Below are 57,469 nucleotides of genomic sequence, written 5' to 3' on the forward strand. Positions count from 1 at the left end.
GCTTCTCTCTGTATTGCCCAGTTGCCGGGTAAACCTGTAAGTGGATTTGCCTCCTTAGCAAGTATTATAGTTTTTTGAGTTATGGCATTTAAGAGAATACTCACTGGAAGAGTTCCAAAATATCTGTCATTTTTGATGACTATGATATCATCATAAAGATTCTCCATTGGTCTTGATTGAATGAGCATTGAAGCTTCTTCAATTGTAAGATTATAATCAACAAGTAAAGAAACCCTTTCCATTACCTCACATACACATTTTCTCGCATTTAAGTGGATTCCGTATCCAAATCTACCAAGAACAGTCTTTTCTAAAAATTTTGTTCTATTTAGCTGCCCAACTACCATCTCACCTGCATCAATTACTGGAATCAGACTGAGTTTTTCATCTTTCATGAACATGAAAAAGGCATCTGTAACTGAAGCCTTCATTGTTAATGGAGAGACTCTTTCAGCTATGTCGCCAACAAGGAGGTCAATAGTGATTATTTCATTTTTTACAATTTTATTAGTTACCATTGTTTCTTATGCTTGAAGCAGGCATTCCAAGATAATAACCCTGCAAGAGATCAACTTCAAGTTGTAATGCCTCTAATAACTCTGCCTGATTTTCTATTCCTTCAGCAACCACCATTATATCCTTTTGATGACATACAGCAACAGTGAATGCGACAAAGGATTTACAGACAGAGTTTTCCCTCAGACAGGATATAAAGTGTCTGTCTATTTTTACTATGTCTGGTTCTAAAAGGCTTAAAAGCTTGGGACCACCAAAGCCTGCACCGAAATCATCAATTGCTATCTTATAGCCTCGGCTTTTATAATAATTCACAGCTTTAATAAAAATTTCATAATTTTCAATTGCTGTTTGTTCAGTTATTTCAAGTACAATTCTTTCTTTGGGAAAATTAAACTCCTCTGCAAATTTATCTGTAAGTCCTGCCTGATGATTGGGATGTATGAGGGTCTCTGGACATATATTTATAAAGAGATAATCATTAAGCCCTTGTTTACATGCTTCCCTTAGAGCATTTCTTCTGCATAACATATCAAGAAGATGTATAGAGCCATTTTCTTTAGCTTTTTCAAATAGATTGTTCACATTAATTTTTTTAAATTTATGCCTTGTAAGAGCTTCATATCCGAAAATTTTACCTGTTTTCGCTACAAAAATAGGCTGGAAATGGATTGTTAAATAAGAATAAAGGTTTAAGCTTGTCACTGGTTCAGTTTGTATTTGAAGCATCCTGTCCTCCTCACAAAAGTTTATATATTTAGATTATTACAAAAAATTGTTACAGTATTTTTAAAGCAGTGTTAAAAATAGGTTAATTTTCAGTAAAAATTTAACAGAAATTTAATTTTGATTTAATAATCCTGTAACCTTTCAACAGGTATCATAGAAATAACAAAGTATGCTTTTATGTGATTTTCATATCCATACTAAATACTCTGATGGTTCAATGGAAATGAAAAAAGTAATTGATCTTTTTGGACAGGCAGGTTTTGATGTAATTGCCATAACAGACCATGTGGTAAATGGAGACAGCATGATTGGAAAACTTGCACATAGATTCAGGTTTACGGTGACAGAAAAGAACTTTAATGAATATATTGAAAATGTAAAATATGAAGCAGAGAGGGCATGGAATAAGTACGGAATGCTCGTTATCCCTGGAGTTGAGATAAGCAAAAATTACCTTTCTTCTGATAAATCAGCCCATATCCTGATAATTGACATAAAAGATTATATCCCAGCCTGTGAGACCTATGAAACTATATTTCTTGAAGCAAAAAGGCAGAATGCTCTGGTGGTAGCCTGTCATCCTCATCACATGAAGGGAGAGATAAGAAATACTCTTTATTTATGGAATAACAGACAAAAATACGGAAAGTATATTGACGCATGGGAGATTGCCAACAGAGATGATGTTTTCAATGTGGTAAGCCTTAAAAAGTATCCTTACATAGCAAATAGCGATTTTCACAAGCCAAGACATCTTTATTCCTGGAAAACTCTTCTTAATTGTGAAAAGGATTCAGAAGCTGTTAAAAGATGCATAAAAAATAACAGAGGTGTGGCAATAACACTTTTCAGGGGGTAAAAATGATTTTATGGCTTTTAATATTTTTAGTTTTTGTAAGTTTAACAGTATATCTCTTACAGGTTATAGCATTAAAAAGAAAAATGAGAGAGGACTACAATGAAAAACATCTTCCTCCAATCTCAATTATTAAGCCCCTTAAAGGGCTTGATGATAATCTCTTTGACAATCTTGAAAGCTTTTGCAAACAGGACTATCCTCATTATGAAGTAATTTTATCCATTGAAGACAGAAATGATCCTGCTTTCAGAGTTGCTGAAAAAATAAGAAATAAGTATCCCTCATTGGTAAAGATAATCATTGATAACTCTTCAAAGGCTTTAAATCCAAAGGTGAAAAATATGATAGCTGCTTATAGAGAGTCAAATTATGAGTATTTTTTAATCAGTGACAGCAATGTTTTTGTGGATAGTGATTATCTGAGAAAAACTGTATCTGCCATGGATGAAAATACAGGTCTGGTTACAAATCTTATAGTGGGAGTAAGAGGTAAAAGCATTGGGGCAAAACTTGAGAACCTTCAGCTTAACTCATTTATTCTGCTTAGTGTTTGCTTTCTTGACAAATTTTTAAGAATGCCCTGTAGTATAGGGAAATCAATGCTTATGAGAAAAAGAGATTTTGAGGAGATTGGAGGGTTCAATGCTGTGGGTAATGTACTTGCAGAGGACTACATGCTTGGAAAACTCATGCATGAAAGAAAGAAAAGGGTGGTTATTTCAAACTATACAATCAAGAATGTAAATGAATACTGGTCAGTGAGAAGATTTCTAAATAGACATACAAGATGGGCAAAAATCAGATGGAAGATTGCTGGCTGGAAGTATTTTATAGAGCCAATTAATAATCCTTTATTCCTGGCATCCTTTGCTCCATTGTTAAATGGATTTACGAGGCTTTCAATGATTTTGTTTTTAATTGCCTGCATTTATAAAGTTGTCCTTGATATTTATGTAGCAAGACTTGTAAGATTCAAAATTGGATTTTCCTGCTTGCTAATTCCAATTAAAGATCTCATGCTTGGAGTTTTATGGTTTGTTCCATTTTTTTCAGGCAAAGTAATGTGGAGAGGCAGTGTTTATGCTATTGGGAAGGATACAGTACTTTTTGAACAAAACAGAAAATGGAGCATAAAGAGTATATATTTTAAATTCAGGGAAGCGTTGAGTTCATAGGAGCTAAAATGAAAATTGCCATATTGGGAGATATTCACGGAAATATTGAGGCATTAAAGGTGGCTTATGAAATTGCTATGGAAAGCGGTCCAGACAAAATTTTTCATCTTGGAGACCTTGGTGGATATGCACCCTTTGTAAATGAGGTTGTTGATTTTCTTATGGAGCATAATATCCCCGGAGTTCAGGGTAATTATGATGAGGCAGTCGCCAGTGATAGAGAACACTGTGGCTGTAAATATGAAGATGACTTTCAGGCTAAAATGGCTCATATTTCCTTTGAATGGACAAAAAGTCATACAAATCAAAAAGCAAAGGAATACATGAAAAATCTTCCATTCCAAATTGATCTATTAGCTGAAGGAAAAAAGGTGAGCATCTTTCATGCAACGCCAACGAAAAACAATCTTTACTGGTATGAGGAAAGACCTGACAAATTTTTCCTACTCATGTCAGAGAAAGCAAAGGCAGATGTAATGATTTATGGACACACCCACATACCTTATTTCAAGAAAATAAATGAAAAATACTTTATCAATGCTGGAAGTGTTGGCAAACCAAAGGATGAAGATCCAAGAACCTGTGTTTGTCTCATTGAGATTGGTCAGGACTCTGTTAGAGCTGAATTTATAAGGAAAAAGTATGACATTAAAAAAGTAGTTGATGCAATTATTGAAAGGGGACTTCCCCCTTACTTTGCTCAAAAACTAATACAAGCAAAATAGGGAGGCAAAAATGAAAAGAAGAGATTTTTTAAAAGCCTCAATGGCAGGCTTGTTAGCCATCATGACCTCATCAAATGAAGTTTTTGCAAAAATGGGTTCAAAGGAAAATACGAAAGCAAAGGGTATTATTTTTATAGTTGGTGATGGTTGGCCTCTTGGAGTAATGAAAGCAATGAGTGAATTTATGGAGAAAAAGTTTAAAGAAAAAAGCAATCTTGCTTTACTGCTTAAAAAGAAAGAAACAAGAATGGCTTTAATGAACACAAGCTCTCTTTCTTCTGTAGTTACTGATTCAGCTCCTGCTTCTGTTGCCTGGGCAACAGGCTCAAAAACAGTAAATAGAACTTTATCTGTGCTGCCCGATGGAAGAAAGCTTACCACTATATTTGAGCTTGCAAAAGAGAAGGGTATTTCCTGCGGATTTGTAACAACCACAAGGGTTACTCATGCAACTCCTGCTGCCTGGTATAGCCATAATAAAAACAGGGATGCAGAGGAAGAGATTGCTATAGAGTTGCTCAATTCTGGAGTTGATGTTGCAATGGGCGGAGGTGACAGATATTTTAGTTCTAAACAGAGAAAGGATGGTGAAGACCTTTACTCAAAATTTAAGGTAAAGGGATATACAGTAATAAGAACAAGGGAGGAGCTCCTCAATGCTCCAGTGGAAAAACCTATTTTAGGTATCTTTAGTCCATCCCATATCAGCTACTTTGTTGACAGATTAAATGACGAAGAACTTGGTAGAAAACAACCAAGCCTTCCAGAGATGACAGCTTTTGCTCTTCAAAAATTAAGCAGAAACCCTAAGGGCTTTATTCTTCAGATAGAGGCTGGAAGGATTGATCATGCATGCCATTCCAATGATGCCTATTCTGCCATTATGGACTGCTATGAACTTGACAAAACAATTGGTGTAGTTATGGATTTTGTTTCAAAAAATCCAAATGTTCTAGTAATTTTAACTTCAGACCATGGAAATTCAGGCTTTGGAATAAATGGAACAGGTCCTGAATACAATGACGCTACAGAAGCTCTTATGAACTATAAAAACAGAGCATCCTTTGAATATATGATTAAGAAAATGAAAAAGCAGGACATGAAAACTATAAAAGAAATTTTTGAACACTATACTCAGCAGAGTATATCTGAAGAGGAAGTTCAGGAAATATACAGACATCTCAATGAAAAAAGAAAGGTTGTTGTAAATGATATCTGGTATGAACCGGATGCTACAATGGGAAGAATTCTCAGAGCAAGCATTTACAATTATGAAGAGGAAAATGTAAAGCCTCCATGTATATTAAGAAGGGGAAACGTGGGTTTTACCTCAACAAATCATACTGCCGAAGACCAGCTCCTAATAGTTTACGGAAAAAAATTCTCAGGATACGAATTAAAAAGTTTTGTGGATAACACTGAATTATTTCATTTAATGACCAGTTATATAGGATTTAAATATAGTAATCCTAAGATGACAAAAAATGAAGCCATACAATATGTTAGAGCTTTAACTAAGGAGGAATGGGAAAAACACTTAAACTTACACATTTCATAGAAATTTTTTGGAGGTAAAAATGAACAGAGGAAAAATTTTAATAATTGATGATAGGGAAGAGGATTTAAGAATCACAAAAGATCTTCTTGAAAAGGTGGGCTACAATGTCATTGAAAACTTGGGATGGCTTGGTTCTACCAACAAGATTAAAAACTTCAAGCCTGATATAGTTCTTCTTGATATTAATATGCCAGCTTTATCAGGAGAAAACCTGTATGAATTACTGGAAAAAAATTTAAAGATAGAGGGAATTCCGGTACTGTTTTACTCTTCCATGGAAGAGAGCTTTTTAAGAAGATTAGCATTACAAAAAAGGGTAGATTATATACCAAAGGGAGATGTTTTTAAGCTTTATAAAAAGATTTCCTTTTATATTAAAAAGTCCCATTAACCCCCTCCCACTCCTTTACTCAAAAATACCCCGGGTTTTAAAGCTCGAGGTTATTTTTTTGAATTTTCTTAAAGTTAACTGTTAAACTTAAATTATGCTTTTAAAAAATATACCTGCAATAGCAGTGGTATTAACTGACAGAGATGTCCTATCTCTTGATGAGAATTCTTTGAAGGATGCTGACCTTATTGAATTAAGGGTTGATATGTTTGACAATCTCAGAGAAGTTGAAAATATTTTTTTTATTGCAAAAAGAAAATTCAATCTTCCCTTAATCTGCACAATAAGATCTCCAAAAGAAGGAGGTAAAAGAGAAATTCCGCATAGATTGAGCATTTATGTTAAACTAATCCCTTTTTGCGATTTTCTTGATATAGAGATTTTTTCTGATAAAGCAGGTGCCGTAAGGGAACTCAGTTTAAAAAATAACATAAAATTTATAGGTTCCTATCATAGATTTGATATGACACCTTCCTCAGATGAACTGGAAAAGGTCTTTGAGAAAGGGCTTAATCTTGGTGCAGATGTAATTAAGATTGCTACAATGGTTAATGACAGAGAAGACATAGAAAGACTTGCTCTTTTCTTATTGAATCACAGAAAAAGTAATATTATTGTAATAGGAATGGGTGAAAGGGGAAAATTAACAAGAATAATTTTTCCTGCCCTTGGGTCTATCATTACCTATGCCAGTTTAAACACTTCATCAGCACCAGGACAGATTTCTCTGCAAGAGTTGGTAGATATTTTTAGAAAACTTGGCTTAAGGAATTAAAAAAGCCCGAAAGCCTCATCAGGCTTAATCGGGCTTAATTTGTTATTTTATGTATGTCTTCCAGTAAGCTCTTATTTTATCTTTAACAGATTTTGGAAGAGGCACATAGTCAAGCTTTTTAGCAGTTGCATCTCCGTTTATAAAAGCCCAGTCAAAAAATTTTATTACAGATTTGTTTACATCATTCTTTTCTCTTGCAAGAAGAATATAAGTAGCTCCTGTAATAGGCCATGATTTTTTACCAGGTGCATTTGTCATCCATGCATAAAAGTGCTGTTTAGGGTCAAGTTGAGCAGTTGCTGCTGCATCAGCAAAGCTTTCAAAATCAGCTGATACAATCTGTCCTGCTGGGTTTTTAAGCTTTACTGTGCTTAGATTATTTTGTTTTGCATAGGCAAACTCTACATATCCGATTGAATAAGGAGTTCTTTTTACATAGTTAGCCACTCCTTCATTACCTTTACCACCAAGTCCTGTTTTCCAGCTTACAGATGTTCCATAACCAACAGAGTCTGCCCATTTTTTGCATGCTCCACTAAGGTAGTGTGTAAATATGGCAGTTGTTCCAGAACCATCAGAGCGATGAACCACAGTGATCGGTTTTGCTGGAAGATTTAGATTTGGATTAAGTGCTTTGATTTTTGGATCATCCCATTGTTTAATCTCACCAAGAAATATCTCACAGATGGTAGTTCCATCAAGAACCAAGGTATTTGAGGGAATTCCAGGAATGTTAATAACAGGCACAACACCACCTATCACAGCAGGAAATTGAAGAAGCTTAGATTTTTCAAGCTCTTCAGGTTTAAGTGCCATATCAGAGGCACCAAAATCCACTGTTCTTTCTGTAATCTGTCTGATTCCTCCACCAGAGCCAATTGATTGATAGTTAATTTTAATTCCTGTTGCTTTGTGATAGTCTGCAGCCCAGCTTGAATACAACGGATAAGGAAAAGTAGCTCCAGCTCCATTAAGCATCTCAGCAGAATGTGCGAGCGTGAAACTAAAAAGCAAAACAATGAAGCAAACTAAGGATAAATACCGCATAAAAACCTCCTTTTTAAGATTTTCAGGGACAAAGTCCCATGCTTTATTTAAATAATATCACAGGCTTTGTTAAAACAAAGTTACAGCAATATTAAATTTTTGTTAAAGACTACCATTTATGGAACAAAAATTGTTAAAATGCTTTAAGTTATACAGACAAGGAGGCAGTATGGGAATTTTAGAAAATGAATTAAGAAAATTGAAAGAAAAAATACTTATACTTGGTTGCCTTGTTGAGGAAGGAATTAGAAAATCTGTTAAAGCTTTAATTGATAGAGACATTGACCTTGCAAAACAGGTTATATCAAGGGATAATTTAATTAACGGGCTTGAAGTTGAAATAAATGAAGAATGTATAAAACTCATTGCTTTAAGACAACCTATGGCAAAGGATTTAAGATTTATCACCACAGCAATGAAAATAAGCACAGACCTTGAACGAATGGGAGATTTTGCGGTTAACATAGCTGAAAGAGCAATTGAACTTGCACAGGAACCTTTTTTAAAGCCCTTTGTAAATATCCCAAAAATGGCTGAGATTACGGAAAGTATGGTAGAGGATTCAATAAATGCGTTTGTTAAGGAAGATGTAGATTTGTGCTATGATGTAATAAAAAGAGATGATAAAGTTGATGAGCTTTTACAGAATAATCATAATGAACTTTTCGGACTTATGATTAAAAATCCTGACATAATTCCTCTTGCCCTTAAAAGAATGTTTATTGCCAAATACCTTGAAAGAATAGCAGACCATGCCACAAACATAGCTGAAATGGTTATTTATATGGTTGAAGGTAAAATGATAAGAGGTAGTTTCGTTACAGAAGAAATACACAAACTCTGTTTAGAAGACTTTATGTCAAGGCAGAAATAGATTTATCTCGTATGTACCAATGCTTACTTTTTCAGCAAGCCCTTCTTTCCATAGAGTTTCTGTTATTTTAAGCTTTTCTTCTTTTGGAACAAGAATAATCAGTTTGTTTCCCTTTAAAACTATGCCCTTCAATTTAGCTATTCTATCAGGGTTTATATCCCTTTCTGTGACTATGTCAATGTATCCAATAACCATTCCATAGCTCATAATTTTTAAATCAGGTGGAGGTTCTTCTACAGGGGCTAAATCCTGCCCAGTCCTGCTCATCTTTTGTTTAAGTTGCTGAATTAAAAGCTCTTTTAGATATTTTTCCGTGCTCATTTTTTCTTTCTCAATTTAGTAATATCTATAACTTTTCCTTTATCTTCCATATTGCTCTGCTCCGAAGACTCTTTTATTTGTTCTTCTTTGTTGATTTTTCTTACCACAGGCACTGAAAGCTGAACCCTTAAGTCAGGAGAAAAAACTACTGCAATAGCATTTACAGGTATGTAGCATTTTTCAGGTTTACTACCAAAAACAAGCGTTGCAGTAATTACATCATTTTCCCAGCTGAACTTCATCCTGCTGTTAAAAACCAGAACAAGACCTCTTTCCTTTTCCTCTGGAAGAAATCCTCTTTTACCTATTACAACGCTCTCATCGTAGTCAACAATAATGAAAACTCTGCCAGCCAGTTCAAGCAATTCAAAAAAGGTTTGTTTTTTCAGCTCATTAAGCTTTTTTATTAATTCATCTGTAAACTCAATCATTTTCTACTCCTGTAAAGGAACAAACCAATTCCAGCTAATATCATAATACTGCATAAAACTTGTCCCATTGTGAATATGCCGAGAATGTAGCCAATCTGAGGGTCTGGCTCACGGAAAAACTCAACAAAAAAGCGAAAGACTCCGTAAAGAATTAAAAAAAGGGATGAGATAATTCCAGAGCGGCTGAATTTATCTTTTAAAAACCATAAAATCAAAAATAATGCAACTCCTTCAAGTGCAGCTTCATAAAGCTGACTTGGATGTCTGGGAAGAGGTCCTCCTTCAGGGAAGATCATAGCCCAGGGGACATCAGTTATTCTTCCAAAAAGCTCTCCATTAATGAAGTTGCCGATTCTTCCAAGGCCAAGTCCAATTGGTGCAGTAAGAACAAGCATATCTGTAAGAGTGAAAAACTCAAATTTTTTTACCCTTGTAAAAAGCCATGCAGAGATTATAACTCCAATGAGTCCACCATGAAAGGACATTCCACCCTGCCATATGGCAAAAACCTCAAGAGGATGCTTTATGTAATAGGGCAGATTATAAAATATTACATATCCAAGCCGGGCACCTAAGAGAAGCCCTAAAATAAGGTAAAAATAAAGATTCTCGAGAAAGTCCTTTTCAACCCTGAAGCCTCTTCGCTTAATCTCTCTTTTTACAATGAGATAGGAGCATATAAATCCGATAAGATACATCAGTCCATACCATCTGATTGAAAGAGGACCTATTTTTACAATCTCAGGACTTATATTGGGATAGGGAATCATAGCCTACTCCTTTAATTCAGATACTAATTTTATCCTTACTGGCTTAATAGTTTTTAAAAACTTATCTGCTTTGTCAAGAGCTTCCCTTGAATCTTCTTCATCAATTTTTTCAAAATCACCATAATCCACATCTTTTCTCAATAAAAGAAGCTGATTAAAAATTTTCAATGTTTCTGCTGATAGAATCCCCGGCTTGATAAAATGAAGGGAAAACATTGTTTTAGCTCCATCATGAGTAACCGGGTCTAAGCCTTTCAGTATCAAAATAGACCTGATTCCATGCAAAACAGCATAGTATGCTCTATTTACTGCCATCTTGTAGCTTTTATTTTTAAAGGCAATCTCTCCATCTTTCAAAGTTTCTAAGGCTTTTTCAAATCTGTATTCTGATAACGCTATTTTATCACTAATTGTGAGCTTTTCCATAAAGTATCTTCCCTTCATTTTTTATATTTCTATAAAAGGTTGTGTTGAACTCTCTTTCCTTTTCAAAGAGCTCTTCTGATTTTACAACAGGTGAAAATGGTATACCTGTGCTTATCTCCTCTTGGCTGAATATATCAACTATTTTGTCAATTATATCTCTATTTCTCTGCCTTACAATCACAAGCACATCAAAGTCAGAATCACCTTTGAAATCACCCCTTACTCTTGAACCAAAGGCTGTAACTGATATAAGTTCTTCCCTTAGTGCTTTTTTGAGCTTTTCAGTAATTCTTTTAAGTGCTCTCTTTTCCTCTGAAAACATAATTTATTTTATCATAATGAGTTTTTTCTCCAACATAAATATAAACGCAACTATGACTTAATGGAATGGCTTTTATATTTTTAAATCCACAATTTTCAAGAAGTTTTACAAATTCATGGGGTTTATAGAATCCCTCAATTGATGAGCCAAGATATTCATAGGCAGAACGAACTGAAAAAAATGAAGTAATAAAGGGAACGACTTTTTTTAAGTATAAAAGATAGGGTATCTTGAACAATCCCTCTGGAAGGCTAAATTCAAGAATAACAACTCTACCACCAATTTTTATTACTCTGTAAATCTCTCTAACTGCAGATTCTGTTTCATGCATGTTTCTTATTCCAAAAGCACAGGTTACAGCATGAAAACTTTCATCTCTGAAAGGAAGCTTATAGCCAGAGGCAACAATTGGGGAAAAAAGAGCATTTTTATATTTCTTTTTTATTTTTTTATTTCCCGCTCTTAACATCTCTAAACTTATATCAACACCAACAACCTTAGCTCCTCTATTTAATACTGCTTGGGCAGAATCTGCAGTTCCTGTTGCAAGATCTAAAACAAGACAGGCACTGCCACTTAATGCCTGCTCTGCCATCTTTTTTCTCCAGAAAAAGTCCTGTCCAAAGGAAAGCAGATGATTTAGAAGATCATATCTGCGCACTATTCTGTCAAACATAAATTTAATCTGTTGAGTTTCTTTCATATCAAGAATTATAGCATATTCTGAAATTGCTTATAGAAAAGCGTGTTTTTAAGTGTCTCAGAGATTTTTTGACAATTCCAAACGACTTGTTAATAGAAAGAAATTCATCACCTGCTGCAGCAAGTTCAGATTGATATTTTCATCGTCAATTTCAGAATGTAGCTAAAGAATTTTTTTAAGGGTATAATTTAATCAGAATGGCAAAATTTATTTTGAGTGTTAAGTGGCTTACTGTAGTAGTAATGATAGCTCTGGCTACAGGAATAGCTATAACCAATTATTTACTCTCTTTTCATCTTTATGAGCAATATATAAGTCATCACCTGGAAACAGTTTCATCTTATTTTAAAGGAGAAATGGAAAAATTAATAAACCCTGTTGAAACTTTCCTGTATAACATTGAGGCTCTTGTTTGCTGTAAAATTTTAAACTTCAATGATATTGAAAAAACTAATAAATTTTTGATGGATTTTATGAAAAAGTATCCCTATGTAACATCAATAAATTATGGAGATGGAAAGGGTAATGGATATCTCATTTTAAATGACAGAGGCAGATGGCTTAACAGAATTAAAAAAGCAGAAGACAGAGGATATGTAGTATGGAATACTCTGAAAAATGACGGAGAAATAATAAAAAAAACCCAAATCAAGGATAATTATGATCCAAGAAACACAAACTGGTATAAACAGGCGCTAAAGAACCATGATATTCATATAAGTAAGCAGTATATATTAAGGACGACAAAAGACCCTGGTGTTACAGTTTCCTTGCTTTTATGTAGTGAGTCTAAGGAAGTTGTTGGTATTGATTTAAAGATAAAGGATGTATCATTATTTTTATATCAAGCCAAGCAGAAACTTCATCCAGAAGCAAAGCTTTATCTTATTTCAGACAATGATGACCTGATAGCCTTTGTTGATGAGATTGCTCCCCAGATAGGAAAAATTTATAAACTCAATAAAGATGAGTTCCCTTTGCTTTATAATGCCTTGCATTCAGAAAAAGACAAGATTAAATTCCAGAATCAGAAATGGTTTGTAAAAATAGAAAAATGGAACATTAAAAATAGAAAGCTTTCTCTTGTAACACTATTACCAGAGGCAGTCATTACAAAAAACCTATACCTCAATCTTTTTTATCAAATTTTTGCTTCCTTTATTCTTTCATTTATCTTGCTCCTTTACATTACAAAAAAATACATAAATCCCATAATTGAAATTTCAGGACAGGCAGCTTATCTTGGATTAAAAGAGATATATCTTGAAAAATACTCTCAAAGAACAGATGAAATTGGATTCTTAAGCAGAGCAATCTCTGAGGCTTCAGTAAAAATTCTTGAAGCAAGAAAAATGGAAAGAAAAATGGAAGAATTTCATCATTTTGAATCTGTAAGGCGTTCTCTTGGTGAAGCAGTGCACAGATTTAAGGATTTAATCAATATAATTCATGGATTTGCCAGTATTGCTCAGCCAAAGGTCTCAAATGAATTTGTCAGAAATGCCCTTGACCAGATAATTAATGCATCAAAAAGAGCCATAGAGCTTTCAAAGGAAATCTTAAATCTAACAGGGGAAAGAAAGTATGAGATGAAGGTTTTTGATTTAAACTCTATGATTATGTCAATAAAAACAAAAATAGATGCTACTGTGGAAGAGCATATTAAGGTAGTTTATAACTTATCCACCATTCCACTTCCTGTAAGGCTTGATATTGAAGCATTTGATGAAGTTTTAATGAATTTAATATTAAATGCTCGTGATGCCATGCCAGAGGGAGGAACAATAACAATAAAAACTAAGATTGCTTCTCTGATAAATAAAGAGTTTGCACTTTTATCTATATCAGATACTGGAATTGGTATGGATGAGGAAACTCAGAAAAGAATATTTGAACCCTTTTTTACCACAAAAGGTTCTCAGGGAACAGGACTCGGGCTTTCAATTGTTTACCGAATTATAAAAGATCATGAAGGATTTATTGAAGTAGAAAGCGAGGTAGATAAAGGAACAAACTTTAAAATTTATTTACCCTTAATTAAGGATATTGCAAGCCCTACAGCTTCTTCCGCTGATTGAGATTCTATTATTCCTGGTATTTTCCATGTTTTAAGTCCTATAACTTTCTTACCAGTTTTTAATGCCAGAGCTATTTCACTAAGAGTTCCATACTCTCCACCAATTGCAATTAAAACATCAGAAGCTCTCACTATTAAAGCATTTCTCATCTCTCCCATTCCTGTAGGAATCGGAATTTTTATGTAGGGATTGGCATCCTCTTTTTTAAGTGTTGGCAATATTCCAACTGTAATGCCTCCTCCAGTATAACAACCTCTGCTTGCAGCTTCCATTACTCCACCAAGTCCTCCTGTAATGAGAATAAATCCATTTTTTGCAAGAAGCCTTCCAGTTTCTTCTGCCAGCTCTAAAAGTTCTTTGTTTGCTTTTCCTGCTCCAATTACTCCAGCTGTTTTCATTTTACTTCAACTACTGTTACAGCTTCTCCTCCTTCTTCAGCATTTCCTCTTCTGAAGCTTTTTACCAGAGGATGTTCCTTTAAGTAATCTCTCACAAAATCTCTTAAAATACCTTTACCAATTCCATGAATAATAATTCCTGAGAAAGCCTCACTTAAAGAAAGTTTATTTAAAAATTTCTCTATTAGTGGAACTGATTCATCAACTCTTAAACCCCTTATATCAAGCTTTGTGGAAACCCCTTCAACAGGAATAAAAGAAGAAGTATTAGATTTTTCCTCTTTCTGCTCTATTTTAATTTTTTCAAGCTCGTCAATTTTTGCTTCTACATGCATTGTATCTGCCTGAATCTTTGCTTTTTTATCTTCAATATCTAAAACCTTTCCTGTAAGACCAAGAGATTTCACTTTTACAATATCACCAATCTGAATGTTTTCAGGAACCTTTACTTCCTCGGGCAATACCTGTTTTGAGAGTTCTGAAATTTTAAGAGAGATTTCTTTAAGTTTTTTCTTGTCTGCTTTTTTAGCTTCCTCATAAAGAATGTTAACCTCTTTTTTCAATTTCATGAGCATATTATGAGCTTCCTTTTTTGCCTCTTCAATGATTTTTTTCTTTTTTTCAGAAGCAAAGGAAATTTCTTTTTCTAATCTCTCTTTTTCTATAATGACACTGTTTTTAATTTTTTCAATCTCATCAACTCTCTTACTGTATTCAGCTTTAGCTTCTTCAAGCTCTTTCATAAGTTTATAAATTTCCTTTTCCTGAGAGCCTTTTAATTCGTAAGCTCTTTTAATAAGCTTTTCAGGAAAACCATATTTTTGAGCAATTTGAAGGGCATACGAAGGAGTTAAACTGCCAATGCTCAATTTATAAAGGGGAGACATGGTTTTTTCGTCAAAGAGCATAGAGGCTATTTCTATATCCTGCTGGGTTGTTGCAAAGATTTTAACTTTACTTAAATGGGTTGTTGCAAAAGTGAAAACTCCTCTGTCTTTTAACTCTTCAAGTATTGCGCATGCTAAAGCAGAGCCTTCCTCAGGATCAGTATTTGTGCCTATCTCATCAAGAAGCACAAGGCTATCGGAATTAGCCTCTTCAACTATTTTTTTGAGAGTTATTATATGAGAGGCAAAACTTGAAAGATGCTCTTCAATAGAGTCTTCATGATAAAAATCAACATATATACTTTTTACAAAGGGAACTGTAGAAGAAGGACTTGCTGGTATAGGAAGTCCAGAAATAGCCATTGCAGTTAAAAGTCCTATTGTCTTCAGTGTTACTGTTTTGCCTCCTGCATTAGGACCTGTAATTACAAGAACTTTTTTATTTTTCAGTTCTATCTGAAGAGGTACAACATCTCTGGAAAGCATCAGCATAGGATGTCTTGCATCTATGAGATTTATCACGATTTCTTTGCTGAGTTGAGGAACATGAGCATTAAATTTTCTGGAAAACTTATATACTGAAAGCATTTTATCAAGATAAATGAGTAAATTAAATTCTCTTTCAAGGGTTTCAATGATTTGATGTATCTCAAAGGAGACTTCCTTAAGTATTCTTATTTCCTCAACTCTTTGCTCAATTAAAAGTTCTTCTAATTTCTTGGATAAAGCTGTTATTTCAGAAGGTTCTATAAAAGCTGTCTCACCAGAACGAGAAACATCATGAACAATTCCTGAAACCTGTCCCTTTGAATCCATCCGAACAGGTATAACCCATCTATTGTTTCTTTTTGTAATAAATCTGTCCTGAAGAAAAACCTTTATATTCGGTCTGTTGATTATTTCTTCAAGCTTTTGTTTTATTTTTTCCTCTATTATTTTTATCTGTTTTCTTATGTAATTCAGAGATGGAGAGGCTGTATCAAGAATATTTCCCTCTTCATCAACGGTATTTTCAAGTATTTCAAGAAGATATGGCTGACCGATAGATAAACCTGTTTTAAGAATAGTTTTTATTCTCCGGCTCAAAAAAGGGAAGTTTAAAAACTTATCAACAATAGGAGCTACTTTATCCAGAACCCTAAGAACTTTTAAAAATTGAGTTAACTCAGAGGGTTCAAAAATAGCTCCTTCTTTCTTTGCTTTATCAAGTAATTCAGAGATATCAGGAAAAAAAGATATAGAAAGCTCGGCTTCCTGATCAAGATATTTTTTTATTTCTTCAAATTCTTTGAGAGCACTGTCTGCTTGTTCAAACTCATCAAAAGGGAAAATTGCTTCAATAGCTTTTTTTGTAGCTAAGGAACTGGCAAACTCTTTTATTAAACTCAGAATTTTATAAAAATCTAAATCCAGAAGAGCCTTTTTTTCAATCAATCAAGCTTCTCCAGAAGCTTCTTCTTTTTCTCATCAATTACTTTTGTAAGTTTTTCAATCTGATTTAAAATTTCTTTTTTAGCATCTGAGCTTAATTCCTGCCCGCGCTCTTTAATATCTTTAACTTTCTCTTTTAACATTTCTGAAAGTTCTTCAATCTCTTCATAAAGGTCTTCTGCTGCTCTGACAGTTTTTTTCTTAAGCTCTTTAGCTTTCTTTTTAATATCTCTTCTTGTTTCTTCCCCTGATTTTGGTGCATAAAGAAGGGCAAAGGCTGCTCCAATTACTCCTCCTAAAAGAAACGCTGCTAAAATCTTGCCTTCCTCTCTCATTTTAATCCTCCTTGAGGTATTTGTTTAATTTTAACAAATTTTTATTGTATAATTGAAAGAAAAAACGGAGGTGTTTTATGCTTTCCAAAATACCTTTTTCAATGGAAAAATTAGAACAGGAAGACATTAACAGACAAATTTTAAGAATAGGGCTTATTGCTGAGCTTGACGCTATTAATCTTTATGAACAGCTTGCATCATTAACAAACGATGAAAAGATTAAAGCTATTTTTCTTGACATTGCAAGAGAAGAAAAAACCCATGTTGGTGAATTCCTCACTCTTCTTCTTATGAATGATGAGGAACAGGAAGATGAGCTTGAAGAAGGCAAAGAGGAAGTTGAAGAATTGCTTGAGGAAGAGGAAGAATAGCTAAAAGGGCTTTATAATTAAAAAGGCGTAAAGGATATAAAAAGAGCCTGAAAGAATTAAAAGTAAAGGGGAAATTCGCTTTCTAAAGTGAATTTCCCCAAGAAGTATTAAACCTGCCAGAATTGCAAGACAGGCACTCAACAATGCATAACCTGTTATATTCCAGTCCGTAAAAATAATTCCTACAGAAACAGGAAAAGTTGACTGAAAAACCATTGCACCTGTTATATTTCCCATTGCCAGCGTATCCCTTCCTTTAAATGTCCACGTTACAGAGTTAAACTTTTCAGGAAGTTCTGTTGCAATTGGAGCAATCAAAAGAGCAAACAAAAGAGGGTCAAATCCCATCTTAACAGAAACATGTTGTAGTGCGGAAACAAATCCATGAGCACCTTTAATCATTATGAAAAGAGCAATCAAAGCCTGGGTCAGTGAAAAAAAAGTTTCCAATCTCTTTACTGGCAGAACTTTTCCAAAAATTTTATCAAAATATAGTCTTTCCTCATGTAAAATTCCTTCACTTTCACTCTTGAAAGTTACATATAAATAGGCTATATATCCAAACAAAAGTAAAAGAGCAACTAATATGTGTTGTTTTAAAAACATGGGTAAAAAGATTCCTGAAGAATACATGATTAGAAAAAAAACTAAATCCCTTTTTACTGTGGAAATTTCTGCCTCAAAGACAAAACTCCTTCTTTTTGATACATATCCAGCGACAACTGTTAATCCAATCGTTAAAAAAGCCAGTGTAGCAAGCATAAAAGGAGCACCTAATATTGCGCCAATACCAATACTATGTCCTGCCTCTCCTTTGTGCAGTAAAATAGCAACCAGAGGAAGAATTGTTTCAGGAAGAGCTGTGCCTACTGCAGCCAATATACTTCCCACTACTGCCTGACTGAGAGCAAGTCTTTTTCCGAAGACTTCAATGCCATTGGTGAAAATCTCTGCGCTAAGTAATATCAATAAAAGATTAAAAAGTAGTAGAAAAATATCTGCAGTCATGCTTAAAATTATAATCTAAAGTTTTATTTCTTAACAACTCTGCAATAAAAGAAGGGAGGTCAAATGGAAAAAACAATAGTAAATTTGGAGCTAACAGATAATGCAATAGAAGTTTTAAAAAGAAGGTATCTTAAAAAAGATGAAGAAGGTAAAATCATAGAAACACCAGAGGAGTTATTTCGCAGGGTAGCCATAGCAATTGCTCAAATAGATGCAATGTACGGTAAATCTGAAAAGGAGGTAAATAAAACAAAAGAGGAATTTTACGAACTTATGACCACACTTAAATTCCTACCAAACTCTCCCACTTTAATGAATGCAGGGACTCCTCTTGGACAACTCAGTGCGTGCTTTGTTTTGCCTGTTGAAGACTCTATGGAAGGAATTTTTGATGCTGTAAAACATGCTGCAATCATACATAAATCAGGAGGTGGTACAGGTTTCAGCTTTTCTCGCCTCAGACCCAAAGGAGATGTGGTAGGTTCAACAAAGGGAATAAGTTCAGGACCTGTATCTTTCATGAGTGTTTTTGATGCAGCAACAGAGGCTGTGAAGCAGGGAGGAAGACGCAGAGGTGCTAATATGGGGCTTCTGAGAGTTGACCATCCTGATATTTTAGAGTTTATAACCTGCAAGGATGACCTTACAAAATTTACAAACTTTAATATTTCCGTTGGACTCACTGAAGATTTCATGAAAGCAGTTATAAATGATGAAGAATACGATTTAATAAATCCAAGAACAGGCAAAACTGTAAAAAGGCTTAAAGCAAAGGAAGTTTTTGATCTTATAGTGCACCAGGCATGGAAAAATGGTGAACCAGGAATTGTTTTCCTTGATAGAATTAATGCTTCAAATCCAACACCTCTACTTGGAGAAATTGAAGCAACAAATCCCTGTGGAGAACAACCTCTTTTACCATATGAGTCCTGTAATCTTGGCTCAATAAACCTTGCAAAAATGGTAAAAGGAGACTCTGTTGACTGGGAACTTCTGAGAAGCACTGTATGGAAGGCTGTTCATTTTCTTGATAATGTTATTGATGCAAATAAATATCCATTGAGTCTTATAGAAAAAAATACAAAAGCAAACAGAAAAATAGGTCTTGGTGTGATGGGCTGGGCTGACATGCTTATTCAGTTAAAAATTCCTTATAACTCAAAAGACGCTCTCAGTCTCGCAGAAGAATTGATGAAGTTTATACTTCAGGAAGGAAGGATGGCTTCTCAAGAGCTTGCAAAGGAAAGAGGAACATTTCCTAACTATGAAAAAAGCATATATTATGGAAAAATGCCTTTAAGAAATGCAACTATAACCACAATTGCACCAACAGGAACACTGAGCATAATTGCAGGATGTTCCTCTGGAATTGAGCCACTTTTTGCCATATGTTTTGCAAGAAATGTGATGGATGGAACACGCCTTGTAGAAGTTAATCCTTATTTCAGAAAGGAAATGGAAAAATTAGGACTCTGGTCTGATGCTTTAGCTGAAAAAATAGCTGAAACAGGCTCAATTCAGGAAATTAAAGAAATCCCGGATGAGATTAAAAAAATATTTGTTACAGCCCATGAAATCTCTCCATCTGACCATGTTCGCATGCAGGCAGCATTCCAGCAATACGTTGACAATGCAGTAAGTAAAACAGTAAATCTTCCTAAAGATGCAACAGAGGATGATGTAAGAGAGGTTTATCTTCTTGCCTATCGTCTTGGATGCAAAGGTGTAACTGTTTATAGAGACGGCTCAAGACAGGGACAGGTTATACAGAAGACTAAAACAGAAGCTCAAAGCGTTCCTTTAATTCTAAAACCAAGAAAAAGACCTGAGGTTCTAAAAGGAGTTACAAGACTTATGAAAACAGGTTGTGGAAATCTTTATGTAACAATCAATAAAGACCATGAGGGAAAACCCTTTGAAGTCTTTACAAATATAGGCAAAGCAGGTGGATGTGCAGCCTCACAAGCAGAAGCAATTGGAAGACTCATATCTCTTGCCTTAAGAAGTGGAATTGAGCCAGAGGAAATAGTAAAGCAACTTAAAGGAATATCCTGTCATGCTCCTGTGTGGTCAGGCAATGGAAAGATTACAAGCTGTTCAGATGCTATTGCAAAGGCAATAGAGGCTGAAATAAAAGAAACTGCACATATCCGAAAACTCAATTCAACCGCAAACCACCCTTCTGGTGATTCAAATGCCCTGCAGGTGATTCAAAATTCAAAGTTCAAAGTTCAAAGTTCAAATGAGGCAGCTCACTACGGAGCCTGTCCTGAATGTGGTAGTGCGCTTTCTTATGAAGAAGGCTGTGTTATCTGTCACAGCTGTGGATTTACAAGATGTAGCTGAGATAAAATAAAATTAAAGGTTCAGACACCCTTTGAGTGATTTAAAGTTTCAAATTTAAGGTTCAAAATTATGAAAACACAAAGGAAGTTAATAATCGTTGGAGACAGAGTTCTTATTGAGCCGGATGAGAGAATGGAAACTCGGGCAGGACTTTTTTTACCTCCCACTGTGAAAGAAAAAGACAAAGTTATTGGTGGAAGAGTTATAAAAGTAGGACCTGGTTATCCTGTTAATGACATTTCTGTTGTTCTTGAAGAACCATGGAAGCAGACAAATGCTGAGCCCATAAAATATATACCTCTTCAAGCTCAAGAAGGTGATTATGCACTTTTTCTTAAAGATGCTGGAATTGAAATAGAGTTTGAAGAAAAAAAGTATCTAATTGTACCCCATTCTGCAATTCTTGCACTTATCAGAACAACAATAGTAGAGGAAGAGGAAGATGATAGAGGATTTTAAGTCTTCTGATACATGGCGAGTATTCAGAATTCAGTCAGAGCTTGTTGAGGGTTTTGAAACTTTGCATGGTATTGGTCCTGCAGTTTCAATATTTGGAAGTTCCAGATTAACAGAAGAAAATTTTTATTATCAGGAAGCATTCAAAGTAGCAAAACTACTAAGTGAGGCTGGCTTTTCAATCATTACAGGTGGTGGTCCTGGCATAATGGAAGCTGCCAATAAAGGCGCAAAACTGGGAAAAGGAAAATCTATTGGATTGAATATTGAGCTTCCCCATGAGCAACATCCCAATAAATATCTTGATATTTCCTTGAACTTCAGATACTTTTTTGTAAGAAAGCTGATGTTTATAAAATATTCCATCGGATTTGTTATCTTCCCAGGTGGCTTTGGAACTCTTGATGAACTTTTTGAAGCTCTCACACTTGTTCAAACAGGTAAAATTCTTTCATTTCCAATAATTCTTTATAGTTCTATCTACTGGAAAGGACTTCTTGAATGGTTTAAAAATTCACCTAAAAATCTTGGTGCCATAAGTCTTGATGACTTTAAATATTTTGAAATCATTGACAATCCTGAGGCTGTATGCAGTTATCTTAAAAACTATCTCACAAAGCTTGAAGTTCCAATCCCTCCTCTTCATCACGAATGATACTAAAAAATCTCAAGAATTACAATACACAGAAGATTGAAGAAATTATAAAAAACCAGCAACTTCCTCTATACAGAGCAAAACAGATTATTCACTGGATTTACAAAAAGTTTGCTACTTCAATTGATGAAATCACGGAATTGCCTAAATCGCTTAGAGAGAGTTTATCTAAGGAATACTATATTGGCAACATTAGACTGGTTGAAAGAAAAATCAGTAAAGACAGCACTGAAAAATTTCTCTGGGAGCTTGAAGATAAAGAAAAAATTGAAAGTGTATTAATTCCAGACAAGAATAGATTAACACTTTGCATATCAAGTCAGGTTGGCTGTCCTTGTAACTGCAGATTTTGTCTTACAGGCAGAATAGGATTTAAAAGAAACCTTCTTGCATGGGAAATAGTTGACCAGTTTATTCAGGTAAGCAGGTTAATAAAAGATGAAAACAAAAAAATTACAAACATCGTTTTTATGGGAATGGGTGAACCTCTATTGAATTTTGAAAATGTTATTGAAGCATTGTGGCGATTTAAAAATTTGATTGAATTTTCACCAAAAAGAATCACTATTTCCACTGCTGGTATTATTCCAGCAATTAAAGAATTACCAGAGAAGGCTCCTTCAGTAAAGCTTGCAATATCCCTTAATGCATCTGATGAAAAAACAAGAACCTCCATTATGCCAGTAAATAAAAAATATCCACTCAAGGAACTTTTAAAAACATTGAGAGAATATCCTCTAAAATCAAGAGAAAGAATAACCTTTGAGTATGTAATGCTTAAGGGCATTAATTCCTCTGAAAAAGATGCATTAAGGCTTGCACAGATTCTCAAAGGAATACCATCAAAGATAAATCTCATCCCTTTCAATCCATGGGAAGGATGTGAGCTTGAAAAACCTGATGAAGGGGAGATACTTAAATTTCAGCAAACTTTGATATTAAAGGGCTATTCTGTGTTTATCAGAAAAAGCAAAGGACAGGATATCCTTGCTGCCTGTGGACAGTTAAAAGCCCTTTACATTTAAACTTTAAACTTTGAACTTTGAACTTTGAATCGCCCAAAGGGCGTTTGAACTTTGAATCGCCCAAAGGGCGTTTGAACTTTGAATTGCCCAAAGGGCATCTGAATCGCCCGAAGGACGTTGCTTCCCAAAGTTTGTGAACTCTTATCTTCACTGCTAAAGTCTTAATTATGTTTTAATTTCAAAGTCTCCTTTATCATTAAAAGAAATTTTACATAGTCAAATCCAAAATTCATTAATTCCGTCTCGTCTTTTTTCATTTTTTTCAATCTTTCCTCAGGAACATCAAAGACCTGAAGAAATCTGCTTTCAAAAACAAATCTTCTGAAAGCATCAATGTCATAGCAAGCCATATAAAATGCCTTAGCCTTTCTTTCATCAAGTTTTTCAGCTTTCAGATTTCTCTTAAAGAAAAGCTCTTTCCATCCTCTGTTCATATCATCATAAAGGTCAACTCCCTGATCTTTTCGCCACTCAGCCACTGTCCATTCTCTGTCTTCGTGAAAACCTTTGCAGTGAGGCTCTTTAACAAAAAAATAATGCTCTTCTGTTATCCCATCTGTCATATCAAACTTTTTAAGAGAGGCCTGCCCAACTGGGTAATATCTACATGTAGCAGGTCTATCTTCATAAACAGAGCATCCTGCTTCATATAAAAATGGGCATGTTTTTTCTTCATCATCATTTTTATTTAAAAAAACAAATGGATAACCACTTCTTGGCTCAATGAATGCATAGGTATACTTCATTAAAAATTCACCGGAAGATATGCCAAATCTGTTTTTTAATCTCATTATGTCATAGGGAGTTAGCATTATATCAATGTTTTTGCAGCAACTTCTGTAGCAGGAAATGCCTGGATAGCAACGAAACTTAAACCTTGACTCCTCTGTTAGCTCATCTGGAGCTATTGCATTAATGTTTAACATTATTCCTCCTGTTTAATTATTTTTAAATAAACCTTTCTTGTTCTTGGTCCATCAAACTCACAGAAAAATATGCTCTGCCATTGTCCTAAAATGAGATTACCCTCTTCAATAAAAACACTCACTGATGAACCCACAATTGTTGTTTTAATATGACTGTCTGCATTGCCTTCCATGTGAAGATATCCTGCACCATAGGGCGCAATCTTTTTTAATGCATTAAGAATGTCCTTTTTTACTGAAGGGTCAGCACCTTCGTTAATGGTTATGCCTGCTGTTGTGTGAGGAACATATAGGTAACACATTCCATTTTTAATTCCGCTGTCTCTAACAACCTTTTCAACTTCATCTGTAATATCAACAAATTCTTCTCTTGAAGAAGTTTTTACTATTAAGGTCTTCATCACAGCTTAAGCCTCCCTATTCTTTCTACTGCTTCTTTTATTCTTTCCTTAGACTGTGTAAGAGCAAACCTTATGTATCCTTCTCCATATTCACCAAATCCAACTCCTGGAGTACATAAAACCTCAGCTTCCTTTAAAAGTTTGCCAACAAAATCTATTGAAGTTGTTCCACATGGAACTTTTGCCCATAGATAAAAGGTTGCCATAGGCTTTTTAACATCAAATCCCTTAGCTTTAAGTCCTTCATATAAAATATTTCTTCTTTCTTTGTAAATATCTCTTATTTCTTTTAAAATGCTATCATCTGTTTCAAGTGCTACAATACTTGCTTCCTGAATTGCCTGAAAAACACCAGAGTCAAGATTTGTTTTAACCTTTCCAAGTCCTGAAATAACTTCTTTATTTCCTACAGCAAACCCTATTCTCCATCCTGTCATATTATAGGTTTTTGAGAGAGAATGAAACTCTATACCAACTTCCTTAGCTCCTTCTATCTGCATAAAGCTGATAGGTTTTTCCTCGTAATAAACTTCTGAATAGGCTGCATCATGGCATACGATAATATTATATTTTCTGGCAAATTCAACTACTTTTTCATAAAACTCCTTATCAGCCACAGCACTGGTTGGATTGTTAGGATAGTTTATGAACATGAGTTTTGCTTTTTTACAAACATCCTCTGGGATTGATTCAAAATCTGGCAGGAAACCGTTTTCATCTTTAAGAGGCATAAAATAGGGAATACCTCCAGCAAACTTTGTTCCTACAGGATAAACTGGATATCCAGGAGAAGGAACAAGAACAATATCGCCAGGATCAACAAAGGCAAGAGGAATATGACCAATTCCTTCTTTTGAGCCAATGAGGCTTAAAACTTCATTTTCAGGATCAAGATTAACATTAAATCTTCTTTTATACCACTCTGATACTGCTTTTCTAAAAGAAAGCATTCCTTCATAGCTTGGATATCTATGATGTTCAGGCTTTTCTACAGCCTTTTTCATTGCCTCCACAATATGAGGAGGCGTTGGAATATCAGGGTCTCCAATGCTTAAATCAATTAAGTCAGCTCCTTTTGAAAAAGCTTCTTTTTTCATTTGATCAATAGCTGCAAAAAGGTAAGGTGGAAGCGTTCGGATTCTTTCTGCATAATTAATCTGCATAATACCTCCTGAATCAATTGATTGTTTATTTAGTTTACAAAAAAAATTGCAATATTTAAAAGTAGTTATTTTGAACTTTGAAGTTTAAACTACTTTAAGACAAATCTTACAGGAAGTATTGCCCTGCAGGCTACTGGTTTGCCATTTTTAATTGCAGGGGAAAACTTTGATTTTTTTACTGCCTCAACAGCAGACTCTGTAAATCCATAAGGAGCTCCTTCTATAACTTCTACATTTATAAGTTCTCCTTTTTCATCAAGAGTAAGCCTCAAAACAACTCTCCCTTCCTTTCCAAGCCTTCTTGCAATCTGAGGATATACAGGAATCTCCCTGTAAAGAAACCTCGGACCATAAGCACTTCCAAATTCTGCATCAATTATCCCTGTTTTTTCTGTATTTGAAGTTGATATAAACCTGCCTGATGATGTCTTTTCTGAGGATTCAGAATGAGAGGAAGAAAAATTTAAAACATCATTTTCTATTTTTTCTTCTACAATTTTTACATCTTCAGCAGATTTAACAGTAGACTGTATTTTCTCTACATGATTCCTTTTCACTGAAAATTGAGCTTTGTTTGAATCTTTAATGGATCTGACTACATCGTTTATTATAAAAATCTCAATCTGTTGATGCTCTTTGTTTAATTTTGCAAAACTTGAAAAGACCACAAAAAGTAAGAGATGAAAAAACATTGAAAGCACAATAAAGTGTTGAATTTTATTTATATAAATAGTTTTCATCTTCACATAAAAAAGCCATGAAAGCTTCATTGAGCCTTCATGGCTTCACTTATCCTTCAGGACAAGTTGAAAAATTTTAAAACATTCTTCTATTTCTGGTCAACTTTAAAATCCAGCCTGAGATTGCCGATAGATAAACTCACATTTGTTTCCTGAGAGCTTTTTGAACCTTGAATTTTAAACTTAAAATCGCCGTAGGGCATTTGTTCTTCTCTTGCTTATGCACATAATGCACCCCTTAGAATGATAACATCTTTTGTTACTCCACTGCGAAGACGAGGAATCTTTTTGCTACACAAAATAAAAACTTTTTTGTTTTCATCTAACCACAATAACTATTATCTTGACAAGTCTTAATATCACGATATAAAATCTTTTTTATGCAAGAAGATATTATTATTGTTGCAGGACTCTCTATTCTATCTTTTATTTCAGGAATGCTTGGGCTTGGAGTTGCCTTTGCTGCCATCCCATTTTTAGGACTTTTCATGGAAGATTTAGTGCACCAGGTTCAACCTTTAAGTCTTTTACTGAACGGAGTTACTGCTCTGCTTTCCACATTAGGATTTGCAAAAAGTGGATTTGTGGACTGGAGGAAAGCCATTCCATTATCAATTATAACAACAGCCTCTGCTCCAATTGGTGCATACATTGTTCAATTTGTTAACCAGAAATATGTCTGGATTATATATTTTGTCGCAGTATTTTATCTTGCCTATAGACTCTTTAAACCATTAAAAAGCGCTAATGGAGACGAAAACTTCAAATTAGCAGCAATTTTAGCAATTCCCATTTCAATTCTTTCAGGATTCCTCGGAGTTGGTCCAGGGTTTCTACTTATGCCAACTTTAATAATTGTTGGATTTGAACCTAAAAGAGCAGCAGGAATAAATGCCTTTGCAGTCTGCCCTCCATCGTTTTCTGCATTGATTCCCCACCTAAGCACTGCTCACTGGAATTTCTCTTTAACCCTTGCTTTGATAGCTACTGGAGCTTTGTTTTCCTTTCTTGGTGCAAGAACAACAAGCAGATTTGTACCAAGTGTACAAGTAAAACAGATATTCGCAGTTTTAATTTTAATTGTCACAGGATATAAAATTCATACTTTGATTTTTAATTGAACTTCTCATGGAGAGGATAAAGCACATAAAACAGCCTCCCTTTGGTGTCATTTTTAATACATTTTCCCAAAGAAACTGAAATGGCATGACTGAGTGTATCTCATGTTCCGAGCGAAGCGCGGAATTTGGGCGAAGTGCCAAACACATTCAGCCAGATAGACTCTGTTATATAACCGATCCAGCATGGCTAAGCAAGGACATGAAGTATCCGCAAAGTTGCCCGAATCCCATATTTTCAATCGGCATTATGTCATAAGTCAATTATATCTGGGTGTTTGATCTTAGTTTTTATCTCTCTTTGATAAGCTTCTTTCTAAATAGGTCTTCAACACGATTGTAAACATTTTGCCATGGTTTGGATACTTCAAATGAAGAAGTTCATGCAGGATTGCCTTATACCTGACTTCTTTTGTTTCATTTAAGAGGGTTATATCAAAAGTTAACCTTCCTTTACTTGAACAGCTTGCCAGTTTTCTTTTCATTTTCCGTATGTGTATCTCCTTTGGCTTAACGCCAATCTCTTTTGCCAACCTCCAAACATCTTCTTTGAATAAATCAGGTGAAATCATTTTTAACACCTTTTTTGAGAGTATCTATAATTTTTGATGCTATACTTGACACTTTTTCAACCTCAACTTCACCGGATGTTATCAGCACTTGGTAAAGTTTTTGCCTAACTGTTCGCTCTTGTTTATCACTTTTATACCAGTAAGGATTGTTGGATAAAACATCTTGCATTTTGTTTGCCAACTCTTCAGCTTTTGTAAAACCTTCTTTTTTTAATATCCAGTAAATGGCAAAAATTTCTGTTGACATGTTTTTCTCTATCTGTTCTTTTTTAGCAGAGTTTATATCTTCGGTAAGTTTTTTAAGTTCTTCTAAGGTCTGTTGAGTGTTTTTCTGTCTTTGTTTATACAATTCAGTAATAAGCTCAACTTTTTCACCAATAGAAATAAGATAGGGTGATTTTGATGCTTCCTTCTTTATATGCTCTTGAATACTTTTAACAAGGTTAAAAATCTTTTCTGTATCGCTGACTTTACTTTCTTCTAATTTTCTTAATGTATCTTCGTTAATTTCGTAAATGTCAAAGGTTGCTTTTATCCCTGCAATTTTTGTATGTTGTTGGACTAACTGGGCTGTCTTTTTGGTAAATTCTTTATCAACTGGAGTGTTTGAGTCATAAGCTTCTTTTAAGATTTTGTATATAATTGCAAGTGTTTCATAATCATTGATAAAGGGTCTTAAAAATGCATCTGGTGATATAATCTCATACATATTTGATAACTCTTTGAAAAATTGATAATACTCATGCCTTTTTTCTTCGTCTATGAAATATTCAAGAAGTGCTTCAATTTCTTTATCTGGTGATTTTCCCTTGATAATAGATAAATATTTCTGTCCCTTAGAGTTCATTTCTTGAGAAAATCTATCCTTTAAAACATTTATATCCTGAACAATTCCAGCAATATCCTTAGAGTCAAAAGCCAGTGCTTTTTCAAGATTATCAAATATGCCAACAAAGTCTAAAACAAAACCGCAGGGTTTTTTTCGTCCTTCATCATCTTCGTAAGGTCTGTTAACTCTTGCAATTGCTTGCAGTAGGACATGGTCTCTCATCGGTTTATCTAAATACATACAGTAAAGGATAGGAGCATCAAAACCTGTTAATAGTTTATCTGTAACAATAAGTATTTTTGGAAGTTCATCTGGTTTTCTAAATGCTTTTCTTATTCTTTGTTCTTCATCTTCTGAAAGATGATGTTTTTTAAGCTCTGGTGGGTCATTGTAAAATGAGCTATATACAACCTTAGAGTATTCTTCTGGTAGGTGTTTATCAAGCTCTTCTTTATACAATACACAAGCTTCTCTGTCTACAGCAACAACAAAAGCTTTGTATCCCATAGGCTCAATATATTCTTTGTAATGTTTTGCTATGAACTCAGCTATTTTACTAATTCTATCTTTACTTTTTAGCATATTTCTTAGATTTACAGCTTTTTCAAGGATTTTGTTGAGTTCTTCTATATCGCTTATTCCTTCAGCATCTTTAAGATTTAAAAATTCTTTTTCTAAGGTTTCCTTATCCACTTGAAGCTCGTTAGGTGCAAGTGTGTAATGTAATGGGACAGTTGTGCCGTCTTCTATGGATTCCGCTATGCCGTATTTATCTAAGTATCCATGGGGTGGGTCATCTTTACCGAAAATTACGAAGGTTCCTTTTCCATGTTCAGTTTTGTCTATAGGCGTTCCTGTAAAGCCAATGTATGTGGCATTTGGTAATGCTCCCATAAGGTAGTTGCCAAGTTTTCCGCTGGTGGTTCTGTGGGCTTCATCAACAAGGACAAAGATGTTGTCCCTTGTGTTAATATTTGGTGGCATGCCTTCAAACTTTTGGATAGTTGTAATGATAAGTCCTCTTTTATCGTTTGAAAGAAGGTCTTGTAAGTGTTTTTTACTTTTTACAACCTCAACAGACTCAATACCTAATGCTTTTATATTTCCAAATAACTGACTTTCAAGCTCGTTTCTATCAACAAGCATTATTACGGTAGGGTTATTAAATATAGGATTTTCAATAATCTTTTGTGCTGAGACTATCATGGTGTATGTTTTTCCAGAGCCTTGTGTATGCCAGATTAGTCCTCTTTTTTTGTCTGATGAAGCTCTTTCAATGATTTTATCAACCGCTCTCATTTGGTGTGGTCTAAGGACTACTTTTTTAAGTTCTCCATCTTGTTTTGTGAATAATATAAAATCTGTTAATACTTTTACAACTCTTTTTTTATCAAAGAATGTTTTAACAAGGGTTTCGAAAGTTATAGAGTTAGTTGAGTTTATAGAGTTTATAGAGTTTGGTAGTAAACTCTCATCTCTATGAACTCCTAACTCTATAAACTCCTTTATTTCTTCTTTCCAATTTAAAAGAGATTTTGCTGATGTGTTCCAAGTAGCACCGTAATAGAATTTTATTAAGTGTGTAATTGTAAATACCTGAAGGATTTTCATAAGCTCTGGACCTTCATGATGATATCTTTTTACCTGGCCTAATGCTTCACTCATGCCATCAATTTTATGGGCAGACTTGGTTTCAATCAGAAAAATAGGAATACCGTTGATAAGAAATACTATGTCCGGTTTTATGGTTTTTGTCCCATTGCTGAATTCAAATTCATCGGTTATCTGAAAGATGTTGTTATCAATATTTTCTGTGTCTATAAATTTTACATTTCTTTCTCTTTTTTCAGATGGGACATAAATGGTTTTTAAGCCTTTTAAATATTCCCAAGCTATAAAGTTGCCTTCAATGTTTGAAGGGATTCTTTCAAGTTGTTTTATCAAATCTTCAGCTAAATCTTGTGTCATAAAATAGTTTAGTTTTAGGATTTGTTTAATGAAAACTTCTTTAAATATAAATCCAGTTTCTCCGCCTCTTAGTTTAAGTGCTTCGTTTGGGCTTACATATTCCCAGCCAAGATTTAGGTAAAATTTTTCACCGCCTGATATTTCATATTCTGAAGATGCCTCACACACATAGTTTATTATTGGTTTTTGGACGGAGTATCTTTCAGAGCCAAGATTAGAGTTTATAGAGTTTATAGAGTTTGTAGAGTTTATAGAGTTTATAGAGTTTGTAGAGTTTATAGAGTTTATAGAGTTTGTAGAGTTTGTAGAGTTTATAGAGTTTATAGAGTTTGTGGAGTTATTAGAGTTATTAGAGTTGTTAGAGTTTGTCATTGTTTATCCTCCAGATATTTTATAAGGCCTGATATTATTTTTGAAATTTCTTCGCAGTCGCTATACAGTGAAGAAAATTGTTCATTTGATATATATTTTAAATCTAATGCTATGTATAAAGAAGATTGAACTTCTGCAACTGAACCATGGGCAATATACAAAAATTTGGCAAATTCTTTTTTTGTTTTTCTTGCAAATCCTTCAGCTATATTTAGCATAACGGATATAGATGCCCTTCTAATTTGGTCTTTTAATGCTAAATCTTTTGTAAATAAACCGTCACTTGTGATTGAATAAATTTTATTCACCAGCATCCTTGCTTTCTGCCATGCTCCAATATCCTCAAATCTCTTTATCTTCCCCATCCTTTAACCCTCAACTTTCAACTCTCAACTCCATTAACTCCATTAACTCTACGAACTCCATTAACTCTATTAACTCTATTAACTCTATTAACTCTCAACTCTATCAACTCTAATCCTTCCAGTCATAAGGTTATGAAGCATTGATTTAAAAAAACTTTCAAGAGCTTTTTTCTTGTTTTCTTCTGCTTGAATTTTGTCATCAACAGTTTTTAGGATTTCAGCAATCTGTTGCTGAATATGTAAAGGTGGAATGGGGAGTTGAAGATTCACAAGTTGAGATTTAGGTAATCTTTGTCTTCCAGTGGTACCTTCCATTTTAGAAGCAAGGTTATATCTAACCTTTGGTAATCGCAAATAGTAAGCTATAAATTCAGAACAAAGTTTATTATTAACTCTAACGGGTATTACTTCTGTTGTTGCAAGTGCCCAGCCATAAGGAAGACCTTTAACAATACCCTGTTTGCCATTTTCAAAACTAGGTGTTATTTTGGCAATTAATAAATCGTCATTTTGCACAATTATCCCGCTTCTAATCTGTTCTTTTGCCCTCATTTCCCATTCAGTAATATAAAGCGAATTTTCAGGTATAATTGACATAGGTATGAAAGGTAATAAATTGAACCTGTTCATTTTTATAAATTTCTCGTCTTTAGAGTCGTTAATAATCACCTCCCCCAATCTCACCACTTCCCAATCCTTTGGTATCAATCCAATCTCTGTTTCTTTTAACTCCACCTTTTGCGCATCTTCCAAGCTTACAGGTCCGTAGGTAAATAAGTGCTTCATTAAGGATTTCTTTAGTTCTTTTGTTGCCTTAATAACTTGCTCGGTTTTTTCTATTGCTTCCTGTATTGTAGATAAAACATAAGCAATAGCCTTTTGCTCTGAAAGGGGCGGAAGGGGGAGTTTGAAATTCTTAACTTCAGAGAGATTTAATGTAGGATATCCATCGCCCTTATTTTCAGCAAATTTTGTTTTTATCAAAGCATAAAATAAAAACTCTTGTGATAATTCAGGTATTTTAGAATTTACAGCACATAAATGGCTAACAATATAACTATCAAAAGGAAGCATTGCCCTTTTCTCTAAATAAATTGTTGCCCCGCTTTTAGGAAATACAATTGTTCCCTTTGGAAAAAGTTTAAGTCTATATTTTCTTACCGCTTCATCAGTAATGTAATCACAATTATTTATTTTATAACTTTCATTATCAATATGCTGAACTCTAATAAATGGGTTATTGCCGTTGAAGAATTTTTCTCCCTGTGGTGCTGAACCCCCTGCAGAAATATTAGCCACCTCTCCCAATCTCACCACTTCCCAATCCTTTGGTATCAATCCAATCTCTGTTTCTTTGAACTCAGAGCTTTCAACTCTATAAATTCTATGAACTCCATGAACTCTCTCACTCATATTTTTAAACCTCTTTCCATTTTTTTAGATTTTTATCTTGTCGGCTTTCTGTCGGATTAATGTCGGCTTTGTCTGGTTTTTGTCGGGTTAAAAAGTATGATGTTTTTCGGCCAGTTCTTCCTTCGCGTTCAAAAATATTTTTATTACAAAGGTCATTTAAATCTCTAAGGGCAGTTCTATCTGAAATATCATTTATCTTTCTGTATTCTTCGTTAGTTATCTTACCTTTTTCCCTGACATACATCACCGCTTTAATCTGTCTTTCATTTAGTCCCATTTTTCGTAAATTTTCCTCTGTATAAATATCTTTATAAAACTCAACCGTAAATCCGCCAATCCCTTCTCTACTTTCAATAAACTCAGGCTCTGGTAGTCCTTGCTCTTTACAGAGATTTATCATCTTTACTGTGCCAGAACCCCAAGCTTCAATAAATCCAGCATAGTAAAAGATAGTAGCAATTTGTGGGTTTCTTTGATTACCAGAATGTGGCTTTTTTAAGCTTTCAATAGTTAGAGGAGGCATAAGTTTGCCTAAATTCCATATTGTAATTTTATCGTCATAGATTTTTATTTGAATTGGAGCAGTGCCTAAATAATCACGGTGTATTAATGCATTAATAACAGCTTCACGCAAAGCTTCCAAAGGATATTCCCAAATATCCTTACGAGCTAATTCTTCTAACTTTAAATCTTTTACAGAGGTATCAAATTTAACATTGATATGCTTTTTTATAGCATTCATGATTCCATCTAACTGTTGAAATAAATTCCCTCTTACTTCAACTGTATCTAAAATTTGAACTTCAGATTTAAACCCTCATTAGTATTAGCAAATGCAGAGATAACCTTCAGATATTCATCTTTCCAGTTTTCTTTAAACTCAACATTTTGATTTTCTATCATAACACCCTACCAACTCCTCAACTTCACAAACTCTATAAACTCTATGAACTCTCAACTCTATGAACTCTATAAACTCTCAACTTTCTCAACTCCATACCCCCAACTCTTTCAACACCTTTTCTAATCTTTCATCAGTTTCTCTTCTTTCTTCTTCCGCTTCTTGAAGCCTTACTATTGCATCATCAAGGGGTATTGTATCTTCTTCACCGTTTTGTGCAACATACCGAGATGGACTAAGATTATAGTCATTTCTTGCTGCTTCTTCTTTTGTGATAATCTTACTTATGCCGTCCTCTTCTTTCCAATTAAGATAAATATCAGAAATTTTTTGAATAGCTTCCTCTGGTAAGTAGTTCTTTGGTCTGCCTTTTTCATAAAGTTTTGAAGCGTTTATTAGTAGTATATGCCCTTTTCTATCTTCTGGTTTTGCTTTGTTGATAACCATAATAATTCCCGGTGCTGTTGTGTTGTAAAAAAGATTTTCCGGAAGTAGTATAACAGCCTCTATAAAATCCCTTTCCACAAACTCTTTTCTTATATCTCTTTCTTTGTTTCTTCCTGCGTTTCCAGAACCTCTTGAAACTGCACCAGTATCAAGGACAACCGCCATTTTCCCAAAATCTTTTAAAGATGCAAACATATGCTGAACCCATCCCCAGTCAGCGGTGTTTGAAGGGGGATAACCAAAGATAAAACGGTTATATGGGTCGTTTTCATAAACAGATTGTGGAAAGTTCTGATTCCACATAGGATTTGCCACTACAAGGTCAAACTTTTTAAGAGAACCATCTGAGTTTAAAAACTTGGGATTTGTCATTGTATCACCAAGAACAATTTCTCCCTCCATATCGTGAATAAATACATTCATCTTAGCCATGGCAAATGTAGTATGTAAAATTTCCTGACCGTAGAATTTTATAGGGTCTATTTTACCGTCTTCTCCATATTTTTCTTTAAACCTTAGATAAGTTTTGATGAGTAAACCACCTGATCCACAACTTGGGTCGTATACTTCCATTCCTGGCTGTGGGTCTAATATGTGTGCCATTAGTATGGCAACTTCTTTTGGTGTGTAAAACTCTCCTGCACTTTGCCCTGAACCTTCCGCAAACTTTCTTAAAAGATACTCGTATGCTCTACCTAAGATATCAGGCTCCACATCGTTTAAACCAAGCCTATACCTGCCAAGGATGTTTATTAAATCTCTGAGTTTTTCATCACTTATAATTCTCTGTCCTGCTGCTGTTGCATTGAAATCAACTATATCTATAACACCTTGAAGATCAGGGTTTTCTTTGGCAATTTCTCGCACTGCATCAGTTAAATACTCTCCAACATTAGTGGTTTGTTTTGATATGTTTTCCCATCTTGCTTTTTTGGGAAGATAAAAACGCACCAGTTTATGATCTTTTTCTATTTCTTGCTCAGCCGTTTTTCTATCGCCAAACTCTTCAGATAGTCTCAATATCTCATCTTCAAAAACATCAGAAAGTCTTTTGAGAAATATTATAGGAAGTATATAATCCTTGTATTTTGGAGCATCTACTTCTCCTCTGATTCTACAAGCAGCTTCCCAAAGCCAGTTTTCTAATGTTGTTATATCAAGTTTATTGTTAGGCATATATATCTCCTCCATTGCATTAGTTTGGCATATTTATAACCTTTTAGATTATTAAACACTTCCCTCTGTATGAGGGCAATTTTATATAACTTCACTTATCCAACCTTTTTTCTCTTTTGTTTGTTTTTAACAATTATATCAGAATTATTAATGACTGTTAAACCTTAATGCCTGATTGTGTGAGTCTCATCTTTCCATCGGAAAACCATCAGCTGAGATTATAAAACTGGCAAATCAAGAGGATATAACCTGTATTGTAAGGGGAGTTTATGGAAAAGGATTTATTGAGGGAATCTTGTGGAGCTCTGTTTCAAGAAATGTTGTAGAACACAGCGATAGATCTGTTTTTATAGTAAAAGGAGAATTTTGTTAAGAATGTTCCACGTGGAACATTCTTAACAGTGTTTTAAATTTTCTTTCTTTTGTCCACGATTCTTACTGCTTTGCCAGGAACTCTCTGAATTGTTCCTTCTGGTACAACCTGAATTTTACTGTGAAAACCTAAAAAGTCATAAAGTTCAAGGTCAAGATGTTCAAGCTCCTTTTGAGTAATTCCATTGTCAGCCTTTTCTACAATAATTGTCATCTCATCCTTGCCTTTTATAGTTTCTATAACAAGCTGATAATATGGAGAGAGTCCTTTGTATTTAAGCAAAATCTGCTCAACCTGTGATGGATAAAAATTAACTCCTTTAACTTTCAGCATGTCATCAGTTCTTCCACGAATTCTGTTTACACGAACATGAGATCTTCCACAATCACATTTTTCATAAGATAAAATGCTTGATATGTCCCTTGTGCGATACCTAAGAAGTGGTAACCCTTCACGGGTAAGAGTTGTTATAACCATCTCTCCTTCCTGTCCTGCAGATACAGGTTTACCTGTTTCAGGATCTATTACCTCAACAATGTAATGGTCTTCCCATACATGAATACCTGCTCTTGCAGGACAATCAATTCCAAGACCGACTCCACCTGTTTCAGTAAGTCCAATTATGTCAAAGGTTTTTACGTTCATCTCTTCTTCAATCCTTCGCCTGTATTCATCTGACCATGTTTCAGCCCCAAGTATGGCAACTCTCAATTTGGTTTCTTTAAAATCAAAACCGCTCTCACGAGCAACCTCAATTAACCTTGCAGGATAGGATGCAATTGCTCCTATTGCAGTTACTTCAAGTTCTTTAATAAGTTTAAGCTGCATAAGTGACCTACCAGCACCTGCTGGAACTATAAAGCAGCCAAGACGCTCTGCACCATAGTGAAAACCAAATCCGCCATTAAAAAGCCCGAATGAAGGCATTATCTGAAGTCTATCTTTTTCTGTGACTCCTGCACAGGCAAGACATCTTGCCATTATCTCGCCCCATTGAGCAATGTCTCCTTTTGTCATAGCATTAATAACAGGAACTCCAGTTGTGCCTGAACTCATATGCATCCTTGCACAATCTGAAACATCCCTGGCTATGTGCTCAAAAGGATAGCAATCTCTTAGTTCATCCTTTGTTGTAAATGGGAGAAGTTTTAAGTCATCAAGGCTGTGGATGTCTTCTGGCTCAATGTGTTTATACTTTTCTTTAAGCTTTGATTTTGAATTTTTAAGATATTTTAATGTTTTTCTTAATCCTGCAAGCTGAATTTTTTCAATTTCCTCTCTTGGAAGAGTTTCCTGCTGAGGATTGAACATATTCACACCCCTTTATGAAAGATTTTTTATTTTCCTCATCAAGAATATGGATAAAATCTTCACAGGTAAAAAAATCTGTCTTCTTTACAAATACTCCAAGCAAAAAAGTATTTACATAACGCATTGGTACAGAATTTAAAGCCCTATCAATTTCTTCTCTGGTAAATGTAAAAACTCTATCAGAAAAAGTTTTTGCATAATCAATCAAATCTTCGCTTAAAAGAATAACTATCTGAGCAGAGCCTTTGCGAACAACGCCGCTCATTCCCTCATTAATTTTCATCTGAACCTCAACAGTCCCACCTTTTTTAGCCATTCCCTTGATTTCATTTGAACGCACAGAAAAGCCCTTTTTGATTGCAGCCTGGGCAATCATCTTTGAAAAGAATATTACGCCCTGTCCACCTTTACCAATTAATACCAGTTTCATTCTTTCAAGCCCTCTAAATATTATATCAAAACAATTGCCTTTACAGGACATACATGGATACAGCATCCGCAACCTATGCAAAGTGTTCTGTCAATCTCTGCCTTGCCTTCATCTGCATTAAAAATTATTGCAGGACATTCAAATTCTAAGATGCAAATTCTGCATCCTTTACAAAGTTCCTTTGAAATCTGAACACTATACTTTGGATTAGCACTAAATCCTTCTTTTGTATTAATACATAGATGTCTGAATACAATAACCGCAGGCTCTTTTCTCTTAAGAAAATTTTTTGCCTCCTTAAGAATTTTTACTGAAACATCAAAATCATAGGGATCAACCACATGAATAAATTTAACTCCTATGCCTTTTATCACATTTTCAATAACAACTGGTGTTACAGGCTCACCAAAAGAGCTCAACTCATCAGAAAGGGTTTTCTGATTTCCTGTCATTGCAACGCTTTTGTTATCAAGAATAACGACTAAAAGGGGAACTCTGTAATGAACAGCGTCAATTAAAGGAGGAATTCCTGAGTGAAAAAATGTTGAATCTCCAATTATTGAAACCACATACTGCTGTTGTTGCCCGAGTTCAAAAGCTTTACTAAAAGCAAAACCAAAAGAAACACTCGCACCCATATTTAGCACTGAGTCAGTAACATTAAAATTAAGAGCAAGTGTATAACAACCTATATCACCAGCATATATTGCCTTTTTGCCAAATACTTTTTTAACTGCAAAAAGAGCTATTCTGTGAGCACATCCAGGACAAAGAGAAGGCTTTTTAAGAGGAGGTAGAGTGAATGTTTTTGTCCTTTTAATCAAACCAATTTTTTCAAGAATTTCCTCGCAGACCTCTGGTGTAAGCTCTCCTTCTCTGGGCACTATACCATTTCTTCTTCCCTCTGTATCAAGCTGTAGTTCTATAACTGGATATGATTCTTCAACAGAAATTACACGGCTGAATTTTTCCTTAAAATTAACTATTTCCTTTGATAAAGGATAGGGCATGTCAAATTTAGAAAGAGTAATTTTATCCTGTAGTCCGTATTCTTCAATAAGTTCATAAAGATATGCAAATACAGCACCGCTTGAAAAAATGAGAATATCTCCATTAAAAAAGAGCTGAGGTTTATTTTGTTCAGCAATTTTTTCAATCTTTTTATTTAAAATTCTATGCAGTTCAAGTCTTTGTTTTGGAGTTGCTGCAAACCTTGCTAATTGTTTAGCCCAATCCTTTGAAGACTTAAACTCAGGCTTTATGCTGCCATCAAGCATTTTATCCTCTATTTCCACAACTGCTCTTCCATGGGAAATCCTCGTGGTGCTACGAAGCATAACTGGAATGCTGTATTTTTCGCTTAATTCAATGGCTTTCTTTGCAAAATCATAGGCTTCCTCTACAGTTGAAGGGTCTAAAACAGGAATCTTTGCTGCCATTGCCATAAAACGGCTATCCTGCTCTGTTTGAGATGAATGAGGACCTGGATCATCAACACTTATTACTACAAATCCTTCCACAGTTCCCACATAGGCAGAGTTCATAAATGGATCCATTGCCACATTCAGTCCCACCTGCTTCATTGTTACAGCACTCTTTATGTTGGCAAGGCATGCTCCATAGGCTACTTCATAGGCAACTTTTTCATTAATAGCCCAATCAACATAGGCTTTAACAGAATTGATTTTAACAATCTCCTGTGCTGCAGGAATAATCTCACTTGAAGGGGTTCCTGGATATCCTGTGATAAATCTTACTCCAGCGTGAATTAATCCATAAGCAATTGCCTGATTACCTGAAATATAAAGCTTTGACATCCTTTAGCTCCTTTATTTTTTCTTTTGGATCATTGCTTAAAACTATTGATGTTCCCACCAATATGGCATCTATTCCATTTTTAAGAAGCTTTTCAACATGAGTTCTTTCAGAAATTCCTGACTCACTGACTGTAACTTTATCCTCTGAGATTAATTTTTTAAGCCTTAAAGTTGTATTAAGGTCAATCTTCATTGTTTTAAGGTTTCTGTTGTTTATTCCTATTATATCAACCTCTGCAAAAAAAGCTTTTTCTAAATCTTCTTCATCGTGAACTTCAAATAAAACATCCATTTGAAGAGACTTTGCAATTTCATAGAGATTTTTACACTGCTCTTTAGTTAAAATGCAAGCAATTAAAAGAATAGCATCTGCTTTGAGCAGTTTTGACTCATATATCTGGTATTCATCAAAAATAAAGTCCTTTCTTAAAACAGGAAAATAAGGATATTTTTCTTTTAGTTTTGTTAAAAACTCTGGGCTTCCAAGAAAAAAATCTTCTTCTGTTATCACTGAAATAGCATCTGCACCAGAAGATATATATAAATCAGCCATCTTTAACACATCATACTCTTTAAGCAGTCCTTTAACTGGAGATGCTTTTTTTATCTCTGCAATAAGCTTTATTGGTTCATGGGGCAATCTTTTTATAGCATCATAAAATTGAGAAAGAATTTTAATGCTCTGTGCCTGTTTTTTTATTTCTTCAATTGACTTAATTTTCTTTAGCTCATTGACTCTTATTTTTTTTACCTCAACTATTCTATTTAAAATATCAATCATTTAATCTTTCCCTTAATCTGATAAACAAAAACAAGGATTTCAGCTACTGCTTTGTATAATTCAACAGGAATCTCCTCATAAAGGTCAAGCTTTGAAAGAACCTCAACTAAAGTTTCATCTTCCTTAAGCGGCACTCCATGATGTCTTGCAAGCTCTATAATTTTCTCAGCAATCCATCCTCTTCCCTTTGCTACAACTGTTGGGGCAGTGTTCTTTTCTTTTTCATATTTTAATGCTACTGCCTTCCTGTCTTCTTTCATATTATTACACTAACCAATCCTTCCTGTATTTGCCACTGTTTTAAAAGTTCCTCAATTTTTGTAACATAGTTTATTCCTGAAAGAAGCAGCCCCTGCCTGTGAAATCTTTTTTTAAGTTCTTCCTCATAGCTTTTAATAATCTGCATAATCTCAGGTTTTCCAGAAAAACTCACAAAAAAGCTTTTATTTATCATTGTAACGACAAATGATAGAGAGTCTTCTTTTATCCTGAGATTTACAAACACTGTATGATAGTCTTTCCCCTGCTTTTTGAGGGTTCTGAATGCAAAGTTTCCACCCTCAATATCCTTCCAGAAAACAGGAAGAAAGGTGAAAAAACTCTGATAGGTTTTTGAAAGAACTTGAAACCCTTCTATCTGTCTAAGAATCTGCTGTGCTTTATCAGCTATTTCTTCCATACCCGCTGTTTTTGCGTGTTTAGCTATGTCATCAAGAATAGTTTTCAGATCCTCTTTAATCTGTTCAATCTTAAAACTATCAAAAAGAGCCTGCTTCATTTTTGCTTCAAAGGATACTCCTGTATTAAAAAGAGTATTTTTTAATTTTCCTGATGTAAGTTCTTCGTGGTTTGTTATAATTATGTCTGTTAGCCTGGCAATCTCCTCTTTTGGAAAGTTGTTCTTCTCAAGAAGTTTTATTAACTGCTGAAGATGCTCTACAGTTTCAGATGCATCAATTACTTTCTGCATGAGCATAGTTTTTTGTGCTTCTGAAAGATTTTCTGATGGAATTGACAGCAATGCTTTAATTAAATCCATCTTAGCCTGTTGTGTCTGCTTTGCCTTGGTGGTATCAGGCAAAAAAAGGGATTCAAAAAGTTTAAAAATTTTGTCTGATATTTGATTTTCAGCCTTTATTATGGCTTTCCCTTCATCTTCAGAGGTAGATAAAACTCTCAGAGGAATTGTTCCATCAGGAAGAGGTTTTTCAACTTTCACCATCACAGTATCGCCTTTATTTAAAAAAAGTTCTCTCTGGGGTTGGGCATTAAGAATTCTATTGTTTATCTTTACCTGAATTGTACCTGCGGGAAATATATCCATTATTTCCGCAGTTAAAATCTCTCCAATTATAAGTTTAATTGGCTCTGCCTGTTTACCTTTAAAAATATGAATAATACCTGAAGAATCAATTACTGGCTGAATCATCTTATTACATCAATACCCATATAGGGTATTAAAGCCTCAGGAACTTTAACAGAGCCATCTTTCTGCTGATAATTTTCCAGAATGGCAACAACTGTTCTTCCAATTGCCAGTCCTGAGCCATTCAATGTATGAACAAACTCTGTTCCTTTTTTCCCTCTTCTACGAAATCTTATGTTTGCTCTTCTTGCTTGAAAATCCTCAAAATTAGAACAAGAGCTCACCTCTCTGTAACGCTTCTGCCCTGGGAGCCAGACTTCTATATCATAGGTTTTTGCTGAAGCAAAACCAAGGTCTCCAGTGCAAAGTGCCACAACCCTATAAGGAAGTCCAAGCTTCTGAAGAACTTCTTCTGCATCCCGTGTAAGAGATTCTAATTCATTGTATGAGTCTTCTGGCTTTACAAACTTAACAAGCTCCACTTTATTAAACTGATGCTGTCTTATAAGTCCCCTAACATCTTTTCCATGAGAACCTGCTTCCCGACGAAAGCATGGAGTATAGGAAGCATAATAAATGGGTAAATCATCCTCTGAGAGAATCTCTTCTCTATGAAGATTTGTTACAGGAACCTCTGCGGTTGGAATAAGATAGAACTCTGGATCATTGGTTTTAAATAAATCCTCTTCAAACTTTGGAAGCTGTCCAGTTCCTGTCATGGATGCTTTATTTACAAGAAGTGGTGGAAAAACTTCAACATATCCTTTAGTTGTATGTAAATCAAGCATAAAATTAATAAGTGCACGCTCAAGCTTAGCACCAAGACCTCTCATTACAGCAAATCTGCTTCCTGCAATTTTACCAGCACGCTCAAAATCAATTATTCCAAGAATCTCTCCAATATCCCAGTGATTAAGTGGCTCAAAATCAAAATCTGGTGGCTCGCCCCATCTTCTTATCTCAACATTTTCCGTTTCATCCTTACCAACAGGAACTGTGTGATGGGGAATATTAGGAATATAAAGAAGAAAGTTCTGCACCTTCTCCTCAACTTCTCTAAGCTTATTTTCAATATCATTCAATTCTTCTCCTAATTGACGCATCTCAAGAATGAGAGCTTGCAGTATTGCTGTGTCATGGGTAGACTTCTTTAATTTTGCAATTTCCTGAGATACGGAATTTCTTATGGCTCTTTTATTCTCAATCTCTCTTAAGAGTTTTAGCCTTTCTTCTTCAAGGGATAAGAACTGATCAAAATCAATTTCATAACCTCTTTTTTGGAGTGCTTCTTTTATTTTTTCTGGATTTTCTCTAACAAATTTTATATCAAGCATAGGCACTCCTAAATGTCAAGATTTCTTGCCTCAAGAGCATGCTTTATAATAAATTCCTTTCTTGGTTCCACATCGTCTCCCATAAGTATGGTAAATATCTCATTTGCCTTTTGAGCATCTTCAACTGTAACCTGCAGTAAAGTTCTTTTTTCAGGATCCATTGTGGTTTCCCAGAGCTGTTCTGGATTCATTTCACCAAGTCCTTTATATCTTTGAATTGTAAGCCCTTTTTTTACAGCATCCATGATTTTACTGTAAAGCTCCCATAAAGATGGTGTTTTCACCTCTTCATTTTTAATCTTAATAATATAATTTTTGTCTTCTCTTATTTCCTGAATTGATTGAAGTTTTTCAAATATGTTCTTAAGAAGTATAAAATCCTTTAACTCATAAATCCTGCTTTCTCGTGTTCTGAGCATCTGCTCAATGTAAGATGGTGAAAATCCTTTTCTTTCAAAATCTTGAAGAACTCTTCCATAATCAAAAAGTAATCGGAGAAAATTTTTCTTTGTTTCTAAGTCTGTCTGAACAATTAATGAAACCTCATCAACTGCAATATCCATCAGAAATTCATTCATTTCATCCTCTGTTTGAATGTATTTCTCCCATTTACCTCTTTTTACTCTGTAAAGGGGGGGCTGAGCTATAAAAAGCCAGCCTTTTTCAATTAAAGGAAGCATCTGTCTGTAGAAAAATGTTAAAAGAAGAGTTCTTATATGGGCACCATCAACATCAGCATCTGTCATAAGAATTATTTTATGGTATCTGATGTTTTCAGGTTCAAAATTTTCTTTTCCAATACCACCTCCAATTGCTGTTATAAGAGTTTTTATCTCTTCTGAACTCAACATTTTATCAATTCTTGCCTTTTCTACATTTAAAATCTTACCTCTCAGTGGGAGCACTGCCTGAGTTCTTCTATCTCTTGCCTGTTTTGCTGAACCACCTGCACTATCTCCCTCAACAATAAAAAGCTCTGCTTGAGAAGGGTCCTTTTCAGTGCAGTCAGCAAGTTTTCCTGGAAGAGTTGTGTCTTCAAGTAGACCTTTTCTGCGGGTAAGTTCTTTTGCCTTTTTAGCTGCTTCACGGGCACGGGCAGCTTCTTTTGCTTTTTCAACAATTTTCCTTGCATAATTAGGATTTTCCTCAAGCCATCTTGCCAGTTTATCATTAACAATTGTTTCTACAATTCCTTTTACCTCGCTGTTGCCAAGCTTCATTTTTGTCTGTCCTTCAAACTGAGGCTCTGGAATCTTAACACTTATTACAGCCACAATACCTTCTCTTACATCCTCACCAGAAAGAGACTCTTTACCCTCTTTTAAAAGTCCATTCTGCAGAGCATAAGTATTTATTGTTCTTGTAAGAGCAGATTTAAAACCTACTAAATGGGTACCACCTTCTCTTGTATTAATGTTATTAACAAAGGTAAGAATCTCTTCTGAAAACCCGGAATTGTATTGAATAGCAATTTCAACAATAATTCTGTCTTTTTCACCTGAAATATATATTGGGTTGGGATGTAAAGGCTTTTTATTTTTGCTTAAATCTTCAACAAAAGAAACTATTCCTCCTTCCTTTATAAATTCTTCAGAGTAACCATCCCTTTCATCAGTAAGAATAATTTTTAATCCTTTGTTTAAATAAGCCAGTTCCTTAAATCTCTCAGCAAGAATCTCCCTTGAAAACTCTGTAACTTCAAATATTTCAGGATCAGGTTTAAATCTTATCTTAGTACCTGTGATTGTTGTTTGATCTACAACCTTAGGACTTTCCTGAGGTATACCACGACAATACTTTTGTCTTACTACTCTGCCTTCTCTTTTTACTTCAACCTCAAGCTCCTCAGAAAGGGCATTGACAACACTTAATCCTACTCCATGAAGTCCACCTGAAACCTTGTAAGCTTTGGATTCAAACTTTCCTCCTGCATGAAGCTCTGTAAGAACAATTTCAAGAGCAGTTCTGCCCTCTGGATCATCAGGATGAATTCCTATTGGAATACCTCTGCCATTATCACTTACAGTGCAGCTTCCATCTTTGTGCAGGTAAACTTCAATCTTATTACAGAATCCTGCTAAAGCCTCATCCACGCTATTGTCCACCACTTCGTAAACAAGATGATGTAATCCTTCAATTCCTGTAGAGCCAATATACATTGCAGGACGAGCTCTTACACCTTCAAGTCCCTTAAGAATTTTTATGTCTTCAACTCTGTAAGTTTCTTCTTTATTCACAATACCTCCTTTTATGGTGATTCAGACGCCCCTCGGGCAATTCAATGTTCAAAGTTCAAAGTTTAAAGTCTTAAAGGCATAACAACACATTCATAAACAAAGGAAGTATCATGAGCATCTGTTATATATACAGCTTTTTCTGGGGCATTCATCATAATCTTTGCTTTATCTGATGCTATGCGCTCAAGAGCATCTATTAAATACTTTGCATTAAAGCCAATAACAATGGAGTCTCCATGATAATCAATGCTGAGAGAATCCTGAGCCTCTCCAATTTCAGGGTCTGATGCAGAAATAACAACTAAATCCTCACTCCATTCTGTTTTTACAGCATTCTGTCTTTCTCTGCTTAAAACAGAGACTCTTTTCAATGAATTTATCAATAAATCTCTGTCAACCACAGCTACCAATGGATTATTTCTTGGAATAACTGCTTCATACTCAGGATAATTACCCTCTATCATTCTGCTGAGAAAACTTATTCCATCCATTTCTATCATTACATGTGTTTTGCCAATATTAAGTGAAACATTTTCAGTGCTGGATAAGAATTTTTTTAATTCATTTAAAGATTTTTTTGATAATATAACTTTTAAGGCTTCTGTGTCTGTATCTACAGCTACCTTAAAATGAGCAAGTCTATGTCCATCTGTACCAACTACATGAAGGTGTGACTCTTTTATTTCAAAAAGAAGAGCATTTAAAACATATCTTGCATCAGCTTCTCCTGAAGCATAGATTGTTTTATCTATTGCTGTAAGAAGAAGATCTCTTGATAAATTAATTTGAGAAGCCTCGCCAATCTGTGGCCAAACAGGAAATTCAGAAGCATCTAAAACAGCAAGTCTCACATTTGTTCTGCCACTCTGAATTTTAAGCCATCCCTCTGAAAGTTTAATTTCAATCTCTTCATCAAGTTCTTTTACAATTTCATAAAATTTTCTCGCAGGTATACAGCTTTTACCATGTTCAAAAATTTCTGCTTCCAGTGGTAGTCTTACAGCAGTTTCAAGATCAGTAGCTAAAATAGATACAGAATCAGTAACATCCATAAGAAAATGGTTCAATACAGGCATAATGCTCTTTTTTTCAACAATATTTTGAATTTTTGAAAGAGCATCCTGTATCTTTTGTTTTTTAATTTTTACATGCATGGTATCCTCCTTTTATTACATTTATAAATCTTGAGTTGCAATCTCCTGCTTTTTTACACTATCCTGTTACAACTATTATTAGCTGATGTAGCCGGCTTTTACCTATTCAAAGTTTATTCATCTGCAATTTTCTTATAATGCTGTCTATCAATTTTGCAAGAGCTTCATCTTTTTCTTTATCCTTTTCTATCTGCTTACAAGCATATATAACAGTTGCATGGTCCTTACCTCCAAAAGCATTACCGATTTCTGCCAATGAAAGATTTGTTAATTTTTTTGTTATATACATGGCTATTTTCCTTGCATTTGCAATCTCTTTAGTTCTTTTTTTTGACTTTATATCATGAACTCTGATTCCTAAGGCTTCACAGACTGCTTTCTGAATTAAATCAATTGTAATTGGTTTATTTTCATCAGGCAGTAAATCTCTTAAAACATGTTTTGCCAGATCCATGGTTATTGGAGTCTTTGTAATTGAAATATATGCACACAGTTTGATTAAAGAGCCTTCAAGTTCTCTAACATTTGATTTAACTCTTGATGCGATAAAATAAGCTACATCTTCAGGAAGTTGAACTCCTTCAAGTTCAGCTTTTTTATATAAAATTGCAATCCTTGTTTCTATTTCTGGTGGTTGAATATCTGCAATAAGACCCATTCCAAATCTTGAACGAAGCCTGTCAGTAATATCAGAAATCTCCATTGGTGGTTTATCACTGGATATAACTATTTGCTTTTGTTTACTGTAAAGTTCATTAAAAGTATGAAAAAACTCTTCCTGAGTTGAGTCCTTACCTGCAATAAATTGAATATCATCTACAAGAAATACATCTAAGGTTCTGTACTTTTGTCGGAACTCTGGCATTTTTTCATGTCTTATTGCAGAAACAAACTCTCCTGTAAATTGTTCTGAAGACATATAGCATACATTAACTCCAGGTTTTTTGTCCAGAATATAATTTCCAATAGCTGTTATTAAATGAGTTTTACCAAGCCCAACCCCACCATATATAAAAAGAGGGTTGTAGGCAAATCCTGGATTTTCAGCAACTCTCAGCGCTGCTGCATGGGCAAACTGATTTGAAGGACCTACAACAAAGGTATTAAAAGTATATTTAGGATTCAAATTACCTCTTTTTACTCCCTGCTTTTTTTCCTCAGTTAAAACAGACTCTCTCTCTTTACCTGTAATAATATAACGAACTGAGATTTGATTGCCAGTAATCTGATATAAAGCATCACTTATTATTGAAGGAAAATTGTCTTCTATCCAATCCTTAAAAAATCTGTTAGGAACCTCAATTAAAGCCTCTAAACTCTTTATATCTAAAAGTTTTATAGGAGAAAACCATAATTCAAAAGTTGATTCTCCAACTTTCTGTGCAATAATCTCTAAAGTTTTTTGCCAGATTTTATTTATATCATTCATTTTTTAACAACTTTTTAACATTTGTTAAAAACTTTATTGTTAAAAGCCTGTTAAAATAAAAAACTTTTTAAATTCAAATAGTTTCATCTTATATGCCAATTTTAAACCTTTTCATTATATCCTATAATTAACAAACTGAGCAATAAAATGTTAAAAACTTTATAGTTATTAACATTTCCTGCATATTTAAAATCATTTTAATCACAAGTTGTTAAATCTGTTAAAAAATCAACAAAACTTTTAAACAAGCAAAACTCTTATAAAAAAAGCAAAAAAACAATTTTAAACATAATAAATACCCCTATAGCTACTTCTAAAAACTAAAACAAAAAAATTAAGAAATTGAAGCAAACTTTTTAAGATATGTTTCAATAAAAATATCTATATCTCCATCTAAAACTTCTTCAACACTATAAACTTCAATATTAGTCCTATGATCCTTTATTAACCTGTAAGGATGAAGAATGTATGATCTTATCTGATTACCCCATGCTATCTCTTTTTTATCACCTGTAATAGATTTAATTTTGTTTTCCTGCTCTTTTTGTAAAAGAGCATAAAGCTTTGATTTCAAAATCTTCATTGCAATTTCTCTATTTCTATGTTGAGACCTTTCTGTTTGGCATGTAACAATAATACCAGTTGGAATATGAACAATCCTTACAGCAGATGAAACTTTATTTACATGTTGTCCCCCTGCTCCTGAGGCTCTGAAAGTATCAATTCTTAAATCCTCATCTTTTATTTCCACTTTAATATCATCCTCTATTTCAGGTAAAACAGAAACAGCTGTAAAAGAAGTATGTCTTCTTTTATTAGCATCAAATGGTGATATTCTTACAAGTCTGTGAATTCCTGCTTCTGATTTCAAATATCCATAAGCATATTGTCCTTCAACAGTAAATGTAACATCTTTGATTCCAGCTTCTTCACCTGCCTGTAAATCAATAATTTGCACTTTAAAACCTTTTTTTTCAGCCCACCTTAAATACATACGCATAAGCATCTCAGCCCAGTCTTGACTTTCTGTTCCACCAGCTCCAGGATGAATGGATACAATGGCATTATTTTTATCATGCTCTCCACTAAGTAGAAGCTGAATTTCAAGGCTTTTAATCTGAGACTTTATATTCTCTATTTCACTTTCTAAATCTTCCAAAAGAAGATATCCTTCTTCTTCTGATTCAGCAATACTGAAAGATTCTTCAAGATACAAAAATCTGTCAGTAATATTTTCAATAGGTTCAACTACCTCTGAAAGTTTATTTTTTTCTTTCTGGATTTCTTTTATTTTTTCTATATTCTGCCAGATTTCTTCTTTCTGAAGCTCTTTATCTAAATCCTGTAGTCTTCTCTTTAGCTTATCTATCTCAAAGACAACCTCTCAAGGAAAAGATTCTCTCTTTAGTTTCCTTTAAAACAACTTTTAAATCCTCATATGTAACCATCTTTTACCTCCAAATCTTATGTTTCCTATAACAAAAATCAATGAAAAGACAATACAGAAATAGGCAAATATATCTCCATATTTTGTATAAAAACTTATTTTTTCATTACCCTGAATATCTTCAATTAAATAAGTTCTTTCAAACAAAGCTGTCTTATTTATAATTCTTCCCTTACTGTCTATAAAACCTGAAATACCAGAATTAGCTGCTCTTATCAAAGGTTTTCTATTCTCAATTGCTCTGAATACTGCCATTGAAAAATGCTGATATGGTCCAGATGTAACTCCAAACCATCCATCATTTGTAATATTTACAATAAACTGTCCACCTTTTTGATAAAATTTTCTTACTTGTCCAGGGAAAATAATTTCATAGCAAATTAAAGTTGCAAATCTTCCAAATGGTGTGATTGCTACATTATAACTGTCTCCAGGCTTATAATCTCCTATTCCAACTGTTAATTTGTTAATAAAAAATAAAACTTTTCTTAAGGGAACATATTCTCCAAAAGGTACTAAATGTATTTTATCATAATAATAGGCAATTGTTCCATTTGGATCAATTAAAACAGCACTATTTGTGTAATAATCCTTCTGTCTTTCCATTATACTTCCAAAGAGCAGATATATATTTTGCTCTTTAACAAAATTTATTAAATCTAAAGTGAAATACTTATTTTTTTCAAACACAAAAGGAACTGCTGTTTCAGGCCAAACAATAAGTTGAGCATTATAAGTTCTGGCTTTTATTGTAAGGTCTTTATAGATATTTAAAATCTCATTTAGTTTATTAAAATCCCATTTTTCATTTTGAGGTATGCTTCCCTGAATTACAGCTACCCTGAACTCTTTACCTATCACAGGTTCATAAAGCTTTTTTATTCCGTATACTATACATAAAACGAAAATTAATAAAACGGCAACTATATTTATAATATGCGGAAGATATGGTAAGAGAGGATAATAAATTTTTTTATCCTTAAAACTCCATAAATCAAAAAGAAAACAGTTAAAAAGTATAACAAGATAAGAAATTCCATAAATGCCTGTGATATCAGCAACCTGTGCGATTATTAAAAATTTATACTGGCTATACCCTATCAATGCCCATGGAAAGCCTGTGAAAAGATAATTTCTTAGAACTTCAAGACTAACCCATATAAAAGGAGCGTAAAATGAAGTAGGTAGGTTATTTTTTAATAGATTTTTGTATAACAGAGAAAAAAAAGCAGGATACAACGCAAGATACAAACTGAGCAATCCAACAATAATATAACTCAATAAAAGAGGTACTGAACCATAGTAATATAGAGAATGATATATCCAGTAAACATTTCCTAAGAAATAGAAAAATCCAAAAATTAAACCACCTTTAAATACAGTTTTATAATTCTGAGCTCTGTTTAAAAATAAAAAAAACGGTAAAAAAGAAAACCATGCAAGAAAAAATAGATTAAAAGGTGGAAAACTCAATACCAATCCAAAAGCTGATAAAACTGGCAGGAAATATTTTTTAATTGTTTTAAGGCAATACTGTTTTGTTTCTCCTATAAAATTTGGCCACAGCATCAGATATTTATGTTATCATAAAAGTTGAGTTTATGGTTACAGTTATTATACCAGCAAGATTTGCTTCTACAAGATTTCCTGGAAAACCTCTTGCTATCTTAAAAGATAAACCTATTATTCAGCATGTATATGAAAGAGCAAAAGCATGTCGTTTGATTGATGATGTTTTTGTGGCAACAGATGATGAAAGAATATTTCAATGTGTTAATGCCTTTGGTGGAAAAGCTATAATGACATCAAAAATGCATCCATCAGGAACTGACAGAATTGCTCAGGCAGTTGATATATTAATAAAGGATGGATATAATTTAAACAATAAATCAATTGTAATTAATCTTCAGGGAGATGAACCTTTGATAAACCACCGGATGATTGACCAGCTTATAAATCTTATGAAAGAATGTTCCGGTGCAAATCAATTCATTGGAACTCTTGCAAAAAAAATTGAAGATGAAAGGGATTTTCAGAATCCCAATGTGGTAAAAGTTGTTTTTGATGAGAGAGGCTATGCTCTTTATTTTTCACGCTGCCCAATACCATTTGATAGAGAAAAATATTTAAATGGTATTTCAGGTAATGACTTCATGTACAAACATATAGGAATGTATGGATATACAGTGGAAATTCTTAAAAATTTTGTAAAACTTCCTCAATCAAGGCTTGAAAAAATAGAAGCTCTGGAGCAGTTGCGAGCTCTTGAAAATGGTATTAAAATTAAGGTTGCTTTAACAGAATATGATTCCTTTGGAATAGATACACCAGAAGACCTGGAGGTAGCTGAGCAATGCCTAAATACATATTTATAACTGGTGGAGTTGTATCAGCCTTAGGCAAAGGCATAGCAGCAGCTTCAATTGGTGCTTTGCTTGAATCAAAGGGCTTTAAAGTTACAATTCAAAAGCTTGATCCCTATATAAATGTTGATCCTGGCACTCTGAGTCCATTTGAGCATGGAGAGGTTTATGTTACTGATGATGGTTGTGAGACTGATCTTGATCTCGGGCATTATGAAAGATTCACTCATTTAACAACCTCACATGTTAATAACTATACTTCAGGTAAAATTTATTTTAATGTTATCTCAAAAGAACGAAGAGGCGATTATCTTGGTCATACTGTTCAGGTTGTTCCCCATGTTACAGATGAAATAAAAGATGCCATAAAAAGTGCAGCAGGAGAAAACGATTTTGATGTGGTTATTGTAGAAGTAGGTGGAACAGTGGGAGATATTGAAGGACTTCCTTTTCTTGAAGCTATAAGACAATTCAGATATGATGTGGGTAGAGAAAATGTGCTTTATATTCATCTTACCCTTGTTCCATATGTAAAAAGTGCTGGAGAACTAAAAACAAAACCAACCCAGCACAGTGTTAACAGTTTAAGAGCAATAGGAATTCAACCAGATATTCTGCTTTGCAGGGCAGATCGTCCATTACCTCATGCACTTAAGAAAAAAATAGCTCTCCACTGCAACCTTGATTTTGACTCTGTTATCTCAGCTCATGATGTAGAGACAGTTTATGAAGTTCCTTTGAACTTTAAAAACGAGGGGCTTGATTTGCTAATTGAAAAAAAGCTTTGTTTGCCTCATAGATTTGGCGATTTAACTGAATGGGAAGAGGTGGTTCAGAGAATTAAGAATCCTAAAACAGAGGTTAATATAGCTGTTGTTGGTAAGTATGTAGGATTAAAGGACTCATATAAAAGTCTGAATGAAGCACTGATTCATGGTGGAATAGCTAATGAGGCAAGGGTTAACATTCTATGGGTGAACTCAGAAGATATAGAAAAGGATGGAGCAAAAATATATCTTTCAGATGCGCATGGTATTTTAATTCCAGGAGGATTTGGTAGTCGAGGTATTGAAGGTAAAATTGAAGCTATAAGATATGCCAGGGAGAACAAAATTCCTTTCTTCGGAATATGTCTTGGAATGCAGTGTGCTGTTATAGAATTAAGCAGAAATCTGGCAGGTCTTAATGGTGCCCATTCCACTGAGTTTGATCCTGATACAGAACATCCTGTTATTTATTTAATGGAAAAATGGTTTAATCCAAGAACTGGAAGATATGAGGTGAGAACAGTTGATTCACAAAAAGGTGGCACTATGAGACTTGGAGCATATCCATGTGTACTTAAAGAAGGTACAAAAGCCTATGAAGCCTATAAAACAAAGGAAATCTCAGAAAGGCATAGACACAGATACGAGTTTAATAACAAGTATATACCTTTACTTGAGGAAAAAGGTGTTGTGTTCAGTGGTAGTTCTCCTGATGGACAACTTGTAGAAATAATTGAATTAAAAGACCATCCATGGTTTTTAGGCTGCCAGTTTCATCCAGAGTTTAAGTCAAAACCTTTCCGACCCCATCCTTTATTTAGAGAATTTATAAAGGCTTCATTAAAGGAAAAGCATTCTCTTTTCAGTTCTTTTGAATAAAAAGGGCGGTTAAAACCGCCCTTAAAACTGGTTTTGATAAGTTAAATCTCTACTCTATAACCTGTTTCTGCCCGTATTTGTCAAATACTGCCTTTTCTTTAACTGTGATTGCTATTTTATAAAGCACTGTTATTACCAGTGCTCCCACTGACCATACCCCTGCAGCCACAAGAAATTCATTCAGAGCTATCCATGCCTCTGTGACTCTGTCAAAGGGATTTGGAATAAAACCGCTCACTACAAAGGCAAATCCTTTGTCCATCCATATGGAGAAAAATACACATGCAGCAGCAATTAGTTTGGTCACATTCCACTTTCTTAAAGGTGGGAATATGAATATGATTAATCCAATAAATGCAAGCAGTGTTGATACAGCCATCCATGGAACAAGTCTGTTATGTCCTTCAAGTCCTTGATAGAGATATATTAATGATTTCATGTGATCTGGAATCTGGCTATAAAAGGCAGTAAAGAATTCAAGTCCTATAAAGAATAAATGAATTATTAAAGCATAAGTAGCTATCTCTGCAAGTTTGTTAATTGCCTGCTGACCTGGATCAAATTTTGAAACTTTTCTGATTATCATGCTTAGTATAATAAGAAGACTTGGACCTGCTGCAAAGGCTGTTGCAAGAAAGTGAGCTGCCTGCAAAGCTGTCATCCAGTGAGGTCTTCCAGGTAAGCCAGCATACAGGAAAGCAGTTACTGTATGAATTGAGGGTGCCCATAGAATTGCCCAGTAAATAAATGGTTTAATCCATTTTGGCGGAGGAGCACTTTTTTTCTCTGCATGAAGAACTGTCCATCCACAAAGTAAATTAAGAGATAAATAGGTTATAAGAACTACCATATCCCAGAATATAATTGAATGCGGTGTTGCATGAAGCAAAACATTCCACACACGGGAAGGCTGTCCCATGATAACAAAAACAGAAAGCATAGCAATAAGGACACATCCAACAGCAAGAAATTCTCCAATAACAGCTATTCTTCCAAAAACTTTATAATTGTGGAAGTAGTAGGGAAGGACAACAAGCACAGCAGAGGCTGCAACACCAACAAAGAAGGTTAACTGGCCAACATGGAATCCCCAAGTTACATCTCTGCTCAGTCCTGTTGTAAAAGCTGCACCAATGTGATGTTCCCTCATCCAGCATATAAAACCAATAAGTATCATTGTTATTAAAAAGGATACCCAAATCCAGTATCTTGGTCTGCCTTTTAACGCTAAATCAAGCATCTTTTACCTCCCATTAAATTATGTAGAAAACCATAGGCTGTGTGCCGAGTTCAACTTTTCTGCGAATAACAATATTTTCAGAAAGCACTTTTCTAATTTCAGATTTAGGATCATAGAGATCACCAAAGATTATCTTACCCTCAGAAGCTTCAACACAGTATGGAAGAAGTCCTTTGTCTATACGTTCATTACAGAATGTGCATTTTTCAACAACTCCAAGAGTTCTTGTGGGATATTCAGGATTAAGTTCTTTTATATAGTCTCTTGGTGGAAGGAAGTTGTAGTTTCTTGCACCATAGGGACATCCAGCCATGCAGAATTTACATCCAATACAGCGATGCATATCCTGCATTGTTATACCATCAGGTCTTTTAAATGTTGCCTTAACAGGACAGACTCTAACACATGGTGCATTGTCACAGTGATTACAGAGGAGAAGGAATTTTCTTTCTTTTACCTCTTTTGATATGTATTCTTCAGCAGTGCCTGCAAACGAGTGTTCATAGTCATCTGTCCATATCCATTTTACTTCATGAAGAGGATTGGCAATTTCAGGTACATTATGGGCTTTATGACATGCTCTTATAACCTTTTCAAAGTCTTCCTGCGTTTTAAACTTTCTTGTATCAATTGCCATTGCCCATCTTTTTCCTTTTAAAGCATTAAACTCTTTTAATACTTTCTGTCCTGGCTCTTTTTCCAGAGCATTAATTGTAAAGGCACCACCTAAACCAAGCAATGATGAAAAAGCAGCTATTTTCAGAAAATCTCTTCTTGTAATCATTTTAACCCTCCCACCTTAGGCTCAATATGACAATCCCAGCAATAGGGTTTCACATTCACATAATTATGACACTCATCGCAGAATTTTTCTTTATTAGAATGGCATTTCATGCAGGTATTTTGAAGACTTATTGTGTATGTTTTGCCATCACTGGCTACATAAACTCTTTTTCCTTCTCTTGTGGCATAATCTTTCCATGAATAAAGAATCTTAATATGCATCTCTCTCATGTATTGCTTTGGCTCAATACATTGTTTTTTTTCCATTTTCTGTATTTCAGGAGTATCAATGCTTGGTTTAGGCTGTACATAAGTTTTTCCAACACTCATTGTAAAAGGTAGAGTCACTATCAATACAAAAACAATTAATCCAAGAATTATTTTCCATCCATCATACATTTTACTGTTCCTCCTTTCCTGGTAGTGGCTCCATCCTTAAATTCATAGTTCTTTCCTTTTCACCTTTCATTATCATGGCATTGGCAACAAGCTCTGTAACTCCTGTAACTCTTACACCAGGAACCCAGTAATCCATAAGTGGTGGCAGTGTTGCTCTGTCTATTGCACATATACATGCAAGCATATTAACGCCAAATTTTTCATGAACATACCTGACAGCATTAGCTCTTGGGAATCCTCCTCTCATTCTGAGTTCCATTATTTCACCTGCATTCAATCCAGCTCCACCGCCACAGCAGAATGTCTGCTCACGGATAGTTTCATCTGGCATATCATAAAAGTGGTTACAAACATTTTTAATTATATATCTTGGCTCTTCAAGAATTCCCATTGCTCTTGAAGGATTACAGGAATCATGAAATGTTACAATCAAATTATCATTTCTTGATTTATCAAATTTAAGAACTCCATGTCTGATAAGATCTGCTGTGAATTCACTTATGTGAACGATTTTATTTGACCTGGCATTTTCAAACTTTGTACCTGTAATTGGTGATACAGGCTCTTCAAGGAAATCAATAGGTCCATACCATGTATTATGATACTGATGCCAGACTCTCCACATGTGTCCGCACTCTCCACCAATTATCCATTTAACTTTAAGCCTCTTTGCCTCTTCATATATTTTTGTGTGAAGTCTTTTTGCCATTTCATGGGATGTAAAGAATCCAAAGTTTCCACCTTCTGATGCAAAGGTACTCCATGTATAGTCAAGTCCTATTTCGTGGAAAAGCATCATATATCCCATACATGTATATATTCCAGGGTCTGCAAAAAGGTCTCCTGAAGGAGTTACAAAAAGAATTTCAGCACCCTTTCTGTTTATTGGTGGCTCAATTCTGATTCCTGTTATTTCTTCTATATCATTGCACATAAACTCAAGGGTTGATTTCATTGTATGAGGCTCAATTCCAAGATGGTTTCCAGTTCTGTAACAGTTCGCAACAGGACCAGATATCCAGTCAGTATTCAAGCCCAATAGATTTAAAAGCTCTCTTGCGATTATTGTTATCTCTGCTGTATCAATTCCATAGGGACAGAAAAGAGAGCATCTACGACACTCTGTACATTGATAGAAGTAATACCAGAGTTCTTTTAGCACATCAAGGTCAAGTTCTCTTGCTCCTCCGTTCCTTCCAAAGAGTTTTCCGCCAGTGGTAAAGTATTTTCTGTAAACTGACCTTAGAAGTTCTGCTCTCAGCACTGGCATGTTTTTGGGATCTCCAGAGCCTATAAAGAAGTGACACTTATCAGCACAGGCTCCACATCTAACACATATGTCCATAAATACATGGAATGTTCTGAATCTTTCAAGTCTCTGCCTGATACCTTCAATAACTATTTTTTTCCAGTCTTCCGGCAGCTTCCAGTCAGGATCTGTTACATGGAAGTCTCGTGCATTTGGAAAGTCAACATATTCAAGGTTTTTCCCTTTTGCACCATAGCAGTAAAACCCTGGCTTAAACTCTACTGGTAAAGTATCCATCCACCATCTGGATGGCATCTTTTTTAAATTAACTGTTGAGATTAATTCTTCTGGTTTTGGCAGTCCCATAGTCTCACTCCTTTTCTACTGGTATTCCAGCTTTTTTCATTTTTTCTCTAAATTCATCTTCATATTCTTCATAATGACGATGCTTAACTGGATAATCCCATGGATTAACATGTCTCTTCATTCTGTTGTTATTAGCGAGATTTCTTGTGGGGCTTAAAAATACTCCACCCATGTGCATCAGTTTACTAAATGGAAAGTAAGCAAAAAGAACACTTACAAGAAATAGATGAATGTAAAAGAGACTTCCTATTCCCTTAGGTACAGTTGGCTTAAGATAAGCCAATCCAAGAGCAAGCTCTTTTATGCTTGTGATATCAACTCTTGCAAAGTATCTCATAAGAATGCCAGTTGTAACTATGCCAATTATAAGAAAAAGTGGAAAATAATCAGAGGGCAGAGAAATATATTTTACCTGGGGATTAAATATTCTTCTGCCCAAAAGATAAAGAAGAGCAGCAGCAATTACAATATCTGTCATATAAAGCATTGGAAGACCAATCTGCCAGAAAGAGTCAACAGAGTCAATTATAGAAACACACCATGGAGTTTGAGCAGCAAAAAATCTTAAGTGTCTGATAAGAATAATCAGAAACGAATAATGGAATGCTATTGCTCCAAGCCAGAGCCATTTGTTTGAACCAATATAAAGTCTTCCATTGATTATTTCAGCCTTTGTGTTTCTAAAAAGGGATCTGAAAAGAGCAATTTCAAAAAACATTCTCAATGCTACACCCCAGCCAG

At 34.5% G+C, this 57,469-nt stretch carries 57 protein-coding genes (2 of these 57 cut by a window edge); 17 read left to right on the forward strand and 40 right to left on the reverse strand.

Annotated features, from left to right (window positions below):
* Together ACYQ3X_RS08365 and ACYQ3X_RS08370 are read right to left on the reverse strand one after the other, a co-directional pair.
* A protein-coding gene (locus tag ACYQ3X_RS08365) for a GGDEF domain-containing protein (RefSeq protein ID WP_460181354.1) crosses the window boundary here: on the reverse strand, positions 1–518 show its 5' portion. 499 nt of this gene lie to the left of the window's left edge; only the first 518 of its 1,017 coding nucleotides appear in the window; it begins with the start codon at positions 516–518; the stop codon falls past the left edge of the window.
* A complete protein-coding gene (locus ACYQ3X_RS08370; RefSeq protein WP_460181355.1) occupies positions 508–1,245 on the reverse strand; it encodes an EAL domain-containing protein in 738 nt (245 codons plus the stop codon). The genes ACYQ3X_RS08365 and ACYQ3X_RS08370 overlap by 11 nt, the downstream gene beginning before the upstream one ends.
* Before the next feature lie 169 nt (positions 1,246–1,414).
* Between ACYQ3X_RS08370 and ACYQ3X_RS08375 the strand changes: the two genes are divergently transcribed.
* The 6 genes from ACYQ3X_RS08375 to aroD all read left to right on the forward strand — a co-directional run bounded on the left by ACYQ3X_RS08375 (position 1,415) and on the right by aroD (position 6,728).
* On the forward strand, positions 1,415–2,104 hold the full coding sequence (locus ACYQ3X_RS08375; protein ID WP_460181356.1) for a PHP domain-containing protein: 690 nt from the start codon (positions 1,415–1,417) through the stop codon (positions 2,102–2,104).
* A 2-nt stretch (positions 2,105–2,106) separates the two neighbouring features.
* Positions 2,107–3,279, forward strand: a complete 1,173-nt coding sequence (locus ACYQ3X_RS08380; protein ID WP_460181357.1) for a ceramide glucosyltransferase — start codon at positions 2,107–2,109, stop codon at positions 3,277–3,279.
* Positions 3,280–3,287: 8 nt separating this feature from the next.
* Positions 3,288–4,004 carry a metallophosphoesterase family protein gene (locus tag ACYQ3X_RS08385; RefSeq protein ID WP_460181358.1) on the forward strand — a complete coding sequence of 239 codons (717 nt, stop codon included), beginning with the start codon at positions 3,288–3,290 and terminating at the stop codon, positions 4,002–4,004.
* A 10-nt stretch (positions 4,005–4,014) separates the two neighbouring features.
* Positions 4,015–5,562 carry an alkaline phosphatase gene (locus ACYQ3X_RS08390; RefSeq protein ID WP_460181359.1) on the forward strand — a complete coding sequence of 516 codons (1,548 nt, stop codon included), beginning with the start codon at positions 4,015–4,017 and terminating at the stop codon, positions 5,560–5,562.
* A 19-nt stretch (positions 5,563–5,581) separates the two neighbouring features.
* Entirely contained in the window at positions 5,582–5,953 is a 372-nt protein-coding gene (locus ACYQ3X_RS08395) for a response regulator (RefSeq protein WP_460181360.1), read from the forward strand.
* Between the two features lie 94 nt (positions 5,954–6,047).
* Positions 6,048–6,728 (forward strand): type I 3-dehydroquinate dehydratase, encoded by a 681-nt coding sequence (aroD, locus tag ACYQ3X_RS08400; RefSeq protein ID WP_460181361.1) that lies wholly within the window; start codon positions 6,048–6,050, stop codon positions 6,726–6,728.
* A gap of 42 nt (positions 6,729–6,770) precedes the next feature.
* On the opposite strand, the gene pstS is transcribed toward aroD, so the two are convergent.
* Entirely contained in the window at positions 6,771–7,775 is a 1,005-nt protein-coding gene (pstS, locus tag ACYQ3X_RS08405) for a phosphate ABC transporter substrate-binding protein PstS (protein ID WP_460181362.1), read from the reverse strand.
* A 169-nt stretch (positions 7,776–7,944) separates the two neighbouring features.
* On the opposite strand from pstS, the gene phoU reads away from it, so the two are divergent.
* Positions 7,945–8,649, forward strand: a complete 705-nt coding sequence (phoU, locus tag ACYQ3X_RS08410) for a phosphate signaling complex protein PhoU (protein ID WP_460181363.1) — start codon at positions 7,945–7,947, stop codon at positions 8,647–8,649.
* Here the strand turns inward: phoU and ACYQ3X_RS08415 are convergent.
* From ACYQ3X_RS08415 to ACYQ3X_RS08440, 6 genes are read right to left on the reverse strand one after another with little or no spacing between them, the layout of a single operon-like run.
* Entirely contained in the window at positions 8,635–8,970 is a 336-nt protein-coding gene (locus ACYQ3X_RS08415) for a hypothetical protein (RefSeq protein ID WP_460181364.1), read from the reverse strand. The genes phoU and ACYQ3X_RS08415 overlap by 15 nt on opposite strands.
* On the reverse strand, positions 8,967–9,401 hold the full coding sequence (locus tag ACYQ3X_RS08420) for a hypothetical protein (protein ID WP_460181365.1): 435 nt from the start codon (positions 9,399–9,401) through the stop codon (positions 8,967–8,969). Before ACYQ3X_RS08420 ends, ACYQ3X_RS08415 begins: the two co-directional genes overlap by 4 nt.
* The gene (gene lgt, locus ACYQ3X_RS08425) at positions 9,398–10,171 is read right to left on the reverse strand and encodes a prolipoprotein diacylglyceryl transferase (protein WP_460181366.1); all 774 of its coding nucleotides are present in this window, start codon (positions 10,169–10,171) and stop codon (positions 9,398–9,400) included. The genes ACYQ3X_RS08420 and lgt overlap by 4 nt, the downstream gene beginning before the upstream one ends.
* A gap of 3 nt (positions 10,172–10,174) precedes the next feature.
* Positions 10,175–10,597: a HEPN domain-containing protein gene (locus ACYQ3X_RS08430; RefSeq protein ID WP_460181367.1), complete on the reverse strand. Its 423-nt coding sequence runs from the start codon at positions 10,595–10,597 to the stop codon at positions 10,175–10,177.
* A complete protein-coding gene (locus ACYQ3X_RS08435; protein WP_460181368.1) occupies positions 10,578–10,919 on the reverse strand; it encodes a nucleotidyltransferase domain-containing protein in 342 nt (113 codons plus the stop codon). The genes ACYQ3X_RS08430 and ACYQ3X_RS08435 overlap by 20 nt, the downstream gene beginning before the upstream one ends.
* On the reverse strand, positions 10,891–11,622 hold the full coding sequence (locus tag ACYQ3X_RS08440; protein WP_460181369.1) for a ubiquinone/menaquinone biosynthesis methyltransferase: 732 nt from the start codon (positions 11,620–11,622) through the stop codon (positions 10,891–10,893). The genes ACYQ3X_RS08435 and ACYQ3X_RS08440 overlap by 29 nt, the downstream gene beginning before the upstream one ends.
* Before the next feature lie 197 nt (positions 11,623–11,819).
* Between ACYQ3X_RS08440 and ACYQ3X_RS08445 the strand changes: the two genes are divergently transcribed.
* Entirely contained in the window at positions 11,820–13,700 is a 1,881-nt protein-coding gene (locus tag ACYQ3X_RS08445; RefSeq protein ID WP_460181370.1) for an ATP-binding protein, read from the forward strand.
* On the opposite strand, the gene ACYQ3X_RS08450 is transcribed toward ACYQ3X_RS08445, so the two are convergent.
* The 3 genes from ACYQ3X_RS08450 to ACYQ3X_RS08460 are packed head-to-tail and all read right to left on the reverse strand — an operon-like array spanning position 13,646 to position 16,751.
* Positions 13,646–14,098 (reverse strand): TIGR00725 family protein, encoded by a 453-nt coding sequence (locus ACYQ3X_RS08450; RefSeq protein ID WP_460181371.1) that lies wholly within the window; start codon positions 14,096–14,098, stop codon positions 13,646–13,648. The genes ACYQ3X_RS08445 and ACYQ3X_RS08450 overlap by 55 nt on opposite strands.
* The gene (locus ACYQ3X_RS08455; RefSeq protein ID WP_460181372.1) at positions 14,095–16,419 is read right to left on the reverse strand and encodes an endonuclease MutS2; all 2,325 of its coding nucleotides are present in this window, start codon (positions 16,417–16,419) and stop codon (positions 14,095–14,097) included. Before ACYQ3X_RS08455 ends, ACYQ3X_RS08450 begins: the two co-directional genes overlap by 4 nt.
* Entirely contained in the window at positions 16,416–16,751 is a 336-nt protein-coding gene (locus ACYQ3X_RS08460; RefSeq protein ID WP_460181373.1) for a YtxH domain-containing protein, read from the reverse strand. The genes ACYQ3X_RS08455 and ACYQ3X_RS08460 overlap by 4 nt, the downstream gene beginning before the upstream one ends.
* A 77-nt stretch (positions 16,752–16,828) precedes the next feature.
* On the opposite strand from ACYQ3X_RS08460, the gene ACYQ3X_RS08465 reads away from it, so the two are divergent.
* On the forward strand, positions 16,829–17,122 hold the full coding sequence (locus tag ACYQ3X_RS08465; protein WP_460181374.1) for a ferritin family protein: 294 nt from the start codon (positions 16,829–16,831) through the stop codon (positions 17,120–17,122).
* On the opposite strand, the gene ACYQ3X_RS08470 is transcribed toward ACYQ3X_RS08465, so the two are convergent.
* Entirely contained in the window at positions 17,123–18,130 is a 1,008-nt protein-coding gene (locus ACYQ3X_RS08470) for a sodium:calcium antiporter (protein WP_460181375.1), read from the reverse strand.
* Positions 18,131–18,193: 63 nt separating this feature from the next.
* Here ACYQ3X_RS08470 and ACYQ3X_RS08475 point away from each other — a divergent pair, with 63 nt between their 5' ends.
* From ACYQ3X_RS08475 to rlmN, 4 genes are all read left to right on the forward strand, one after another.
* Complete coding sequence (locus ACYQ3X_RS08475) at positions 18,194–20,476, forward strand: vitamin B12-dependent ribonucleotide reductase (protein ID WP_460181376.1); 2,283 nt, start codon at positions 18,194–18,196, stop codon at positions 20,474–20,476.
* Positions 20,477–20,545: 69 nt separating this feature from the next.
* Entirely contained in the window at positions 20,546–20,935 is a 390-nt protein-coding gene (locus ACYQ3X_RS08480; protein ID WP_460181377.1) for a co-chaperone GroES, read from the forward strand.
* Positions 20,919–21,587, forward strand: coding sequence for an LOG family protein (locus ACYQ3X_RS08485; protein WP_460181378.1), 669 nt, complete (start codon positions 20,919–20,921; stop codon positions 21,585–21,587). The genes ACYQ3X_RS08480 and ACYQ3X_RS08485 overlap by 17 nt, the downstream gene beginning before the upstream one ends.
* Positions 21,584–22,612, forward strand: coding sequence for a dual-specificity RNA methyltransferase RlmN (gene rlmN, locus ACYQ3X_RS08490; RefSeq protein ID WP_460181379.1), 1,029 nt, complete (start codon positions 21,584–21,586; stop codon positions 22,610–22,612). The genes ACYQ3X_RS08485 and rlmN overlap by 4 nt, the downstream gene beginning before the upstream one ends.
* Positions 22,613–22,773: 161 nt before the next feature.
* Here the strand turns inward: rlmN and ACYQ3X_RS08495 are convergent, their stop codons facing one another.
* The 4 genes from ACYQ3X_RS08495 to ACYQ3X_RS08510 all read right to left on the reverse strand — a co-directional run bounded on the left by ACYQ3X_RS08495 (position 22,774) and on the right by ACYQ3X_RS08510 (position 25,872).
* A complete protein-coding gene (locus tag ACYQ3X_RS08495) occupies positions 22,774–23,538 on the reverse strand; it encodes a YkgJ family cysteine cluster protein (RefSeq protein ID WP_460181380.1) in 765 nt (254 codons plus the stop codon).
* The gene (locus ACYQ3X_RS08500) at positions 23,538–23,939 is read right to left on the reverse strand and encodes a secondary thiamine-phosphate synthase enzyme YjbQ (RefSeq protein WP_460181381.1); all 402 of its coding nucleotides are present in this window, start codon (positions 23,937–23,939) and stop codon (positions 23,538–23,540) included. The genes ACYQ3X_RS08495 and ACYQ3X_RS08500 overlap by 1 nt, the downstream gene beginning before the upstream one ends.
* Positions 23,939–25,102: an LL-diaminopimelate aminotransferase gene (locus ACYQ3X_RS08505; protein ID WP_460181382.1), complete on the reverse strand. Its 1,164-nt coding sequence runs from the start codon at positions 25,100–25,102 to the stop codon at positions 23,939–23,941. The genes ACYQ3X_RS08500 and ACYQ3X_RS08505 overlap by 1 nt, the downstream gene beginning before the upstream one ends.
* 89 nt (positions 25,103–25,191) lie before the next feature.
* Complete coding sequence (locus ACYQ3X_RS08510; RefSeq protein WP_460181383.1) at positions 25,192–25,872, reverse strand: energy transducer TonB; 681 nt, start codon at positions 25,870–25,872, stop codon at positions 25,192–25,194.
* 350 nt (positions 25,873–26,222) lie between these two features.
* Between ACYQ3X_RS08510 and ACYQ3X_RS08515 the strand changes: the two genes are divergently transcribed.
* Positions 26,223–26,963 carry a sulfite exporter TauE/SafE family protein gene (locus ACYQ3X_RS08515; RefSeq protein WP_460181384.1) on the forward strand — a complete coding sequence of 247 codons (741 nt, stop codon included), beginning with the start codon at positions 26,223–26,225 and terminating at the stop codon, positions 26,961–26,963.
* A 281-nt stretch (positions 26,964–27,244) separates the two neighbouring features.
* Here the strand turns inward: ACYQ3X_RS08515 and ACYQ3X_RS08520 are convergent, their stop codons facing one another.
* The 6 genes from ACYQ3X_RS08520 to ACYQ3X_RS08545 form a co-directional block, all read right to left on the reverse strand.
* Positions 27,245–27,532 (reverse strand): M48 metallopeptidase family protein, encoded by a 288-nt coding sequence (locus tag ACYQ3X_RS08520; protein WP_460181385.1) that lies wholly within the window; start codon positions 27,530–27,532, stop codon positions 27,245–27,247.
* Positions 27,519–30,701: a type I restriction endonuclease subunit R gene (locus ACYQ3X_RS08525; protein ID WP_460181386.1), complete on the reverse strand. Its 3,183-nt coding sequence runs from the start codon at positions 30,699–30,701 to the stop codon at positions 27,519–27,521. The genes ACYQ3X_RS08520 and ACYQ3X_RS08525 overlap by 14 nt, the downstream gene beginning before the upstream one ends.
* Positions 30,698–31,066, reverse strand: coding sequence for a four helix bundle protein (locus tag ACYQ3X_RS08530; RefSeq protein ID WP_460181387.1), 369 nt, complete (start codon positions 31,064–31,066; stop codon positions 30,698–30,700). Before ACYQ3X_RS08530 ends, ACYQ3X_RS08525 begins: the two co-directional genes overlap by 4 nt.
* Positions 31,067–31,153: 87 nt before the next feature.
* Positions 31,154–32,479 (reverse strand): restriction endonuclease subunit S, encoded by a 1,326-nt coding sequence (locus tag ACYQ3X_RS08535; RefSeq protein WP_460181388.1) that lies wholly within the window; start codon positions 32,477–32,479, stop codon positions 31,154–31,156.
* 4 nt (positions 32,480–32,483) lie between these two features.
* Entirely contained in the window at positions 32,484–33,221 is a 738-nt protein-coding gene (locus ACYQ3X_RS08540) for an ATP-binding protein (protein ID WP_460181389.1), read from the reverse strand.
* A 246-nt stretch (positions 33,222–33,467) separates the two neighbouring features.
* Positions 33,468–35,003 (reverse strand): type I restriction-modification system subunit M, encoded by a 1,536-nt coding sequence (locus tag ACYQ3X_RS08545; RefSeq protein ID WP_460181390.1) that lies wholly within the window; start codon positions 35,001–35,003, stop codon positions 33,468–33,470.
* Between the two features lie 175 nt (positions 35,004–35,178).
* On the opposite strand from ACYQ3X_RS08545, the gene ACYQ3X_RS08550 reads away from it, so the two are divergent.
* Positions 35,179–35,376 (forward strand): universal stress protein, encoded by a 198-nt coding sequence (locus ACYQ3X_RS08550; protein WP_460181391.1) that lies wholly within the window; start codon positions 35,179–35,181, stop codon positions 35,374–35,376.
* Between the two features lie 33 nt (positions 35,377–35,409).
* Here ACYQ3X_RS08550 and ACYQ3X_RS08555 read toward each other — a convergent pair whose 3' ends face one another.
* From ACYQ3X_RS08555 to lnt, 12 genes are all read right to left on the reverse strand, one after another.
* Positions 35,410–36,687, reverse strand: a complete 1,278-nt coding sequence (locus ACYQ3X_RS08555) for a phenylacetate--CoA ligase (protein WP_460181392.1) — start codon at positions 36,685–36,687, stop codon at positions 35,410–35,412.
* A complete protein-coding gene (locus ACYQ3X_RS08560; RefSeq protein ID WP_460181393.1) occupies positions 36,644–37,117 on the reverse strand; it encodes a 2-oxoacid:acceptor oxidoreductase family protein in 474 nt (157 codons plus the stop codon). The genes ACYQ3X_RS08555 and ACYQ3X_RS08560 overlap by 44 nt, the downstream gene beginning before the upstream one ends.
* Before the next feature lie 20 nt (positions 37,118–37,137).
* Positions 37,138–38,934 (reverse strand): thiamine pyrophosphate-dependent enzyme, encoded by a 1,797-nt coding sequence (locus ACYQ3X_RS08565; RefSeq protein ID WP_460181394.1) that lies wholly within the window; start codon positions 38,932–38,934, stop codon positions 37,138–37,140.
* A complete protein-coding gene (gene trpC, locus ACYQ3X_RS08570) occupies positions 38,909–39,715 on the reverse strand; it encodes an indole-3-glycerol phosphate synthase TrpC (protein WP_460181395.1) in 807 nt (268 codons plus the stop codon). Before trpC ends, ACYQ3X_RS08565 begins: the two co-directional genes overlap by 26 nt.
* Positions 39,712–39,975 (reverse strand): EscU/YscU/HrcU family type III secretion system export apparatus switch protein, encoded by a 264-nt coding sequence (locus ACYQ3X_RS08575; RefSeq protein WP_460181396.1) that lies wholly within the window; start codon positions 39,973–39,975, stop codon positions 39,712–39,714. The genes trpC and ACYQ3X_RS08575 overlap by 4 nt, the downstream gene beginning before the upstream one ends.
* On the reverse strand, positions 39,972–41,144 hold the full coding sequence (locus tag ACYQ3X_RS08580; RefSeq protein WP_460181397.1) for a hypothetical protein: 1,173 nt from the start codon (positions 41,142–41,144) through the stop codon (positions 39,972–39,974). The genes ACYQ3X_RS08575 and ACYQ3X_RS08580 overlap by 4 nt, the downstream gene beginning before the upstream one ends.
* Positions 41,141–42,415, reverse strand: a complete 1,275-nt coding sequence (gene serS / locus ACYQ3X_RS08585; RefSeq protein ID WP_460181398.1) for a serine--tRNA ligase — start codon at positions 42,413–42,415, stop codon at positions 41,141–41,143. The genes ACYQ3X_RS08580 and serS overlap by 4 nt, the downstream gene beginning before the upstream one ends.
* An 8-nt stretch (positions 42,416–42,423) precedes the next feature.
* Positions 42,424–44,652 (reverse strand): DNA topoisomerase (ATP-hydrolyzing) subunit B, encoded by a 2,229-nt coding sequence (gene gyrB, locus ACYQ3X_RS08590; protein ID WP_460181399.1) that lies wholly within the window; start codon positions 44,650–44,652, stop codon positions 42,424–42,426.
* Between the two features lie 62 nt (positions 44,653–44,714).
* Complete coding sequence (gene dnaN / locus ACYQ3X_RS08595; protein ID WP_460181400.1) at positions 44,715–45,806, reverse strand: DNA polymerase III subunit beta; 1,092 nt, start codon at positions 45,804–45,806, stop codon at positions 44,715–44,717.
* Positions 45,807–45,912: 106 nt separating this feature from the next.
* Positions 45,913–47,235: a chromosomal replication initiator protein DnaA gene (gene dnaA, locus ACYQ3X_RS08600; RefSeq protein WP_460181401.1), complete on the reverse strand. Its 1,323-nt coding sequence runs from the start codon at positions 47,233–47,235 to the stop codon at positions 45,913–45,915.
* Positions 47,236–47,569: 334 nt separating this feature from the next.
* Positions 47,570–48,683 (reverse strand): peptide chain release factor 2 gene (gene prfB / locus ACYQ3X_RS08605; protein WP_460181402.1). Its coding sequence is split into 2 segments (ribosomal slippage): positions 47,570–48,607 and positions 48,609–48,683, totalling 1,113 coding nucleotides; the frame shifts between segments, so codons are not numbered across the junction.
* Entirely contained in the window at positions 48,662–50,251 is a 1,590-nt protein-coding gene (gene lnt / locus ACYQ3X_RS08610; protein WP_460181403.1) for an apolipoprotein N-acyltransferase, read from the reverse strand. Before lnt ends, prfB begins: the two co-directional genes overlap by 22 nt.
* 32 nt (positions 50,252–50,283) lie before the next feature.
* Here lnt and kdsB point away from each other — a divergent pair, with 32 nt between their 5' ends.
* On the forward strand, positions 50,284–51,057 hold the full coding sequence (gene kdsB, locus ACYQ3X_RS08615) for a 3-deoxy-manno-octulosonate cytidylyltransferase (protein WP_460181404.1): 774 nt from the start codon (positions 50,284–50,286) through the stop codon (positions 51,055–51,057).
* Entirely contained in the window at positions 51,036–52,691 is a 1,656-nt protein-coding gene (locus ACYQ3X_RS08620) for a CTP synthase (RefSeq protein ID WP_460181405.1), read from the forward strand. The genes kdsB and ACYQ3X_RS08620 overlap by 22 nt, the downstream gene beginning before the upstream one ends.
* Before the next feature lie 49 nt (positions 52,692–52,740).
* On the opposite strand, the gene dsrP is transcribed toward ACYQ3X_RS08620, so the two are convergent.
* The 5 genes in view from dsrP to dsrM are tightly spaced (at most 13 nt apart) and all read right to left on the reverse strand, a layout consistent with a single transcriptional unit that may run on beyond the window.
* The gene (gene dsrP / locus ACYQ3X_RS08625) at positions 52,741–53,931 is read right to left on the reverse strand and encodes a sulfate reduction electron transfer complex DsrMKJOP subunit DsrP (RefSeq protein ID WP_460181406.1); all 1,191 of its coding nucleotides are present in this window, start codon (positions 53,929–53,931) and stop codon (positions 52,741–52,743) included.
* Between the two features lie 13 nt (positions 53,932–53,944).
* Entirely contained in the window at positions 53,945–54,715 is a 771-nt protein-coding gene (gene dsrO / locus ACYQ3X_RS08630; protein WP_460181407.1) for a sulfate reduction electron transfer complex DsrMKJOP subunit DsrO, read from the reverse strand.
* On the reverse strand, positions 54,712–55,113 hold the full coding sequence (gene dsrJ, locus ACYQ3X_RS08635) for a sulfate reduction electron transfer complex DsrMKJOP subunit DsrJ (RefSeq protein WP_460181408.1): 402 nt from the start codon (positions 55,111–55,113) through the stop codon (positions 54,712–54,714). The genes dsrO and dsrJ overlap by 4 nt, the downstream gene beginning before the upstream one ends.
* A 1-nt stretch (position 55,114) precedes the next feature.
* Positions 55,115–56,728 (reverse strand): sulfate reduction electron transfer complex DsrMKJOP subunit DsrK, encoded by a 1,614-nt coding sequence (gene dsrK / locus ACYQ3X_RS08640; protein ID WP_460181409.1) that lies wholly within the window; start codon positions 56,726–56,728, stop codon positions 55,115–55,117.
* Between the two features lie 4 nt (positions 56,729–56,732).
* Positions 56,733–57,469: the 3' portion of a sulfate reduction electron transfer complex DsrMKJOP subunit DsrM gene (gene dsrM, locus ACYQ3X_RS08645; protein ID WP_460181410.1), read on the reverse strand. The gene runs 253 nt beyond the window's last position; only the last 737 of its 990 coding nucleotides appear in the window; its start codon lies off the right edge, out of view; the stop codon is at positions 56,733–56,735.

It is taken from the genome of Thermodesulfovibrio sp. TK110, from assembly GCF_054658355.1.

Excerpts from the sequence above, each read along its gene's own strand:
- ACYQ3X_RS08370 (WP_460181355.1), bottom strand. The coding sequence starts at position 1,245 with ATGCTTCAAATACAAACTGAACCAGTGACAAGCTTAAACCTTTATTCT.
- ACYQ3X_RS08375 (WP_460181356.1), top strand. The coding sequence starts at position 1,415 with ATGCTTTTATGTGATTTTCATATCCATACTAAATACTCTGATGGTTCA.
- ACYQ3X_RS08380 (WP_460181357.1), top strand. The coding sequence starts at position 2,107 with ATGATTTTATGGCTTTTAATATTTTTAGTTTTTGTAAGTTTAACAGTA.
- ACYQ3X_RS08385 (WP_460181358.1), top strand. The coding sequence starts at position 3,288 with ATGAAAATTGCCATATTGGGAGATATTCACGGAAATATTGAGGCATTA.
- ACYQ3X_RS08390 (WP_460181359.1), top strand. The coding sequence starts at position 4,015 with ATGAAAAGAAGAGATTTTTTAAAAGCCTCAATGGCAGGCTTGTTAGCC.
- ACYQ3X_RS08395 (WP_460181360.1), top strand. The coding sequence starts at position 5,582 with ATGAACAGAGGAAAAATTTTAATAATTGATGATAGGGAAGAGGATTTA.
- aroD (WP_460181361.1), top strand. The coding sequence starts at position 6,048 with ATGCTTTTAAAAAATATACCTGCAATAGCAGTGGTATTAACTGACAGA.
- pstS (WP_460181362.1), bottom strand. The coding sequence starts at position 7,775 with ATGCGGTATTTATCCTTAGTTTGCTTCATTGTTTTGCTTTTTAGTTTC.
- phoU (WP_460181363.1), top strand. The coding sequence starts at position 7,945 with ATGGGAATTTTAGAAAATGAATTAAGAAAATTGAAAGAAAAAATACTT.
- ACYQ3X_RS08415 (WP_460181364.1), bottom strand. The coding sequence starts at position 8,970 with ATGAGCACGGAAAAATATCTAAAAGAGCTTTTAATTCAGCAACTTAAA.
- ACYQ3X_RS08420 (WP_460181365.1), bottom strand. The coding sequence starts at position 9,401 with ATGATTGAGTTTACAGATGAATTAATAAAAAAGCTTAATGAGCTGAAA.
- lgt (WP_460181366.1), bottom strand. The coding sequence starts at position 10,171 with ATGATTCCCTATCCCAATATAAGTCCTGAGATTGTAAAAATAGGTCCT.
- ACYQ3X_RS08430 (WP_460181367.1), bottom strand. The coding sequence starts at position 10,597 with ATGGAAAAGCTCACAATTAGTGATAAAATAGCGTTATCAGAATACAGA.
- ACYQ3X_RS08435 (WP_460181368.1), bottom strand. The coding sequence starts at position 10,919 with ATGTTTTCAGAGGAAAAGAGAGCACTTAAAAGAATTACTGAAAAGCTC.
- ACYQ3X_RS08440 (WP_460181369.1), bottom strand. The coding sequence starts at position 11,622 with ATGAAAGAAACTCAACAGATTAAATTTATGTTTGACAGAATAGTGCGC.
- ACYQ3X_RS08445 (WP_460181370.1), top strand. The coding sequence starts at position 11,820 with ATGGCAAAATTTATTTTGAGTGTTAAGTGGCTTACTGTAGTAGTAATG.
- ACYQ3X_RS08450 (WP_460181371.1), bottom strand. The coding sequence starts at position 14,098 with ATGAAAACAGCTGGAGTAATTGGAGCAGGAAAAGCAAACAAAGAACTT.
- ACYQ3X_RS08460 (WP_460181373.1), bottom strand. The coding sequence starts at position 16,751 with ATGAGAGAGGAAGGCAAGATTTTAGCAGCGTTTCTTTTAGGAGGAGTA.
- ACYQ3X_RS08465 (WP_460181374.1), top strand. The coding sequence starts at position 16,829 with ATGCTTTCCAAAATACCTTTTTCAATGGAAAAATTAGAACAGGAAGAC.
- ACYQ3X_RS08470 (WP_460181375.1), bottom strand. The coding sequence starts at position 18,130 with ATGACTGCAGATATTTTTCTACTACTTTTTAATCTTTTATTGATATTA.
- ACYQ3X_RS08475 (WP_460181376.1), top strand. The coding sequence starts at position 18,194 with ATGGAAAAAACAATAGTAAATTTGGAGCTAACAGATAATGCAATAGAA.
- ACYQ3X_RS08480 (WP_460181377.1), top strand. The coding sequence starts at position 20,546 with ATGAAAACACAAAGGAAGTTAATAATCGTTGGAGACAGAGTTCTTATT.
- ACYQ3X_RS08485 (WP_460181378.1), top strand. The coding sequence starts at position 20,919 with ATGATAGAGGATTTTAAGTCTTCTGATACATGGCGAGTATTCAGAATT.
- rlmN (WP_460181379.1), top strand. The coding sequence starts at position 21,584 with ATGATACTAAAAAATCTCAAGAATTACAATACACAGAAGATTGAAGAA.
- ACYQ3X_RS08495 (WP_460181380.1), bottom strand. The coding sequence starts at position 23,538 with ATGTTAAACATTAATGCAATAGCTCCAGATGAGCTAACAGAGGAGTCA.
- ACYQ3X_RS08500 (WP_460181381.1), bottom strand. The coding sequence starts at position 23,939 with ATGAAGACCTTAATAGTAAAAACTTCTTCAAGAGAAGAATTTGTTGAT.
- ACYQ3X_RS08505 (WP_460181382.1), bottom strand. The coding sequence starts at position 25,102 with ATGCAGATTAATTATGCAGAAAGAATCCGAACGCTTCCACCTTACCTT.
- ACYQ3X_RS08510 (WP_460181383.1), bottom strand. The coding sequence starts at position 25,872 with ATGAAGCTTTCATGGCTTTTTTATGTGAAGATGAAAACTATTTATATA.
- ACYQ3X_RS08515 (WP_460181384.1), top strand. The coding sequence starts at position 26,223 with ATGCAAGAAGATATTATTATTGTTGCAGGACTCTCTATTCTATCTTTT.
- ACYQ3X_RS08520 (WP_460181385.1), bottom strand. The coding sequence starts at position 27,532 with ATGATTTCACCTGATTTATTCAAAGAAGATGTTTGGAGGTTGGCAAAA.
- ACYQ3X_RS08525 (WP_460181386.1), bottom strand. The coding sequence starts at position 30,701 with ATGACAAACTCTAACAACTCTAATAACTCTAATAACTCCACAAACTCT.
- ACYQ3X_RS08530 (WP_460181387.1), bottom strand. The coding sequence starts at position 31,066 with ATGGGGAAGATAAAGAGATTTGAGGATATTGGAGCATGGCAGAAAGCA.
- ACYQ3X_RS08535 (WP_460181388.1), bottom strand. The coding sequence starts at position 32,479 with ATGAGTGAGAGAGTTCATGGAGTTCATAGAATTTATAGAGTTGAAAGC.
- ACYQ3X_RS08540 (WP_460181389.1), bottom strand. The coding sequence starts at position 33,221 with ATGAATGCTATAAAAAAGCATATCAATGTTAAATTTGATACCTCTGTA.
- ACYQ3X_RS08545 (WP_460181390.1), bottom strand. The coding sequence starts at position 35,003 with ATGCCTAACAATAAACTTGATATAACAACATTAGAAAACTGGCTTTGG.
- ACYQ3X_RS08555 (WP_460181392.1), bottom strand. The coding sequence starts at position 36,687 with ATGTTCAATCCTCAGCAGGAAACTCTTCCAAGAGAGGAAATTGAAAAA.
- ACYQ3X_RS08560 (WP_460181393.1), bottom strand. The coding sequence starts at position 37,117 with ATGAAACTGGTATTAATTGGTAAAGGTGGACAGGGCGTAATATTCTTT.
- ACYQ3X_RS08565 (WP_460181394.1), bottom strand. The coding sequence starts at position 38,934 with ATGTCAAAGCTTTATATTTCAGGTAATCAGGCAATTGCTTATGGATTA.
- trpC (WP_460181395.1), bottom strand. The coding sequence starts at position 39,715 with ATGATTGATATTTTAAATAGAATAGTTGAGGTAAAAAAAATAAGAGTC.
- ACYQ3X_RS08575 (WP_460181396.1), bottom strand. The coding sequence starts at position 39,975 with ATGAAAGAAGACAGGAAGGCAGTAGCATTAAAATATGAAAAAGAAAAG.
- ACYQ3X_RS08580 (WP_460181397.1), bottom strand. The coding sequence starts at position 41,144 with ATGATTCAGCCAGTAATTGATTCTTCAGGTATTATTCATATTTTTAAA.
- serS (WP_460181398.1), bottom strand. The coding sequence starts at position 42,415 with ATGCTTGATATAAAATTTGTTAGAGAAAATCCAGAAAAAATAAAAGAA.
- dnaN (WP_460181400.1), bottom strand. The coding sequence starts at position 45,806 with ATGCATGTAAAAATTAAAAAACAAAAGATACAGGATGCTCTTTCAAAA.
- dnaA (WP_460181401.1), bottom strand. The coding sequence starts at position 47,235 with ATGAATGATATAAATAAAATCTGGCAAAAAACTTTAGAGATTATTGCA.
- lnt (WP_460181403.1), bottom strand. The coding sequence starts at position 50,251 with ATGCTGTGGCCAAATTTTATAGGAGAAACAAAACAGTATTGCCTTAAA.
- kdsB (WP_460181404.1), top strand. The coding sequence starts at position 50,284 with ATGGTTACAGTTATTATACCAGCAAGATTTGCTTCTACAAGATTTCCT.
- ACYQ3X_RS08620 (WP_460181405.1), top strand. The coding sequence starts at position 51,036 with ATGCCTAAATACATATTTATAACTGGTGGAGTTGTATCAGCCTTAGGC.
- dsrP (WP_460181406.1), bottom strand. The coding sequence starts at position 53,931 with ATGCTTGATTTAGCGTTAAAAGGCAGACCAAGATACTGGATTTGGGTA.
- dsrO (WP_460181407.1), bottom strand. The coding sequence starts at position 54,715 with ATGATTACAAGAAGAGATTTTCTGAAAATAGCTGCTTTTTCATCATTG.
- dsrJ (WP_460181408.1), bottom strand. The coding sequence starts at position 55,113 with ATGTATGATGGATGGAAAATAATTCTTGGATTAATTGTTTTTGTATTG.
- dsrK (WP_460181409.1), bottom strand. The coding sequence starts at position 56,728 with ATGGGACTGCCAAAACCAGAAGAATTAATCTCAACAGTTAATTTAAAA.